Source organism: Streptosporangium sp. NPDC048047 (genome assembly GCF_040653115.1).
GTDB lineage: Bacteria > Actinomycetota > Actinomycetes > Streptosporangiales > Streptosporangiaceae > Streptosporangium.
Window position 1 is genome coordinate 1 of the sequence record NZ_JBEZNH010000061.1, and the last position, 44,555, is coordinate 44,555.

Below are 44,555 nucleotides of genomic sequence, written 5' to 3' on the forward strand. Positions count from 1 at the left end.
CCCGCGCCGGCCCCCCCCCCCGCCCGGCCCCCCGCCCCCACGGCCCCGCGCGGGTGGGCGGGGGGTGCCGCCCGGCCCCCCCTAGCCGGGCGGCCCGGTGTTTCACGTGAAACACCGGGCCGCCGTCACAGCTGGACCGTCAGCTCTCGCTGTCCCCCATGGAGTCCGGGGCCATCGTCGCGATGATGCGCTCCAGATCGTCGATGGTGGCGAACTCCACCACGATGCGCCCCTTGCGACGACCGAAGTCGACCTTCACCCGGGTCTCGAACCGGTCGGAGAGCCGGTCGGCGAGCTGGCGGAGAGCCGGCTCCTCGACGGGTTTCGCCCGAGGCGCCCGGGGAGCCGGGGCCGGAGCGGCCTTGGCGTCGCCGACGGCCACGATCTCCTCGACCTCCCGGACCGACAGCAGCTCCGCCACGATCCGGCTGGCGAGGTGCTCCTGGGCGGCCGGGTCGTCCAGTGTCAGCAGGGCACGGGCGTGCCCGGCGGTGATCGTGCCCGCCGCGACCTTCCGCTGGACGTTGGGCGGCAGCTTGAGCAGGCGCAACGTGTTCGTCACGTGGGTACGGGAACGACCGATGCGGGTGGCGAGCTGCTCGTGGGTCGCGCCGAAGTCATCGAGGAGCTGCCGGTAGGCGGCGGCCTCCTCCAGAGGGTTGAGCTGCTCCCGCTGGAGGTTCTCGATGAGGGCGTCCAGGAGGAGCTTGTCCTCCTGGGTGTCGCGGACGATCGCGGGGACCTCCGAGAGCCCGGCGCGCTCGGAGGCGCGCCAGCGGCGTTCCCCCATGATGAGCTCGTAGGCGTCGTCGTCCACCGGCCGGACCACGATCGGCTGGAGCAGCCCGACCTCGCGGATCGAGATGGCCAGCTCGTCCAGCGCGTAATCATCGAAGATCTCGCGGGGCTGGCGCGGGTTCGGCCTGATCCTCCCGATCGGGATCTCCAGGAAATAGGCGCCCGCGACCGGCTGGAGACCGGGCTGCCGCCCCTCCGGCGACTCGGGCTCCATGATGACCGTCGCTGCGGTCGCACCGGTGGTCACGACCGGTTCCTGGACCGGCGTCCGTACCTCCGTCATGGCCGGGCCGGTCGGGATGAGCGCTCCCAGTCCCTTGCCCAGTCCCCTCGGCGGCTTGCTCACTGCCTCTCCCGGCTCACGTCGGCGTCCCTGATGATCCTCGTAATGATGACAGCCACAGTCCCCTGGACGCTCACACCGCAGCGCCGCGGTAGGCGATTTCGCGTGCGGCGTCCATGTAGGCCATCGCGCCGCTGGAGCCGGGATCGTAGGTCATGACGGACTGGCCATAGCTGGGCGCCTCGGACACGCGGACGCTCCGCGGGATGACCGTGTTCAGCACGGTGCCGCTGAAATGCGACCGCACCTCCTCCGCCACCTGGGAGGCCAGGCGGGTCCGCCCGTCGTACATCGTCAGCAGGATGGTGGACAGGTCGAGCGTGGGATTGAGGTGGGCGCGGACCAGGTCCACGTTTCGCAGCAGCTGGCCGAGGCCCTCCAGCGCGTAGTACTCGCACTGGATCGGGATCAGCAGCTCGTTCGCGGCCATCAGGGCGTTGACCGTCAGCAGGCCGAGCGAAGGAGGGCAGTCGATGAGGACGTAGTCGAACTCCTGGGCCTTGTAGGCGTTCAGCGCCCGCTGGAGACGTGCCTCGCGGGCGACCATGGAGACGAGCTCGATCTCGGCACCGGCCAGGTCTATCGTGGCGGGGGCGCAGTGGAGCCCCGGCATGTCCGGGACCTCCTTGACGACCTCCTCCAGCGGTACGTCCTCGACCAGGACCTTGTACATGTCCAGCACGTCACCGCGGTGGTCGACGGACAGCGCCGTGGAGGCGTTGCCCTGCGGGTCGAGGTCGACCACCAGGACCCGCTGACCGTGCATGGACAGCGCCGCCGCGAGGTTCACCGACGTGGTGGTCTTACCCACCCCGCCCTTCTGGTTGGCGACCGTGAAGACGCGGGTCTTCGGCGGACGCGGCCATACGGCGTCCCGGGGCACGCTGGAGTTTCCTGGAGCGGTCATGGTCGTCTGGGCCGATGTTTCACGTGAAACCACTGAACTGAGTGCCTCTCGTACCAGCGGCGAGTCGCCGGGGCTAAGGGGTGGCTGGGTCACCTGGGTCACCTGGGTCACGGTCGCCGCCCTTTCGACCGGCCGGGCCACGGCTTCGGAAGCCGGGACCGGCCAGCCCAGACCACCGGGGTGTCCCGCTGGCAGGGCGACGGAATTCTCGGGCCAGCCGAGACCGCGTGTCGCGCCCGAGATCGCATTTCCACGGTCATTCACTGGCTTCGTACTCGCTTTGCTCGGTCTTACCGGTGGCGCTGTCCGGCTGTCTACTGCTGCCGGGTCCGTTTCACCCGCGGAGTGCGATCCTTCCCGCGGACCGCCTGGCGCGCTTTCCCGGGGGGCCGACCGGCGACCACCCGGATGAGAGTTGCCGGCGGCTCGACCTTACCCTGCCCGACGGACACAAGTTCGGCGGTTTGTACCCCACTGGCCCGCAACTGGGCTTCTGCGTCCGCCAGTTCCCCGGCCGCCCGCTCTCCCTTGAGCGCCAAGAGCTCACCGCCCTCGCGCAGCAGGGGGAGCGCCCATTTCAGCAACCGGTCGAGCGGCGCCACCGCCCGCGCGCAGGCCACGTCGAACTCCCGCCGGCCCGCGACCTCCTCCGCCCGGCCGCGCAGTACCTCGACGTTGCCGAGCCCCAGCGTGTCCACGCACTCCTGGAGGAACGTCGTCCGGCGCAGGAGCGGCTCCAGGAGCGTGACCTGGATGTCGGGCCGTACGATCGCCAGGACCAGGCCGGGAAGGCCGGCGCCCGAGCCGATGTCCACCAGACGCACACCGGCGGGGACGGCCTCGGCGACCACCGCGCAGTTGAGCAGATGGCGGTCCCAGATCCGGGGCACCTCACGCGGGCCGAGCAGCCCGCGAACCACCCCTGGACCGGCCAGGAGCCCGGCGAACTCCTCCGCTCTCGACCAGGCGTCGCCGCTGAACACCTCGCGCGCGACCTCGGGCGCCTCGGGGATCTGCTCGCTCACTCGACGCTCACTCTTTCTCAGAAACTGTCATGGTCAGGGCGTTCCAAGGCTAACGGGCCGCTCTCGTCGACAGGCACCGAAGAGGGCCGGGGAAAAGGCCGTTGTGTCCGGGGGAGCGGTTCCCTGGCGAAAAGCCGTACCCGGAGGGGGTGGTCCATCGGGGCAGATCGTGGCCGGTCAAAGGAGGCGGTTCACCGGCGAAAGGCCGTACCCGGAGAGGGCACGGTTCACCGGGGCAGGCCGTACCCGGAAGCCCGCCGGCGAAAAGCCCTGGAGGAAGCCCCGGAGGTTCATCGGGGAGAACCGTGCCCGGACGGCGCGGGAGGGGGACGGTCCGGTGACGAAAAAGGCCGCCGCCCCTGGACGGACCAGGGGCGGCGGCCGGTGCTCGCGTCCGCCGCGGGGGTCAGGCGGGCAGGACCACCACGAAGCGCCGGGGTTCCTCGCCCTCGGACTCGCTTCGCAGGCCCGCCGCCGCGACCGCGTCGTGGACGATCTTGCGCTCGAACGGGGTCATCGGCTGGAGCGCCTTGGGCTCGCCGCTGTCCCTGACGTCCGCGGCGACCTTCGTGCCGAGGTCGCGCAGCTCCGCCCGGCGGTGGTCGCGGTAACCGGCGATGTCGAGCATCAGCCGGGACCGCTGGCCGGTCTGGCGGTGGACCGCGAGCCGGGTCAGCTCCTGGATCGCCTCCAGCACCTCGCCGTTGGCGCCGACGAGGTCACCGCCCTTGACGTCCACCACCGACACGACGGCGCGGTCGCCCTCGACGTCCATGTCGATGTCACCGTCGATGTCGGCGATGTCGAGCAGACCCTCGATGTAGTCCGCCGCGACCTCGCCTTCCTGCTCCAGCGCGGCGAGGTCCGGAGCCGTCTTGACGGTCTCCTTCTCGGCCTCGGTCACTCCGCCACTCCTTCGTGCTGTCGGGGCTGGGTCGTCATGACTTCTTGCTACCGGTCCGCTTGCTGCGGGGCTGACGGGTCGGCTGCTGGCGGATCACCTTGGGGCCCTGCTCGACGGGAGGAGCGGGGGGCTCCTCGGTCTTCCTGACCTTGCTCAGCAGGCCCGGCTTGGGCTCGGGGGTCACCACGTTCCCCTTGGCGTCGATCGTGGGCGAGGGGTTGCGGCTGTAGAACCAGTGCTGCTGGCCCAGCGTCCACAGGTTGGTGGTGACCCAGTAGAGGATCAGGCCGAGGGGGAAGTTCAGCGAGAAGATGGCGAACAGCGGCGAGACGTACATCAGGATCTTCTGCTGCTGCGCCATCGGGTTGTCCGGCATCTGCGCCGCCGAGCGGGTGACGCTCTGCCGGACGGTGAGGAAGGTGGTCAGCGAGCTGATCGCCACGAAGACCGCGAGCACGATCTTCGTCTGGATCGGGTTGGCGCCGCCCAGGGCCTGGATCTGCTCGGAGCTGGTCCAGAAGGTGGCCGGCAGCGGGGCGCCGAAGATGTGCGCCGCCTGGGCGCTCTTGACCAGCTCCCACGACATGCCGAACTTGGGCTGGCCGTTCACCGTCGCGCCGTGCGCCATCGCGTTCAGCACGGTGAACATCGAGATGAAGATCGGGAACTGTGCCACGATCGGCAGGCAGCCGCCGAGCGGGTTGGCCCCGGCCCCCTGGTACAGCGCCATGACCTCCTGGTTCATGCGCTGCTTGTCGTTCTTGTAGCGCTTGCGCAGCTCCTGGACCTTGGGGGCCAGCTCCTGCATCTTCTTCGACGAGCGCATCTGCTTGAGGAAGAGCGGGAAGATGAGCAGCCGCATCAGCACGGTCAGCGTGATGATGGTCAGCGCCCAGGTCAGCCCGCTGTCAGGGGCGAGGAAGCTGCTATAACCCTGGTGGATCCAGGTGATGACATGGGCGACGGCCGTGTACAGCCAGTTCAGCCAGGACAGCTCCACGGAGCTAGCTCCCTTGCGTTTCGTCGGACCGGACCGGGCGTGGGGGCACCGGGTCAAAACCTCCGGGATGGAATGGGTGGCAACGCCCGATTCTCCGGATCGTCAGCCATGTGCCGCGCAACGCGCCGTGAACGGCCAGGGCCTCCAGACCGTAGGCGCTGCATGAGGGGTGGAAACGGCAACGGGGACCCAGCAGGGGGCTCACATAGGCCCGGTAGAGCCGGATAGGAGCCATCAGGGTCCTGGCGGCGGGAGTGCCGCCGTCGGTCTGCTGCGCCGTCATCATCGCCCATCCATGCGAGCCTTGGGAGGCTCTCGCCGCCTGAGTAAACGATCCAGCGCGACGTCGAGTTCGGCGGCAAGGCGCTCGCTTCGCGCGGACGCGGCCGGTGGATTGGCGCGTACAACCAGCAGGCTACCTCGCGGGAGGCGATCCAGGCGTTCTCGCATGAGGTGTCTCAACCTGCGCTTGACGCGGTTGCGGACGACCGCGCCTCCCACGGCCCGGCTCACCACGAACCCCACCAGCGGCGGATCGCCGCTCTCCGGGCGCATGCCCAGATGCGCGACCAGGGTGGGACGGCCTGCTCGGCCTCCCTTTCTGACCGCGCCGGCGAACTCCTCGCCCCGGCGCATGCGGGATTCGGACGGCAACATGAGTGGGTCTTCGCGGGATCCGGGCAGGTACGGCTATCGCCCGCCGGCTGTCACGGCCGGCGGGCGAAGAGACGCTGCTGCCCCGGCCCGGCGAACCGGGCCGATGGATACGTCAGGCGGAGAGCTCGGCGCGGCCCTTGCGACGGCGGGCGGCCAGGATGGCGCGGCCGGCGCGGGTGCGCATACGGAGCCGGAAGCCGTGGGTCTTGGCGCGACGACGGTTGTTCGGCTGGAAAGTACGCTTGCTCACGAGTGGGCTCCAGGCTCAGGGCGCGGCCCCCAGCACATGGGGACGCTTGACAGAGTGGCTGGCTCACCGGAGGCGGGGCATGCGAAATAGCCGCCGCATGGTAAGCCGACCGTCGTACGTTACGGTGCCCGCGTGTCCCAGGTCAAACCGGCGAGCGGGCACCGGACGGGTTTTCCACGAATCCACAGCCCCTTCGTCCACCGCCGCCCCGCCGTCCACAGGACGTGCACCCAGCCTCCCCCGTACTGCCACTAGGCTGTGGACAACGTCTTGAACAGAGATGTGGACAAGACTACTGTCGGCCCTTCCAGACCTACTCTCCGCTGCGACGATGCGCCGGGCGGCGGGCGCGGGGCTGTGTACACCGTGTGGATTGCCTGTGGATTCCGGATGGTGGCCCTCCGGGCCTCCGGGGCGCCCGGCGGGTGGACGGCGGGAGGATCCGGTGGAACCGGCGGCCGCCGGTTGTGGATAACGGGAATCGCGGTGAAGCTCGGTCGGGGGCCGCGTCTGAGGAGGTGAGCCGGGCCGTGGATGACGTGGATCTCGGTGCGATGTGGGCACGCGCGCTGGAGAACTCCCTCAACGAGAGCGTCCCGTCCCAGCAGCGTGTCTGGCTCGGCATGACCCGGCCGTTCGGCCTGATGAACGACACCGTGGTGCTCGCCGCGCCCACGGACTTCGCCCGTGACGTCCTGGAGAACAAGCTCCGTCCCCTGATAAGCCACGCGCTGTCGGCGGAGTTCGGCCGTCCCATGAAGGTCGCGGTCATGGTCGATCCCGGGGCCGCCGGTCCCGAGACCGCGGTCTCTCCCCGGCGCGACACTTTTCCACAGGTTCCGGCCCCGGGTTACGCACAGGGCCAGGGGCAGCCACAGGGTTATGCACAGCCCATGTCTTCCCAGCTCGGAGACGGTTCCTCCACCCAGGACGGCTACCGGGACCCGGGGTCCGGGGCGACGCCGTCCACCGGTTATCCACAGCATCAACCACAGGGTGGACGGTTTCCCTACCCGTACGGGCGGATGGACGAGCCGGCTCAGCCGTACCTTCCTCCGGACGACGCGGAGGCGGAGCGTCCGGGCGAGCGCGGCCCCGGCGGGCACGCCGGCCCCGCGGGCTCCGGCGGCTACGGCCAGGGAGGTCCCGACGGCTACCGGCCCGCGGGCGCGGGAGGCCCCGGCGGTCCCGGCGGCTCCGACGGTTACCGGCCCCCGGGTGCGGGAGGTCCGGCGGGTCCCGGCGGGTACGACCCGCGGCCCGCGCCGCCCCGCCCCGAGAACGACGCCTTCGACCGGCCGTCACCCGTGCCGGGCCCGCCGCCGGCCCAGACGCAGAACAGGTGGGACGGCCGCGGCGGCCGTCCACAGGGGGAGCCGGCCAGGCTGAACCCGAAGTACACCTTCGAGACGTTCGTCATCGGCTCCAGCAACCGGTTCGCCCACGCCGCGGCGGTCGCGGTGGCCGAGGCGCCGGCCAAGGCGTACAACCCGCTGTTCATCTACGGCGACTCAGGCCTGGGCAAGACCCACCTGCTGCACGCGATCGGCCACTACGCCCAGAGCCTCTACGACGGCGCGCGGGTGAGATACGTGAGCTCCGAGGAGTTCACCAACGACTTCATCAACTCCATCCGCGACCACAAGGCCGACGGCTTCCGCGCCCGTTACCGGGCGGTGGACATCCTGCTCGTGGACGACATCCAGTTCCTGGAGGGCAAGGAGCAGACGCAGGAGGAGTTCTTCCACACGTTCAACACCCTCCACAACGCCAACAAGCAGATCGTCATCTCCAGCGACCGCGCGCCCAAGCAGCTGGTCACGCTGGAGGACCGGCTGCGCAACCGCTTCGAGTGGGGTCTGATCACCGACGTCCAGCCGCCGGAGCTGGAGACCCGCATCGCGATCCTGCGCAAGAAGGCGATCCAGGAGGGGCTGGCCGCGCCGCCGGAGGTGCTGGAGTACATCGCCAGCCGGATCTCCACCAACATCCGCGAGCTGGAGGGGGCGCTGATCCGGGTGACGGCGTTCGCCAGCCTCAACCGGCAGTCGGTCGACCTGCAGCTCACCGAGGTCGTGCTCAAGGACCTGATCACCGAGGACGCCGGCTCGGAGATAACGGTCGCCACGATCATGGCGTCCACCGCGTCCTACTTCGGCCTGTCGGTCGACGACCTGTGCGGCGGCTCGCGCTCGCGGGTCCTGGTCACCGCCCGGCAGATCGCCATGTACCTGTGCCGGGAGCTCACCGACATGTCGCTGCCGAAGATCGGGCAGCAGTTCGGCGGCCGTGACCACACGACGGTCATGCACGCCGACCGGAAGATCCGTTCCCTCATGGCGGAGCGTCGTTCGATCTACAACCAGGTCAACGAGCTGACCACGAGGATCAAGCAGCAGTCTCGCGGCTGATGAGACTCGCCACTCCGTGATGCACAGGCTGTGGAAAACCTTGTGGACTGAAGGTGCGAGTCGCCCGAAGACGGATTATCGGGGCATTCGGCAGTGGTCATCACCTGCGAACGAACATGACTCGGCCTCACCGGCTGGGGACAAAGCTGGGGAGAACCTGGGGAAAAGCTGGGGAGAACTCGTGGACAACCTGTGGACGCCCTGTGGGGAGAGTTTTCCCCAAGGACAAAACGGTCTCTTACCCAGTGGATAACCTGGGGAAACCTCGTGGATAACCGGTGGATGAACACCCCTTGATCTGGGGACGGCCTGTGGGCAAACCTCGGCCGTCCACAGCCCGCCGGGTTCTCCACACCCTTAACCCACACCCCCGGTGGATGAAAAAACTATAGTTGACCTGCGGAAACAATGGTCTTCCACAGTTTCCACACCCCCTACTGTGATGACTCCATGTATCTCTCTAAGAACATCAAGACCCATAGAGGGGTCCCGGAGCACACAGGTGCGGGACAGTGAACACCCGAACCCAAGGCGGCGAGCGACGAGCGCTCGCCACACAGGAGGCAGATCCCCGTGATGTTCCGGATCGAGCGAGACGTCCTCGCTGAGGCGGTCGCATGGACGGCGCGCAGCCTTCCGGCGCGTCCCTCCGTGCCGGTGCTGGCCGGCATGCGTCTCGAGGTCACCGACGGCGGCCAGCTCAAGCTCTCCGGCTTCGACTACGAGGTCTCCGCCGAGGTGACCCTCGAACCCCAGAGCGGCGAGGCGGGCGTGGTGCTGGTCTCGGGCCGGCTCCTCGCCGAGATCACCCGGGCGCTGCCCGCACAGCCTGTGGACTTCGTGGTGGACGGCGCCAAGGCCGTCGTCACCTGTGGAAGCGCCCGGTTCACACTCCTCACCATGCCTGTGGAGGACTACCCCTCCCTGCCCGCCATGCCGCCGGCCGCCGGACGGGTGGGCAGCGACGTGTTCGCCTCGGCCGTGGGCCAGGTCGCCGTGGCCGCGGGCAAGGACGACACCCTGCCGATGCTGACCGGTGTGCGCATGGAGATCGAGGGCGACACCGTGACCCTCGCCGCCACCGACCGCTACCGGCTGGCCGTACGCGAGCTGAAGTGGCAGCCGGGGCAGCCCGACTTCTCGGCGATCGCCATGATCCCGGGCCGCACCCTCGCCGACGCCGCCAAGGCCCTGGGCAGCACCGGCGCCGAGGTCGAGATCGCGCTGAGCTCGGCGGGCGGCACCGGTGAGGGCATGATCGGCTTCTCCAGCGCCGGTCGCCGCTCCACCACCCGGCTGCTCGACCCGGAGTTCCCCAAGTACCGCTCGCTGCTGCCGACGGAGTTCTCCGCCCGCGCCGACCTGTCCACGAGCGCCTTCGTCGAGGCCGTCAAGCGCGTGGCCCTGGTCGCCGAGCGCAACACCCCGGTCCGGCTGGCCTTCCGCGGAGGCGAGGTCGTCCTGGAGGCGGGCACCGGCGACGAGGCCCAGGCGGTCGAGGTGCTGCCCGTCGACTTCGACGGCGACGACATCAACATCGCCTTCAACCACCAGTTCCTGCTGGAGGGGCTCGGCGCGATCGACTCCGACGTGGCCCGCCTGCAGATGACCACCTCCACCAAGCCGGCGATCCTCACCGGTGGCAAGCCCGTGGAGGACGGCGGGACCCCCGACTACCGCTACCTGATCATGCCGATCCGCCTGTCGAGCTGACGCGGCCCGCGTCCCCGGCCGCTCCTGCCACCCGGAGGGCGGGGGCGCGCCAAGGGCGGGACGTGCCGAAGGACGGGACGCGCCGCCCGCCGGGTGAGTCCGCGGCGGGCCCGGGTACGGTTCACCGGTGACCGAGATCATGCTGAAGGCGTGCCTCAACGGTTCGAGGAATCCCGGCGAGCACCCGGCGCTGCCCCTGACCCCCCTGCAGCTCGCTCAGGAGGCCCGTGAGGCCCGTGAGGCGGGTGCGACGGCAGTTCATATGCACCCGCGCGATGAGACCGGCAGAGAGTCTCTCAGCGCCGCGCACATCGGCGCGGCCGTCCGTGAGGTGCGGCGGGCGTGCCCCGGCATGCCCGTCGGCGTCAGCACGGGCCTGTGGATATCCGGCGGGGACGCCGGGCAGCGGCGGCGGGCCGTACTGGGCTGGGCGGAGCTGCCCGCCGGGGACCGGCCCGACTTCGCCTCGGTCAACCTCTCCGAGCCCGGCTTCGCGGAGCTCTGGCACGACCTGCGCGAGCTCGGGGTGGACGTCGAGGCGGGGGTCTGGTCCACCGCCGACGCCGAGGCGCTCGCCGCGAGCGGCCTGGAGTGCCTGCGGGTGCTGGTGGAGATCATCGGCGGTCCGGCCGCCACCGCCGTGTCCCGCGCGCACGCCGTCCTCGCCCGCCTGGACGAGCTGGGCGTACCCGGGCGTCGGCTCCTTCACGGCGAGGAGGAGCCGACCTGGATACTTGTCGATGAAGCGGGGCAGATGGGTCTGGCTACGCGCGTCGGCCTGGAGGACGTCCTCCACAGCCCTGTGGGCGACCCCGTTGCCGGAAACGCCGATCTGGTACGGCTTGCGATGGCGCGCCTTACGTGATGGATGAAGAAACCCAAATAGAGGGGGTGCTCGTATGCAAATCGGCATGATCGGGCTGGGCAAAATGGGCGGCAACATGGCCGAGCGCCTGCGCCGCGGCGGCCACGACGTGGTCGGTTACGACCGCGACCCGTCGATCAGCGACGTCGCGAGCCTTAAGGAGCTGGTGGACCGGCTCCAGGCGCCGCGCGCGGTATGGGTCATGGTGCCGGCCGGCGCGCCGACCCAGGCGACGATCGAGCAGCTCGGCGAGCTGCTGTCGCCCGGTGACGTCGTCGTCGACGGCGGCAACTCGCACTATCTCGACGACCGCAAGCACGGCGAGGAGCTCGGCGCCCGGGGCGTCGGCTTCGTCGACTGCGGCGTGAGCGGCGGCGTCTGGGGCCTGCAGAACGGCTACGCGCTGATGACCGGCGGCTCCGACGAGGACGTCCGGAGGCTGATGCCGATCTTCGAGACCCTCAAGCCAGAGGAGGGCGGCTTCGTCCACGCGGGCGGCATCGGCGCCGGCCACTTCGCGAAGATGGTCCACAACGGCATCGAGTACGGCATGATGCAGGCCTTCGCCGAGGGCTGGGAGCTGCTGGAGGCGTCCGACGTCGTGACCGACGTGGCCGGCTCCTTCAAGAGCTGGCGCAACGGCACGGTCATCCGCTCCTGGCTGCTCGACCTGCTGGTCCGCGCCCTCGACGAGGACCCGGGCCTGGCGGACCTGAGGGGTTACGCCCAGGACTCCGGCGAGGGCCGGTGGACCGTCCAGGCCGCCGTGGACCACGCGGTGCCGCTGCCGGTCATCACCGCCGCCCTGTACGCCAGGTTCGCCTCCCGCCAGGACGACTCGCCGGCCATGAAGGTCGTCGCGGCCCTGCGCAACCAGTTCGGCGGTCACGCGGTCACCGCCAAGGAGGGCCAGGTCGCCAAGGGCGCCGACGCCCCGGGCGCCGACGTGGCCCCGCCGCCGGAGGCCGACAGGTGACGCGGTGCCCGTACGGCCGCGCACCCCGCCGCGAGAGGCGCGGGGCGCGCGGCCGTACGGGCACCCTCACGAACGCCCCCGCGCACGCCCGGCGGGGATTCGCCCGCCGTCGGCCGTCGGCCGTCACCGGTGACCCGGTGACTGGCACCGGCGACCGGTGGGGCCCGCCGTGAACGGCCGTGGACGGCCGTGGACCCCTGTGACCCGCTGTGGACGACAGGAGCGGCGTGCCGCGGTGGAAACCGGTGACCGGTGGGGCCGACCGCGGCTCCCGGGGTGCGGCTAGTCTTCGAGGGGTGTACGTCGCCCATCTCTCGCTGACCGACTTCCGGTCCTACGACACCGCCGACCTCGGCCTGGAGCCGGGCGTCACGGCCTTCGTCGGGCCCAACGGGCGGGGGAAGACCAACCTGGTCGAGGCGCTGGGCTACGTCGCGACGCAGTCGAGCCACCGGGTGGCCACCGACGCGCCGCTGGTACGGCACGGAGCGGCACGGGCGGTCGTCCGATGCGTCGTCGTGCGGGAGGACCGCCGCGCCCTGGTCGAGCTGGAGATCAACCCGGGGAAGGCCAACCGCGCCCGGCTGAACCGCTCGCCGGTCTCCCGCGCCCGCGACGTCGTCGGGCTGCTGCGCACGGTCCTGTTCGCGCCGGAGGACCTCGCGATGGTCAAGGGCGACCCCTCGGAGCGGCGCCGCTACCTCGACGACCTGCTGGTGGCCAGGACGCCCCGCTTCGCCGGGGTCCGCGCCGACTACGACCGGGTGCTCAAGCAGCGGGGGGCGCTGCTGCGCACGGCGGCGCAGGCGCGGCGGAGCGGCCGGGGCGGACGCCGGGCCGAGAACGACGCGGGCTTCGCCGCCGCCGGGGCGGGCGACCCGCTGAGCACGCTGGAGGTGTGGGACGCCCACCTCGCCAGGCACGGCGCCGAGCTGCTCGCCGCCCGGCTGGAGCTGGTCGAGGCGCTGCGGCCGCTGGTCGCCGCCTCCTACGCAGCCCTGGCCCCCGACTCGGCCCCGGCCGACCTGGTCTACCGCGGCACGCTGACCGGGGACGCGCCGGACGCCGGGGACGACGGGAACGCCGGAGGCGCCGGGGAGGCCCCGGCCGACCGCTCGGTCCTGGAGAAGCGGCTGCGCGAGGCGCTGGCCGAGGTCAGGAGCGCCGAGCTGGAACGCGGCGTCACCCTGGTCGGCCCGCATCGCGACGACCTGTTCCTGGGCCTGGGGGACCTTCCCGCGCGCGGCTACGCCAGCCACGGGGAGTCGTGGTCGTTCGCGCTGGCCCTCCGGCTGGCCGCCTACGACCTGCTGCGGGCCGACGGCGGCGACCCGGTCCTCATCCTCGACGACGTCTTCGCCGAGCTGGACAGCCGCCGGCGCCGCCGCCTGGCCGAGATCGTCGCCCCGGCCGAGCAGGTGCTCATCACCGCCGCGGTGCCCGCCGACGTGCCGCCGGAGCTGGCCGGGGCCAGGTTCGACGTGACCGAGGGGAGTGTCGGGCGTGTCCGCTGACGACGCCGCGCGGGACCGGCCGGGCCGGCCCGCGCGCGGCTCCGGGGACTCCGGGGGCTCCGGAGACTCCCGGGGCTCCAGGACTTCGAGGGCGGCCGGCGAGGGCGCCGTATCCGGTGCGGACGCCGGCACCGGTTCCGGTACGGGTTCCGGCGCCGGAAACGGCACCGGGAGCGGTACGGGTTCCGGCGCGGGGACCGGCGCGGGGACCGGCGCCGCGGCGGCCGCCGAGGCGTCCGCGGACACCGCGGCCCGGGGCGCCGCACTGGCCAGGGAGAAGCTGGCCCAGGCCAAGGCCGACGCGGCCAAGCGCGGCAGGCTGCCGCGGCGCGAGCCCAGGCGCGCGGCGTCCGGCGCCCGCAGGGACGGCGGCGACCCCCAGCTCCTCGGCCGGGCCATCGCCGACCTGCTGGCCGACCGGGGCTGGGAGCGGCCCGCCGCGGTGGGCGGGGTTTTCGGCCGCTGGCCGGAGATCGTGGGCCCGGACCTGGCCTCCCACACCCGGCCGGAGACCTTCGCCGACGGGGAGGTCGTGGTGTCCGCCGACTCCACGGCGTGGGCCACCCAGGTGCGCCTGCTGGCCAGGACCCTGGTCAGGCGGCTGAACGAGGAGCTCGGGGACGGCACGGTGCAGCGGGTGCGGGTGCGCGGCCCGCAGCACGGACCCCGGCCCGGCGGGCTCCGGGTCACCGGCAGCCGAGGCCCAGGTGACACGTACGGTTGATCACGGAGGTCCGGCTGACGCCGAAAACGGATCAGCGGCCCCTCTCGCGCGATGACCCCCCACCCCCGAGGGGGGATGCCCAAATGGAGGGTGGACGCGCTAGAGAGGCTTCTGGAGCCCGTCAATGCCGCATCACGCGCTTCGAGCCGCTAGAATGGAACTGAATTCCGGACACGTCCGTTTGCGTGACACCCCGGCCTGTGAGGCCGACTCCCCCGGGTGGGCGCATCGGGGCATTCACGACGGTGACGGGCAGGGCGGGGCTGAATCGCGTCCCCGCTGCGTGTCCGCGGCAGGAGGATTCCGCACTTGTCCTACGACGCTAGCTCAATCACCGTTCTCGAAGGGCTCGAGGCAGTCCGCAAGCGCCCGGGAATGTACATCGGCTCGACCGGCGAGCGGGGTCTCCACCACCTCGTCTACGAGGTGGTGGACAACTCCGTCGACGAGGCCCTCGCCGGTCACGCCGACAGGATCGAGGTCACCCTGCTCGCCGACAACGGCGTGCGGGTCGTGGACAACGGCCGTGGCATCCCGGTCGGCATGCACCCCGTCGAGAAGCGTCCCGCGGTCGAGGTCGTCCTGACCGTGCTGCACGCGGGAGGCAAGTTCGACAGCAAGTCCTACGCCGTCTCGGGCGGCCTGCACGGCGTCGGCGTCTCGGTGGTCAACGCCCTGTCCAACCGGCTGGAGGTGGAGATCCGCACCGACGGCCACTACTGGCGGCAGAGCTACGCCGACACCAGGCCGACGCACCCGCTGGCCAAGGGCGAGCCGACCGACGAGACCGGCACCTCGATCACCTTCTGGGCCGACCCCACCATCTTCGAGACCACGACGTGGAACTTCGAGACGCTCTCGCGGCGCTTCCAGGAGATGGCCTTCCTCAACAAGGGCCTGACGATCTGCCTGCGCGACGAGCGCCCCGGCCACTCCGCCGGCGAGGACGGCGAGGACGGGCCGGTGGAGGTGACCTACCACTACGAGGGCGGCCTGTCCGACTTCGTCAAGCACCTCAACTCCAAGAAGGACGCGGCGCACGTCTCCGTGATCGACTTCGAGGAGAGCGGCGAGGGGATCTCGGTCGAGATCGCCATGCAGTGGAACAACTCCTACAGCGAGTCGGTCTACACCTTCGCCAACACCATCAACACGGCCGAGGGCGGCACCCACGAGGAGGGCTTCCGCGCGGCGCTGACGTCGATCGTCAACCGCTACGCGCGCGAGCAGAAGTTCCTCAAGGAGGGCAAGGACGACAACCTCACCGGTGAGGACATCCGCGAGGGCCTCACCGCGATCATCTCGGTGAAGCTGGCCGACCCGCAGTTCGAGGGCCAGACCAAGACCAAGCTGGGCAACACCGAGGCCAAGTCGTTCGTCCAGAAGGCCTGCAACGACCACCTGCGCGACTGGTTCGAGCGCAACCCCGGCGAGGCCAAGGACATCATCAACAAGTCCCTGCAGGCCTCCCGTGCCCGCCTCGCGGCCCGTCAGGCCCGCGACCTGACCCGGCGCAAGTCGCTGCTGGAGGCCGGCTCCGGCCTGCCCGGCAAGCTGGCCGACTGCCAGTGGAGCGACCCGGAGAAGTGCGAGCTGTTCATCGTCGAGGGCGACTCGGCCGGTGGTTCCGCCAAGGGCGGCCGCGACTCCAAGTTCCAGGCGATCCTGCCCATCCGCGGCAAGATCCTGAACGTCGAGAAGGCGCGGATCGACAAGGTCCTGAAGAACGCCGAGGTCCAGGCGCTGATCACCGCCATGGGCACCGGCGTGCACGACGAGTTCGACATCTCCAAGCTGCGCTACCACAAGCTGATCCTGATGGCCGACGCCGACGTCGACGGTCAGCACATCAACACGCTGCTGCTGACGCTGCTGTTCCGCTTCATGCGGCCGCTGATCGAGGCCGGGCACGTCTACCTGTCCCAGCCGCCGCTCTACAAGATCAAGTGGGACCGCAGGGGCGAGGACGCCTCCTACGCCTACTCCGACCCCGAGCGTGACGCGATCATCAATGAGGGCATCGGCAGGGGCAGGCGCGACCCGCGTCTGCACGACGGCATCCAGCGGTTCAAGGGTCTGGGCGAGATGAACGCCGGCCAGCTGTGGGACACCACGATGAACCCCGAGACCCGTGTCCTGCGCCTGGTCACCCTCGACGACGCCGCACAGGCCGACGAGCTGTTCAGCGTCCTGATGGGTGAGGACGTGGAGGCGCGCCGCTCCTTCATCATCCGGAACGCGCGGGACGTCCGCTTCCTCGACGTGTAGCGGCGGTTCCCGATGTGTAGCGGCAGCCGTACAGACCTCTCTTCGAAAAGGACCCATCACCCGTGACGGACGTGAACACTCCGCCCGCAGAGCCGGCAGAGCCGACAGAGCGCATCGAGCCGGTCGACATCCAGTCGGAGATGCAGCGCAGCTACATGGACTACGCGATGTCGGTCATCGTGTCCCGTGCGCTGCCCGACGTCCGCGACGGGCTCAAGCCGGTGCACCGCCGCGTGCTGTACGCCATGTACGACGGCGGCTACCGCCCCGACCGGGGTTACTTCAAGTGCTCCCGCGTCGTCGGCGACGTCATGGGCTCCTACCACCCGCACGGCGACTCGTCGATCTACGGCACCGTCGTACGGCTGGCACAGCCCTGGGCGCTGCGCTACACCCTGGTCGACGGCCAGGGCAACTTCGGATCGCCCGGCAACGACATGCCGGCCGCCATGCGGTACACCGAGTGCAAGCTCGCGCCGATCGCCATGGAGATGATCCGTGACATCGACAAGGACACCGTCGACTTCCAGCCCAACTACGACGGGCGTTCGCAGGAGCCGCTGGTCCTGCCGTCGCGGTTCCCGAACCTCCTGGTCAACGGCTCGGCCGGCATCGCGGTCGGCATGGCCACGAACATCCCGCCGCACAACCTGCGCGAGGTCGCCGAGGGCATCAAATGGTGCCTGGAGAACCCCGAGGCGGACGACGAGGAGCTGCTGGAAGCGCTGATCGCCCGGGTCAAGGGCCCCGACTTCCCCACCGGCGCGCTCATCGTGGGCCGCCGCGGCATCGACGACGCCTACCGCACCGGCCGCGGGTCGATCACCATGCGGGCGATCGTGGAGGTCGAGGAGGACGCCAAGGGCCGCCAGTGCCTGGTCGTCACCGAGCTGCCCTACATGGTCAACCCGGACAACCTCGCGCTGTCCATCGCCGAGCTGGTGAAGGACGGCCGGATCAACGGCATCGCCGACGTCCGCGACGAGAGCTCCTCCCGGGTCGGCCAGCGCCTGGTGATCGTGCTCAAGCGCGACGCGGTCGCCAAGGTCGTGCTGAACAACCTCTACAAGCACACCCAGCTGCAGACCACCTTCGGCGCCAACATGCTGGCCCTGGTCGACGGGGTGCCGCGCACCCTGCGGCTGGACCAGTTCGTGCGCCACTACGTGGCGCACCAGGTCGAGGTCGTGGTCCGCCGTACCCGCTACCTCCTGCGCAAGGCCGAGGAGCGCGCCCACATCCTGCGCGCGCTGCTCAAGGCGCTGGAGCGGCTGGACGAGGTCATCGCCCTGATCCGGCGTTCGCCGTCGGCCTCGGCGGCCCAGGGCGGCCTGATGACGATGCTGGAGATCGACGAGGTCCAGGCGCAGGCCATCCTCGACATGCAGCTGCGCAAGCTCGCCGCCCTGGAGCGGCAGCAGATCACCGACGAGCACGACGCGCTGATGACGCAGATCACCGACTACCAGGAGATCCTGGCCTCGCCGCAGCGGCAGCGGACGATCATCCTCGACGAGCTCACCGAGATCGTGAACAGGTATGGCGACGAGCGCAAGTCGGAGATCATCGCCTACGAGGGCGACATGTCGATCGAGGACCTCCTCGCCGAGGAGGACATGGTCGTCACGATCACCCGCGGCGGCTACGCCAAGCGCACCAACATCGACCTGTACCGGGCGCAGCGGCGCGGCGGCAAGGGGGTGCGCGGCGCCCAGCTCCGCCAGGACGACATCGTCGACCACTTCTTCGTCACCACGACGCACCACTGGCTGCTGTTCTTCACCAACAAGGGCCGCGTCTACCGGATCAAGGCGTACGAGCTGCCGGACGCCGCCCGCGACGCGCGCGGCCAGCACCTGGCGAACCTCCTGGCCATGCAGCCCGACGAGGTCATCATGGAGGTCCTGGACCTGCGTGACTACGACGTGGCCCCGTACCTCGTGCTGGCCACCCGGCACGGCCTGGTGAAGAAGACGCGCCTCACGGAGTACGACTCGCCGCGTTCGGGCGGTCTCATCGCCATCAACCTCCGGGAGGACGACGAGGTGATCGCCGCCCGGCTGGTGTCCGAGGACGACGACCTCCTTCTCATCTCCCGCGGCGCCCAGTCGATCCGCTTCACCTCCACCGACGAGGCGCTGCGCCCGATGGGCCGGGCGACCAGCGGCGTGATCGGCATGCGGTTCCTGGAGGGCGACGAGCTGCTGGCGATGAACCGCATCGCCGACGGCGACGACGTGCTGATCGCCACCGAGGGCGGCTACGCCAAGCGCACCCCGGCCGACCAGTACCCGGTCCAGGGAAGGGGCGGCAAGGGTGTCCTGACGGCTAAGATCGTCAGCTCCCGTGGCAAGCTTGTGGGTGCTGCCATGGTCAGGCCGGAGGACGAGGTCTTCGCGATCACGTCCAACGGCGGTGTAATCCGGACCAGCGCAGGAGAGATCAAGCAGTCCGGTCGCCAGACCATGGGGGTACGTCTGATGAATCTCGCGGAAGGTGACAGCGTCGTGGCGCTCGCGCGCAACGCCGAGGCCGCCGGGGCCCGTGACAATGCCGAGGCCCTCGCGGTCCCGGAGAGCGGCGAAGGGGAGTGACACGTGGATGCCCAGGGAAAAAAGGGTCCACGTCCGGCTTCCTCGTCGACACGCGATCAGGTAACGGAGAAGATGGACAAGACCGCGGGGGCCGAGGCCGCCGGAGCGGTCGAGTCGCCGGCCGACGGTAGAACGCCGGGGACCGGTGAATCGGTGACCGACGATCTCAAGGGCAGGCAGAACGTGACGGCGATCGAGGACGGCAAGCCAAGCGAGTCCGCGGTGCGTATCCGCCCGGCGTCCCCGGACGCGGGCAACTCCTCCTGGACTCCCGGGGACCTGTCGTCCTCCGGGTCACCGGGCATCCCGGCCACCGACAAGAAGGTCGCCGAGGCCCCCGCGAAGGCGCCGCGCAAGGCCCACCTCGTGCTGCGCCGGGTCGAGCCGTGGTCGGCGATGAAGTTCAGCTTCGTGGTGTCGCTGGTCTGCTTCGTGGTGCTGTTCGTCGCGGTCGCCGTGCTCTACATGGCGCTGTCCAGCCTGGGGGTGTTCGACAACATCATCCAGATGGTGAACCAGGTGACCACGGCGGACGGCAAGTCCACCGGCGGCATCGACGCCGCCGCCTGGTTCGAGCCGGTGCGGATCCTGGGCTACACCGCCCTGATCGGCGCGGTGAACGTCGTGCTGATCACCGCCCTGGCCACCCTCGGTGCCGTGATCTACAACATCGCCTCCGACCTGGTCGGTGGTGTCGAGGTCACCTTCAGCGAGGCTGAATAGCCGTCCCGCGCCGTGTCCCCGGCAGCCCGGCCGTCCCCGGTCCGCGGGCCGGGGACATGGCGCGAACGGGTGCCGGAAGAGGGTAAGCTTTTCCCTGTTCGAACGAACGGATTCGCCTCCGCAGAGCGGATGCGATACCGTTTCTTCGCGACGAGGGGCTATAGCTCAGTCGGTTAGAGCGCTTCCCTGATAAGGAAGAGGTCCCAGGTTCAAGTCCTGGTAGCCCCACCACGAAAAAGCGGTTCAGAGGCCGGTTCCCGAGATTCGGGAGTCGGCCTTTCGGCTGTTCGACCGTCATCTGACCGTCGCGCCGTCCGCCACGAGTGGGCGCTGACGTGTTCAAGAGGTCCTCCCGGCGTCCTGGGTGTCATCCTGCCGGTCCCTATATGCCCTTCGGGGTGCTTCACCGGGCGCGGCCGCCGTTGGGCGCCCTCGCTGAGCCGAGGGGTCCGAGCCTTCCTGCCGGACGGTGAACGGCTCGGGCGAGAGAAGGGGCGGAGCAGGTTCGTGCGCGAGCTTCGCGGACCACGGTCAGCGTCCCGGTCGTGCTTTCCGCACCGAACACCTCGGTTCCGTCACCGGGTCCCCCTGGCTTCTGTTGAAGCCGCACTGAGTTCTGTTCATTGGTGGCGAAAGTCGTTAATCTCGTCGTAATCGGCCCCACGGGTCCGAGCCGCATCTCCCCATCCAGGGGTCGTACCTCATGGAGCGAGAAGTGACGATGGCGCGCTGCCTGGGCCGGTTGCTTCTGGTGGTCGTCGTCGGCGCGCTGGCGACCGCCGCCCTGGCGGCGCCCGCTTCCGCCCACGGACAGCTCGCGATGTCGACGCCGGTCAAGGGCGGCACGGTGCGCGAGCCGATGAAGTCCCTCGCGCTCTACTTCACCGAGGTGCCCGCCTCGAACGCGTACTTCGCGGTCACGGCTCCCGGCGGCGCCCGGGTCGACCGGCCCTGGACGCACGGCCGGCCCGAACGCCTCGACAAGCCGGTCCAGGAGTACAACCTCGTCAACGGGGTGTGGGAACCGAGCGTGTACAACACCGGATTCCCGGCGGAGATCCCGGTCGCCTACTGGCCGGAGCGGGGCGAGTACGTCGTCCGGTACCTGTCGATCGCCTCCGACGGGGAGCCGGTGCGGGGAGAGCTGCGGTTCACCTACAAGGGCGGGACCTCGGGGCCGCCGAAGGGCTGGCGGGCTCCGGACAACGAGCCCGACCCCGCCCTGCTCGCCTCGGCCGGGCCCGGGAACGGCACCCAGGCCCCGGTGCCCGAGACCGGCGGCAGCCCGGCGGTGATCGGCCCGGCGGTGCCACAGACCGGCGGCAGCCAGGCCGCGGTTCCCGAGACCGGTACGGCCGGCGCTCCCACCGGTGACGCGCAGCCGGCCGGTTCCGGCACCGGGTCGTCGGTATGGCTGGTCCCCGCGGTCCTCGTCGTCGGAGCGGGCGTCCTGGTGGTACGGGCCGCGCGGCGGCCCGCACCCACCGCCGCGGCGGTCCGGCGGCCTTCCGGCCGCCCGCAGGCCAGGGCGCCCTCACGCGCGCCGGCGTCACGCACCCCCCACCGCCCTGAATCCGCCAAGCGACGCTGATTCGCCGCCCTGCCCCCAGGAGAACCCCCATGACGATCGTGCCTGCGCGCCTGCGCCCGCTGCTCGCCGCGCTCCCGCTCGGCGTGGTCCTGCTGACGACCACGTCGGCCTGTGGAGGGCCGGATGCCGCCGCCCCCACCCGGTCCGCCGCCCCGGGATCCACCGAGACGGCCGCCCCCGCTCCCGCGGAGCCGGATCCCGCGACCTCCGGAGAGTCGGCGTCCGCCGCCCCCGCGGACCCGGCGGTGAAGGAGATCACCGTCACCATCGCCGGCCGGAAGGTCACGCCGCCGACGAGACGGATCGAGGTGGCCAGGGGCCAGACGGTGCGGATCACGGTCACCGGCGACACCGCCGACGAGGCGCACCTGCACGGGTACGACAAGGAGGCCCAGCTGAAGCCCGGCACCCCCGCGAGCATCGAGTTCGTCGCCGACGAGACCGGGTTGTTCGAGATGGAGACCCACGAGTCCGGGCTGCAGCTGTTCCAGCTCGTCGTCCGTTAGGCCGGCCGGGATGTGGCCGGCTCACGGCGTCGGCGGTCGTCAGGACCTGCCGATTCCGTTCTCGGCCGCGCTGACCGGCGCGGTCCTCGCGTTGCTGGTGTCGTTCGTGGCGCTCGGCGCGCTGTGGAGGGAACCACGGCTGGGCGCCGCCCTCACCGGTGCCCGCTCGTTGCCCGCCGCCGTCCGGACGGCGGTGACCGCGCCGGCCTGGCGGTGGGTCTGGCGAGCCGCCGGGCTCGTCGCCGCGGCGTACTTCTGCATCGGGCTGATCTTCGGTCCCGATCGGGCCGACAATCCCACGGCCGGGGCGTTCTACGTTCTGTTCTGGGTCGGCCTGGTGCCGCTGTCACTGCTGTTCGGCCCGGTGTGGCGCGGCCTGAACCCGCTGCGGACGCTGCACCTGCTGGCCTGCGAGGGGCTCGGGCGCGACCCGGAACTCGGCCTGCGGCCGCTGCCCGCGGGCGTCGGATACCGGCCCGCCTGCGTGGGACTGTTCGCCTTCGTCTGGCTGGAACTCGTCGCCCCGGAGCGGGCCACCCTGCCGGTCATCGGGGCCTGGCTCGCGGCCTACACCGTGCTCACACTCGCCGGGGCGGTGGTCTTCGGCTCCCGGTGGTTCGACCACGCGGATCCGTTCGAGGTCTACAGCGACCTCGTGGGCAGGCTGGCCCCGGTGACCGGACACCGCGACGGCGTGCTGGTCTGGCGCAACTCCCTGGACGGCATGGCGGGGCTGCGACCGGCGCCGGGGCTGACGACACTGGTGGTCGTGCTCCTGGGCTCGACCATGTACGACAGCCTGTCCAACGCCCCGGTCTGGGTGCGCTTCACGCAGGAGAGCGCGGTGCCGGCCCCGGTCACGGGCACCGCCGGCCTGGTCGCCGTCATCGCCCTGGTGCTCGCGGCGTACCGGGCCGCGACGGCGCTGGCCGGCCGGTGGGGTGCGGCGGAGCCGGGTACGACGGCGGGAGAGATCGCCCACTCGATGGTGCCGATCGCCGTCGGGTACGTGGTGGCCCACTACTACACCCTGTTCCTCCTGGAGGGGCAGCGGACCATCGCCCTGCTGTCCGATCCGCTGGACACCGGCGCCGACTGGCTGGGCACCGCCGGGTGGACCGTCCAGGCGCTCGGCACCACCCCCGCGGGGGTCGCCACCCTCCAGGTCACGGTCATCGTCGTCGGTCACGTGCTGGGCACCGTACTGGCCCATGACCGCGCGCTGGCCCTGTTCCCCCGGCGTACCGCCGTCCTCGGGCAGATCCCCCTGCTCGTGCTGATGGTGGTCTACACCGTGGTGGGCCTGCTCCTCCTGTTCGCCGCCTGAGCCGCTCGGGACAGGCGGCGGCCCAGGGACTGGGCCGGGCGCTCGACGGCCCGGTAGGTCAGCTCCGCGCAGCCGAGCACCACCGCCAGCAGCAGGACGGCCATGACGAGCCGTTCGGCGAGGGGGAAGCGGGCGGGGTCCGCCGTCAGCCGCCGGAGGACCTGGATCGCGAGGGGATGCAGCAGGTAGACGGAGTAGCTGATCATGCCGAGCCGGACGAGGAGACGGGGCATCGCCCGGTTCCGCAGAAGACGGGCGGCCAGGAAGGTCGCCCAGGCCGCCGCGACGGCGGCGGTCCAGCCCCAGGTGAAGGCCCGCGCCTGGTCGTCGGGCATGCCCCAGCCGGGGCCGAACGCCCACGCGGCTCCGGCGGACGCGACCGGCACGAGGCCGAGCAGCCACCCGGTCCTCCTCCGGCCGGCCTGTCCCTGGTCGAGCCGGTAGAAGACGGTGCCGGCGAACATCGTCGCGAGGATGGCGAGACTCTGCCACGCCCCGACCCGGCTGTTGACGCCGAGCAGCACCAGGGCGAGCACGGCCGCCGCCGCGGTGCCGTACCGGCGGAGGCTCCCGCCGCAGGCCAGAGACGCGGCGGCCGCGAGCAGCACGACCGCGGTCGTCACCACGACCGGCGTGGTGCCCAGGCCGTGTGACAGCGCGCCCGCCGGGAGCAGCCCTCCCACGGCGACGGCCGCCACGGCGAAGGCGAGCATGCCGGTGACGCTGAAGCGGTGCACGCCGGCCGTGAACATGGCGGTCACGAGGAGGTAGAAGACCATCTCATAGGAGAGGGTCCAGAACACGTTGACGACGCTGTTCACCTGAAGCAGGTCCTGGAGCATCGTCAGGTGCGCCAGGGCCGCGACGCCCGGGGCGTCCGCCAGCTGGTCCGGCAGCGGGGTGTACACGCCCGCGACGCCGAACGCCGTCCCGGCCGCCGCGGCGACGAGCCACAGGGGGTACAGCCGGAAGACCCGGTTGATCCAGAACCCGCCGACGCTGCCGCGCCGTTCGAGCGAGACCGGCACCACGTAGCCGCTGACGAGGAAGAACACGAGCACGCCGTACTGGCCGAAGTCGAACCACGGGCCGGCGGTCGCGCGCACCTCCGGGAGGAGCGCGTCCAGGGAGTGCTCGAACACCACGACCAGCGCGGCCATGCCGCGCAACGCGTCCAGCCACCCCTGCCGTGGTGCGGACGGCGGCCGCGACCGCGGGGGCGGGGCCTCCTCCCGGGCAACGCTCCGACTCGTCTCCACAACTCCGGCGAACATCCGGTCAGGGTAGGCGGTCATCCTGGGAGATTCGTAAGCGCATCCTGAAGGCGGGCTCGACGGACCGGCCGCCGGCCGATGGGAGGTACGGGCGGAGGTGCCGGAATGAGGCCCCTGATCATGGACGACCAGGGGCCGCCTACGTCCGCGACAGGCTGATCCGGTCGCGTTCCCGCTGAGCCCGCTGTTACCTGGTTATTCGTATGGGTATGCGATTCAGTGACCGATATGGCCCTCGGATGGCCGTGACCTCCACGCGGAAGAGGAAAGTCCCATGCGCGCCTTGCTGATCACCCTGGGAGTCGTCGCGGTGGTGTTCATCCTGCTCGGCCTGTTGCTCAAGGCCCTGAAGTGGCTGCTTATCATCGGTCTGATCGCCCTGGTCGCCGCGGTCGTGATGGGCGTCGTCGAGGCCCGTCGCGCCGGCCGCGAGCCGTAGACGCGCGCGAGGACCTCCGGCCCCGCCGTCGCGCCGTACGCCCCGAGGTGCCTCAGCGCCCGCCGCTGCGGGCCGCCAGGAACGCGACGAGGCCGACGCCGAGGAAGACGGCGGGAAGCAGCAGGACGGAGCCCACGGCCCACAGCCCGCTGTCGTCGGACGTGGCGGCGCCGACCGTCCAGGCCAGCCAGGTCACGCCCGCGACGGCGAGGGTGCCGGACTTCGGGACGCCGTACCGGCCGGCGAGGAAGGCGAGCACCCCCAGGACGACGACGAAGCCCGCCACCTGCCACGGCTGGTATGGGCCGCTGACGCCGCCGTCCGGCGCGACGTCCTTCTGCCGGTCCCAGCCCAGCCAGGCGAGGTAGTTCGCCAGGGAGGCCACGGCCAGGGTCACACCGATCCGGGCGCTCCGCGCGGCGTCCGCGCGGGATCCGTTGTCTTCGGGCACCGTTCCACGGTAGCCCGCCGGAGGCCCGTCGCCCATACGTTCACGCCGCCGGGGTTCACGGCCGCGCGAAACGGGACGGGCCGTTCTCCAGGCCGGCGATGATGAGGTCCACGGCCACCGCGAACGTCGCGTCGGCGTCGTCCACGCCGTCGAGCTCCGCGAGCCTCGCGAGCTCCGCGAGGAGGCCCTCGCTCTCGGCGGTGATGAAGCCGGAGACGAACGTGAAGAGCGCCGTGCGGGTGTGGGCGAGCCGGTCCGCGGGGACCCCGGCGGCGACCAGGATGCGGTTGTAGACCACCCAGAGCGCGCCCGACTGGTCCACGACGTCGGGGTGGGTGTTCATGTGGGACCACAGCGAGGGGTGGGAGCGGGCGATCGAGCGGTAGGCGTGCGCCAGGGCCCGGAGCTGGTCCTGCCAGGGGGCGCCGTCGTCGGGGGGCAGCCGCACCTCGGCGGCGACGAGGGCGCAGACGCCGCGCAGCAGGTCGGTCCGGTCCTGGACGTGGTGGTAGAGGGACATCGGGTTGACGTCGAGCTCGGCCGCCAGCTTGCGCATGGACAGCTTCTCCACGCCCGCGGCGTCGATCAGCCGCAGGGCCGTCATGTGGATCTCCTCCGGGGTCAGGGGCCGTCCCCTGCGCGCGCTCACTGCCATACACCGTATGATAGCTTCCATACGGTGTATGGCTGGCGGTGCGGGAGCCGCCGCCGAAGGAGGGATTTCCATGGCCGCGACTCGGTCGATTCCCGCCCCCCGGGGGCTGCCCGTGCTCGGTAACACCCTGCAGGTCCCGGCGCACTCGCCCGCCGCGTTCTTCGACGAGACCGCGGCGGAGCACGAGGAGGGGATCTTCCAGCTCGACCTGCTGGGCCGCCGGGTCCTGTTCGTCTACGACCCCGACCTGGTCGCCGAGGTCTGCGACGAGACGCGCTTCTACAAGGGCATCGACCCGCCGCTGTCGATCGTGCGCGACTTCAGCGGCGACGGGCTGTTCACCGCCCGCCACGACGAGCCCGTCTGGGGACAGGCGCACCGCATCCTGATGCCGGCGTTCGGCCAGCGGTCCATGAAGACGTACTTCCCGCAGATGCTGGAGGTCGCCGAGGCGCTGGTGGACAAGTGGTCGCGGTCCGACCGGGTCAACGTGCCCGAGGACATGACCCGGCTCACCCTCGACACGATCTCGCTGACCGGGTTCGGCTACCGGTTCGATTCCTTCTCCTCCGACGAGCTCCACCCCTTCCTGCGGTCCATGGGCAACGCGCTGACCGAGGCGATGCTCCGCAACCGGCAGCTTCCCGTCGTCACCAGGATGAAGAAGAGGCGCGAGGAGGACTACCGCGCCGACATCCGCGTGATGCAGGACCTGGTGGACGACGTGATCAGGCGACGCCGCGAGGAGGGCGGCGGGGGCACGGGCGACCTGCTCGGCCTGATGCTGGAGGCAGCCGACCCGCGCACCGGCGAGCGGCTGTCGGACGAGAACATCCGCGACCAGGTCCTCACCTTCCTGATCGCCGGGCACGAGACCACGAGCGGCCTGCTGTCGTTCGCGCTGTACAACCTGCTGCGCAACCCGCACGTGCTCGCCCTCGCCTACGCCGAGGCGGACCGGCTGCTGCCCGGCGACACGGCGCCGACGTACGAGACGATCATGAAGCTGGACGTGATCCCGCGGATCCTGGAGGAGACGCTGCGGATCTGGTCCCCGATCCCGGCGTTCGGCGTCAAGGCGTTCGACGACACCGCGATCGGCGGTTACCCGGTCCGCAAGGGGCAGACCTGCGTCGTCCTGCTGCCGTCGCTGCACCGGCACCCGAAGGCGTGGGACCGGCCGGAGGAGTTCGACATCGACCGCTGGCTGCCGGAGAACAAGGCGGCCCACCACCCGGCCGCCTACAAGCCGTTCGGCAACGGCGAGCGGGCCTGCATCGGGCGGCAGTTCGCGCTGACCGAGGCCCGGCTCGCCCTGGCGATGGTGCTGCAGAGGCTCGCGGTCTCCGACCCCGGCGTCTACCGGATGCGGATCAAGCAGACGCTCACCCTCAAGCCCGACGACTTCACGATCGGCGTGCGGGAGCGCAGGCCGTACGAGAGGGGGACGGCGGGGGCCGCGGCGGACACCGGGCAGGACGCCGCCGAGGCCGCCGAGACGGCGCTCGCCGTCGGCTCCGGCACCGCCCTCACCGTCGCCTACGGTTCCAACCTCGGCAGCTCGGCCGACATCGCTGAGCGGCTGGCCGACCGGGCCGCGCGGTCCGGGTTCGCGACCACGCTGACCACGCTCGACGACCTCGTCCCGCCGTCCGAGGGGGCGCTCGTCGTCGTCACCTCCACCTACAACGGCAAGGCGCCCGACAACGCCCAGCGCTTCGACGCGCTCGACGGCCTGCCGCCCATGGACGGCGTACGGCTCGCGCTGCTCGGCTGCGGCAACACCCAGTGGCCGACCTACCAGGGCTTCCCCCGCCGCGCCTTCGACAAGCTCGTCGGCGCCGGGGCCGTGCCCCTGGTCGAGCGGGGCGAGGCCGACGCCGACGGCGACTTCGACGGCGACGTGTCGGCGTGGACCGCCGGGCTGTGGGCGGCGCTGGCGGCCGAGTACGGCACCGCCGCCGCCGCCGACGCCGCGCCCCGCTACGAGATGGAGGTCCTCACCGAGGCCGACGTGCGTCCTTCCGTCGTGTCCCCGGAGGCGGTCCCGCTGACCGTGCTGTCCAACGAGGAGCTGACCGGCGACCCGGCCGGGCTGTGGGACCTCTCGCTGGAGGCCCCGCGGCCGGGGGTGCGCTCCATCGTGGCCGAACTGCCGGAGGGCGTGACCTACACCGCGGGCGACCACCTGGCCGTCTTCGGCAAGAACGACCCCGAGCTGGTCGAGTGGGCGCTGCGCTGCCTGCGCGTCCCGCGCGACCAGGTGGTACGGCTCCGCGCGCGGGGCACGACCCACCTGCCGGTGGACACCCCGGTGACGGCCGGGCTGCTGCTGTCGGAGTTCGCCGAGCTGCAGGAGGTCGCCACGCGTTCCGACCTCGCGGCGCTGGCCGCGCACACCGGATGCCCCTGGACCACGGAACGGCTCGCCGCCCTCGCCGACGACTACGCCGACGAGGTCCTGGCCAAGCGGGTCTCGGTGCTCACGCTGCTGGAGCGCTTCCCGGCGATCACGCTGCCCCTGCCGGTGTTCCTGGAGCTGGCCGGCCCGATCCGGCCGCGCTACTACTCGATCTCGTCCTCGCCGCTGGCCGGCCCCCGCCGGGTGCGGATCACCGTCGGGCTGGTCGAGGGCCCGGCCTGGTCGGGCGGCGGCTCCTACCGGGGGATGTGCTCGGCCTACCTGGCGGGGCTGGAACCCGGCGAGGTGTTCTACGGCTACGTGCGGGTCCCCGCCCCGCCGTTCCGGCTGCCCGGCGACCCGGCCACGCCGGTGATCCTGGTGGGGCCGGGCACCGGGTTCGCGCCGCTGCGGGGCTTCCTGGAGGAGCGGGCGCTGAACGGCGCGACCGGCCCGGCCGAGGTGTTCTACGGCTGCCGCCACCCCGGGCACGACTGGCTGTACCGCGACGACCTGCGGGCGTGGGAGGACACCGGGACCACCGGGGTGCACCTGGCGTTCTCCGCCGTGCCCGGCCACCCCTTCCGGTTCGTCCAGGACGCGATCGCGGCCCGCGCCGACCGGGTGTGGGAACTGCTGGAGCGGGGCGCGCACGTCTACGTGTGCGGTGACGGCCTGCGGATGGCGCCCGCCGTACGGCGGGTCCTGGCGGAGATCCACCGGGAGCGGACCGGCGGCGACGGCGAGGAGTGGCTGCGCGCCCTTGAGGCCGAGGGCCGCTACCAGCAGGACGTCTTCGCCTGACCCTCCCGGGAGGGTGCGCCCTCCCGGGACGCCGGTGCACCATCCCGGGACGCCAGTGCGCGGCGGACCCGGGCGTCGTCGGAGCGCTCCAGTTCGTCGAGGGCCAGCTCCACGGCGGCCAGTTCCGCCTCCAGACGCGGAAGGAGGAGGTCGCGCAGCGCGCGGATCCGCCGGCCGGTCGCCGCCTCCTCCTCGGTGAGGATCCGTGCGGCCTCCGCCGCCGCCGCGTGCTCGACCGCGGCGCGCAGGGCGGCCAGGCAGGCGTCCCTGGCCGGGACGAGCGCCGCCGTACCCGGAAGCGGGGGCGGCGCGCCCGGTTCGGACGGCCGGAGGACGGCGTGGCCGGGGTGGCCGGTTCCCATGGAGTCGGCCCACTCCACCCGGACCTCGGCGAGCGGGCCGCCGGCGGCGAGCCGGATCGCCCGGTGCCCGCCCAGCAGCGAGGCGCGCAGCAGCCAGGCGTCGGCCTCCCGGCAGGCAGCCTCCCAGCCCGCGCCGGTGCGTGCCGCGACGTCCGCGAGACGGTCCCGTTCCAGCCGCAGGATGCGGCGCTTGCGGTCGAGGACCGTCAGCCCGCGCCGCAGGGCGGCCAGGCGGTGCCGCAACCACAGGCGTCCGGCCCGTCCCGGCGGGACCTTCGGGGTCACGTCCGCTCCCGGTATCCCGCGTCGAGCGCCGCGGGCGACAGCATGGACAGCTCCCGCCGGGGCAGCACGGACACCACCCGCCAGGCCCGCTCGAAGGTCTCGTCGAGGGAGCGGGCCTCGTCCGGCCGCTGGGCCAGCAGCCCGCCGGTGAACGCCTCGGCCATGGCCAGGTAGCGGCGGTCGACGGCGCCGAGCGCGCCCTCGCCGACCAGCTCGGCGAGTTCCGCCGCCTGCCGGGCGCGGGCCAGCGCGGCGAGGAGCTGGGCGGCGAGGTCCATGTGCTCCGGCCTGGTCCGCCCCGGCCCGACCCCCGCCCGCATCATCCGCGACAGCGAGGACAGCGGGTCGATGTGCGGGTACACGGGCACGTCCCGGCTCAGCAGGATCTGCCCCTCGGTGATGTACCCGGTCAGGTCGGGCACCGGGTGGGTGATGTCCCCCGCCGGCATGGTGAGCACCGGCAGCACGGTCACCGAGCCCGCCAGGCCCGTCACCCGCCCGCACCGCTCGTACAGGGAGGCCAGGTCGCTGTACAGGTAGCCGGGGTAGGCCCGCCGGGCGGGGATCTCACCGCGCGCGGAGGACACCTCGCGCAGCGCCTCGCAGTAGCTCGTCATGTCGGCCAGGACGACCAGGACGTGCCGTCCCAGCCCGAAGGCGAGGTGCTCGGCGACGGTGAGGGCGAGCCGCGGGGTGAGGACGCGCTCGATCACCGGGTCGTCGGCGAGGTTGAGCAGCAGGGCGGACTCCCCCGCCGCCAGCCGTTCCTCCAGCGTGTCGCGAACGCTCGCCGCGTCGGCGTGGGTCAGCCCGATGGCGGCGAAGACCACGGCGAACGCCGTGCCGCCGGTGCCGGCCTGGGCGGCGATCTGCGCCGCCAGCTCCAGGTGGGGCAGGCCGCCGGAGGAGAACACGGCGAGCTTCTGCCCGCGCACCAGCGTGGTGAGCGCGTCCACGGCCGAGATCCCGGTGAGCACCGGCTCGGAGGGGGGTTCGCGCCGCGTCGGGTTGAGCGGGAACCCGTTCACGGCGGCGTCGGAGGCGCCGAGAACGGGCGGGCCGCCGTCCAGCGGCCGGCCGCGTCCGTCGCACACCCTGCCCAGCCAGCCGGCGCCGACCGGGACGCGCAGCGGACTTCCGGTGAAGGCCACCCGCGTGCCCTCGGCGCGCAGCCCCGCGGTCCCCTCGAAGACCTGGACGACCGCGAGGTCGCGGTCGGTCTCCAGGACCAGGCCGTGCCTGCGCTCTCCCGACTCCAGCTCGATCGTGGCGTACTCGTCCCACCCGACGCCGCGCACGCCCCGGACCAGGACCAGCGGGCCACGCAACTCCGCCACGCCGGTGTACTCCACCGGGGCCCACACCGTCACCGCGCCGCCTCCAGTTCCCGCAGTACGGCGTCGCGGCGTGCCGGGATCTCCTCCTCGGGCGCGTCCTTGGCGCGGAGCAGGGGGGAGAAGTCGCGGTCCTCGATCGAGGCCGCCGGCACCCCCTGCCCGGCCAGGGCCTGGGCACGGTCGACGACCGCGAGCAGGGCGTCGGCGAGTGCCGCGGTGCGCGCGGGCCCGCAGCGGGCGTCGGCGGGGCTGAGGGCGCTCTGCTGGAGGAAACCCTCGCGGACCAGCCGCCCGCCGAGCAGCGCGACGCGTTCGTGCGGGGGCAGCGTCCCGGCGCCGACCAGTTCGGCCAGCGCGGCCAGGCGGTCGGCCTCGGCCAGCAGCGCCGCCACCCGTGCCCGCCGCGCCGCGCCCTCGGGGGTTCCGCCGGTCAGGGCGTCGGCGTCGCGCGAGAAGGAGCCGCTCCAGGAGACGGCGGGGTAGTGGCGCGCGTAGGCGAGGTCGCGGTCGAGCGTCCACTGCGACCGGACGAAGCGCTGGGTGAGCGTGGTGACCGGTTCGGTCAGGTCACCGCCGGGCGGGGAGACGGCGCCGATGACGGTCACCGAGCCCGTACGGCCGCCGAGCGTGGTGACGCGGCCCGCCCTCTCGTAGAAGGCCGCCAGCGCGGAGGCGAGGTCGGCCGGATAGCCCTCCTCGGCGGGGAGCGCCCCGGAGCGGGAGCCCAGCTCGCGCCGGGCCTCGGCCCAGCGGGACGTCGAGTCCGCGATGACCACCGCGTCGTAGCCCATGTCCCGGAAGTGCTCGGCGACCGTGACGCCGGTGTAGACGCTGGACTCGCGGGCCATCATCGGCATGTTCGAGGTGTTGGCGATCACCACCGTCCGGTCCGCGAGCCGCCCTCCGGTCCGCGGGTCGGGCATTCCGGCCAGTTCGGCCACGACGTCGGCCATCTCGTTGCCGCGCTCCCCGCAGCCGACGTAGACCACCACGTCCGCGTCGCACCATTTCGCGATCTGCTGGAGGAGCACGGTCTTGCCGGTGCCGAACCCGCCGGGGACCGCGACGGTGCCGCCCAGGGAGACCGGCAGCAGCAGGTCGATGACCCGCTGGCCGGTCGTGAGCGGCGTCACCTCGTCCAGGCGGGCGGCGTACGGCAGCGGCCGCCGGACCGGCCACCGCCGTTCCACGGTCACCTCTGCGCCGCCGACGACCGCGACCGGGTCCGCGGCCCGGCACGGGCCGGCCCGCCGGATCGCGGAGACCTCGCCGCCCGGCGACAGCACCAGGTAGGGCGGCGACGCCCCGCTACGGACGGCGCCCAGGGCCGTGCCCCTTCCGGCCACGGCGCCCCGCTCGGCCAGCGGGGCGAACTCCCAGGTGCGGTCGGCCGGCGAGGGCCGGGGCGTGGCCGGGTCCAGCCACAGGCCCGCGCCGCCGAGGGGGCGCAGCAGCCCGTCGAACACCCCGCCCAGCAGGTGCGGCCCGAGCAGGGCCGACAGGGGCGCCCCCCGGAGTCCGGCGCGGTGGCCAGGGGCCAGCCCGCCGGTGTACTCGTACGCCTGGACGGTGGCGTGCGCGCCGCGCAGGGAGACGACCTCGCCGGGCAGCCGGTGGGGTCCCAGTTCGACCAGCTCGAACATCGTGGCCCCGGCCAGGCCGTCGATCTCGACCAGCGGCCCGTTGACCCTGCTCACCGTGCCTGCGGTGTCCCAGGCGTTGACGGCGTCCCCGGCGTCCCCGGCGTCCGTGGCGTCCCCGGCGTCCGTGGCGTTGACGGCGTCCGTGGCGTTCACGGCGTCCACAACCGCGCCGTCTCGGCTCCGAGCGCGTCCACGGCCCGGCCCGCGAGCGCGGGCAGCGAGCAGTCCACGCGGCGGTCCCGCCCCTCGGCCACGATCCCGCCCTCGGGATGCTCGCGCACCGTCAGGTCCGCGCCGCCCGACGCCCTGGCCAGCTCGGTCAGACGCTCGACGAGGCGGGGGTAGCAGGGGTCGTCCCGCAGCGCCGTGACCGCCGCCACCGCGCGTTCGCGCAGCTCCTCCAGAACCTCTCGCCTGGCGGCCAGCTCCACGGCGCGGGCGCGCCGCCCGGCCCGGATCCGTGTGACGCGCGCGTGCGCCCGGCCCTCGGCCGCCCCGCGTTCCGCGGCCTCCTCGACCGTGTCGCGCGCCGCGCGCCGGGCCTCGGCCAGCGTCCGCTCTGCGTCGCGCCCGGCGGCGGCGATCACCGCGTCGGCGTCGAGCCGCGCCCGCCGTACCAGGGCCGCGGCGACGGGCTCCAGCGCCTCCCGGATCGGGGTCACCCCGGCATCACCACCCGCAGAGGCCCGCCGTCCGCACCGGCGAGGGCGGCGGCCGCCCGCGGCGTGAGGATCGCCACGGCCACGTCCGGATCCAGGTCCCGCCAGACCGCACGCACCTCGCCGGGATCCTCGGCGGGCAGGACGAGCGCGCCGGCCAGGCCGTACCCGGTCACGCGGACGGCCTCCCCGATGATCGCCACGCTCGCCACGGCCGCTCACGCCCGTCCGATGAGGATGATGCCGATCACCAGCCCGTAGATCGCGATGCCCTCGGCGAGGCCGACGATGACGATGGCCCGGCCGAACAGCTCGGGCCGCTCGCTCATCGCGGCCAGGGCCGCGGCGCCCGTGTACGCCACGGCGATGCCGGCGCCGATCGCCGAGCCCGCGACGGCGATGGCCGCGCCGAGCAGTGCCGTCCCGCTCGCCGCCGCCGGGGCACCGGCCGCAGCCCCCGCGGCCCCCTGCGCGCCGCCGCCGGTCAGCGCCCACACGACGAGCGTGAGGGCGGCCAGCACGATGACGGCGTTCACCGCGTGCAGGCCGCGCCGGAGCCGGACGGACATCACATCGCCTCCCTGGACGTCCGCGCGGGACGCCACGGGCGGAACGGGCGCCCCTCGGCCTGGAACAGCCGGGAGAACAGCTCGTAGTACTCCAGGCGCAGCGCCTGGACGGCGACCACCAGGCCCTCGATCGCGAGCGCGAGCAGGGTGCCCGCGACGAAGACCGCCGCGGCGCCGACGCGGTGCGCGGGCCACAGCGCGGCGGCGGCCGACCAGACGATCGAGCTGATGGCCGCGTGGGTGAGCCCGAAGGCGGCGAGCCGCGCGAACGACGCCACGTTCGCGCCCAGGCGCACGACGACGTCGAACAGGTGCACGGCGGCCTGCGCCGTACCGTCGAGGCCGCCGCCCGCCTCCGCCAGGAAACCGGCGAACGCCAGCGCGAGCCCGGCGGCGGCGAGAAGCCCCCCGGCCACCGTGAGCCCGTCCAGCCGCAGGTACCACCCGGCGAACGCCAGCCCGAACCCGAGGAACACCGCAGCTCCCGCGATCCCGGCGGAGGAGTAGAGCGCGGCCTGGAGGCCGCCCTCGCGCCACCGGTTCACGATGCCGAGGAGATAGGCGGCGCCGAGCAGCAGCGCGCCCGCGCTCACGGCGGCGAGCAGCAGCTGGAGGGGATGGGACAGCGGCGCGAGCCAGAGCACCGGCACGACGCCCGTCGGCCCGAAGAACTCGCCGTAGAGAAGGCCGAAGAGCACGCTCGCCAGCCCCGCCCCGGCCGCGAACGGCCACGCCCGGTGGAACCGGGCGAGCCGCCGTGGACGGCCCAGGAACAACCCCGCCGCGGCGCACAGGAGCAGCAGGCCGTGCCCGGCGTCGCCGAACATCATGCCGAACATCAGGACGTACGCGCCGGCCGCGAGCGGCGTGGGGTCGATGTCGGAGTACGGCACGGTCCCGTAGGCGGACACCAGCGGGGACAGGGACCCGCTCAGCCCCTCCGTGCGCAGTACGGACGGCGCCTCGACGCCTCTGGGGCGGGCGATCGGCACGACCGCGCCCCCGGCGGGCGCCACCCGCGCCGCCAGGTCGCCGACCACGCCGGCGGGCGTCCACCCGGCGAGCGCCGCGACCCCCTCACGGACCACGGCCGCCCCTGCCACGGTCCGCGGTGAGGCGTCCGGCGGTGTGGAGAGCTCCACCGCCCCGGCGTCCGCCACCCGGGTGAGCACCTCGTCCAGGGACTCCACGGGGGCCACGATCGCCACCCGCTCCATGCGCACCGGGCGCAGGGCCTCCCGCCAGCCCACGCGGTCAGGCGAGGGCATCGCCGTCACCGCCCCACCCGGCGGGCCCGACCACGCCGCCGTCCGGGGCGGTGGATTCGAGGGCATCGCCGTCACCGCCCCGCGCCGCCAGTTCCAGCGCGCCGCGGATCCGCCGGGCGTCGGCGGCCAGCACCGCCGCCACCCCCGCCACCGGAGCCGCCGAGAAACCCGGCCCCGCGACCAGGTTCCGGCCGTCGTCCTCCAGGCGCGCCCACCAGTGCCGCTCGCCGATCCACAGCGCCTCGGGACCGCCGATCCCGCGCAACGCCCAGCGGGCGGTGAAGGGGAGGCGCTCGGCCATCTCCGCCACGGACGCCGCCGCTACGGCGTCCGCTCCCAGCAGCGCACGGCAGCGATCACGTGACCTCGGGGGCAGCTCGCGCCCCTCGGCGTACCGTTCCCTGGCCACCAGCAGCGCCGTCGCGCCGAGAACCCAGGCTCGTGCGGCGGGCGGCACGGTGTCGGCGAGCCGCCCGGCCCACGCCAGGCGCATGCCGAGCTGGATCTCGCGGTGGCCGGGACCGCCCGGGTCGCCCCACGGCGATCCCCTCAGCGCCGTCCGCAGTTCGGCGAGCGAGCCGCACCGCCGCAGCCGCGGCCAGGCCGTACCCGCGGAACCGAGGGTGAACTCCGGATCGGCCGGGCGTCCCGCCAGACGGCACATCAGCTCGTCCACGTTGGCGATCTCGAACCACCGGGTCAGGACGCGGACCAGCTGCCCGCCCTCCCGGGGCAGCCAGCCGGCGAGCACGCGCAGGTGCCACAGCAGTGTGGCGAGGACCGCCCACTGGGCCTCGCCCAGATCCTGGCCACGCCGCACGTCGTGCCCGTAGGAGGTGACGGCCAGTACGGCCAGCGCCTCCTCCACCGACCCGCACCCGGCGACCCGGCGGGCGACGGCCCGGCCCGCCGCCCTGCGGGCCAGGGCCCTGGCCCGCGTCGAACCGGCGACCCAGGCGGCGGTCATGGCGGCCCACCGGCCAGCGCCCTGACCTCGCCGACGATCCGCGCCACCTCGGCCGTCACGCGGGCCCCGGCCCGCGCGCGCATCTCGTCCGCGGCCCGCTCCGCCTCCCGGACGGCGGTCTCGCTCTCGTCGGCCGCCCGCCGTTCCGCGGCGGACGCCCGCGCCCTCGCGGCCTCCGCCTCTCGCCGCGCCGCCGCCACGACGGCGGCGGCCTCGGCGCGGGCCCGCTCCCGTATCTCCGCGGCCCGGCTCTCGCCCCGTGACCGCTCGGCCGCGCACACGTCCCGCACGTCGGCGAGGGCCGCGAAGACGACGTCGAGCTCGGACTCGTCCCCCGTGGCGTAGTCGGCCGGGACCGCCGCCGGCGCGCCGGGCACCGCGCCGGGCCGGAACCGCTGCAGGAAGTCACCCAGCCGGGTCACCGCCACTTCCGTCACCTCCCGTCGCCTCCGCCTCGCCGGTCGTCCGCGTGGCCGTCACTGAAGGTGATGCCCCCGTACGGGGCTTCTCAAGGGTGTGACCTGCGGATTCGACGGTCGTCGGCGGCGGTTCCAGGGGTCCGGGCCGTCCGTCCGCGCGGGGCCGCGAACGGCGCGGGAGAGGACTTTCGGCCCTGCCGTCGCGCCGGACGGGTCCGTAACGTCCTGAGAAGAGTGCCGAGCGAAGCGGGGCGGAGGCGCGATGGACCCGTGGACCCTGGCGTACACGGGATTCGACCCCCGGTCCGAAGGGGTGCGTGAGACCCTCTGCACCCTGGGCAACGGATACTTCGCCACCCGCGGGGCGACGCCGGACGGCCTGGTCATGCGCGTCCCCGGAACGTACGCCGCCGGTTGCTACGACCGGCTGACCTCCCGGGTCGCCGGGCGGGAGGTCGTCAACGAGGACCTGGTGAACCTGCCCGACTGGCTGCCGCTCACCTTCGCCGCCTCCGGTGCCCCGTGGTTCCGCCCCGAGACGGCCGACCTGCTCGGATACGAGCAGGAACTCGACATGCGCCACGGCGTGCTCCACCGCCGTCTGCGCTTCCGGGACGGTCAGGGGCGTGTGACGTCCGTACGCCAGCGCCGCCTGGTGTCCATGGCCGCCCCGCACCTCGCGGCCCTGGAGTGCGCGTTCACCGCCGAGAACTGGTCCGGGCCGCTCCGCGTGCGCGCGGTACTGGACGGGAGGGTCACCAACCGCGGCGTACGGCGCTACCGCGACCTGCGCGGCGACCACCTGATCGGGCACGCCACCGGCACGCGGGACGGGTGTGCCTGGTTGCGCACGCGAACCCGCGCCTCGGGTACGCCGATCTCGCTGGCCATGCGCGTCACCGCCGATCACCAGACCGGACGGGAGGCGGCGTGCGAGGACCCCCGGATCACCGAGGACCCCCGGATCGCCGAGGACCCCCGGATCGCCGGGGACGCCTGGGTCCTCGGGGACGCCTGGATCGCCGGGGAGCCGACGCTGAGCCTGCGCCGCGGGCGGACCGCGACCCTGACCAAGACGATCGCCCTGACCACGTCACCCGCGCTCGACGCGGTCGATCTGGTACGGCGGGCACCCGGCTTCGAGGAGCTGCTGCGCGGGCACCGGGACGCCTGGGACCGGCTGTGGGAACGCGCGCTCATGGACGTCGGCGAGCCCCAGGTGGCCCAGATCGTCCACCTTCACGTCTTCCACCTGCTGCAGACGCTCTCCCCGCACACCGCCGCCCTCGATGTCGGGGTGCCCGCCCGCGGCCTGCACGGGGAGGCGTACCGGGGCCACGTGTTCTGGGACGAGCTGTTCGTGCTGCCCTGGCTCGACCTGCGCCTCCCGGAGGTCTCCCGGGGGCTGCTGCTCTACCGCTGGAGGCGGCTGCCGGCCGCGCGGCGGGCGGCGCGCCGGGCCGGGCACGCCGGCGCGATGTTCCCCTGGCAGAGCGGCAGCGACGGACGGGAGGAGACCCCGTCCCTGCACCTCAACCCGGACTCCGGCCGCTGGCTGCCCGACCACTCCCGCCTGCAGCGGCACATCGGGCTGGCCGTCGCCTACAACGTCTGGCACCATCACCTGGCCACCGGCGACACCGCCTTCCTGACGGAGTTCGGCGCGGAGCTGCTGGTGGAGATCGCCCGGTTCTTCGCCTCGCTCGCCGTCCTCGACCCCCGCTCGGGGCGCTACGGGATCCACGGCGTCATGGGGCCGGACGAGTATCACGACGCCTACCCCGGCGCGTCCGCCCCCGGCCTGGACAACAACGCCTACACCAACGTCATGACCGTGTGGCTGCTGCTCCGGACCCGCGAGGTCCTGGACCTGGTCCACGGGCACGAGAGGTTCGCCGTCACCGCGGGGGAGCTCGACCGGTGGCGGGACGTCACCCGCCGGATGCGCGTCGACTTCCATGACGGGGTGATCAGCCAGTTCACCGGATACGCCGATCTGGCCGAGCTGGACTGGAAGCGCTACGCGGGCGTGCGCAGGCTGGACCGCGCCCTGGAGGCGGAGGGCGACGACCCCGACCTCTACCGCGCGTCCAAACAGGCCGACGTCCTCATGTTGTTCTACCTCCTCGGCTCCGCCCAGGTGCGGGAGATCCTCGGTCGCCTCGGCTACCCCGCCTCCCGCAGGCTGACCGACCGCACCGTCGCGTACTACCTGCGGCGCACCTGCCACGGCTCCACGCTCAGCGCGGTGGTGCACGCCTGGGTGCTGGCCCGGTCCCAGCCCGCCGGCGCCTGGCACTTCTTCACCGAGGCCCTGCTCGCCGACGTCGAGGACGTGCAGGGCGGCACCACCGCCGAGGGCATCCACCTGGGCGCCATGGCCGGCACGCTCGACCTGCTCCAGCGCCGCTACCTCGGCCTGGAGATCCACGAGCACGGCATCGGCCTCGATCCACTGCCCCTCGACCGGCTGGGCGGCATCGCGTTGCCGATCCGGGTCCGCGGGACGTCCCTGTTCGTCGAGGCGGACCACCGGCGGATCACGGTCACCCGCGACGGCGGCGGTCACCGCCGCTTCCGGGTGACGGTCCGCGGCCGGGACACGTGCCTCGGCCCGGACGAACGCCGCTCCTTCCCGCTGGACTGAGCGCTCCGCGATCGACCCTCCCGGCCCGTGTCACGCGGTGGCCGTCGGGACGGGCGGCCGCCCGTGGTCCGGCCCCGGTCCGGCGGTGCCGTCCGGGGTCGCGGCTCTGGAGTGGAGGACCTCGCGGCCCTGCTCGGCGGCGCGGATGAGCCCTTCGCTGACGAAGTCGAGGAAGCGGGCCGAGTTCTCCAGGCGGACGGCGGCCGGGGTGCCGGGGCCGAGGACGGCGACGCCCTGCCGGGCGGTCTCGATGAACCGGTCGTTGGCCCGGGCGCTGGCGATCATGGACTGGTACCAGAGTTCGTCGTCGACGACGTAGCGCTCACGGCGGCGTTCGTCGCGCTCCCGGCGGACGAGGTCCTGGCCCTCCAGGAAGGCGATCGCCTTGGAGACGGAGGCGGGGCTGACCTGGAGACGCCGGGCGAGTTCGGAGGCGGTGAGGCTGCCGGCGTCGGTGGTGTAGAGGCAGCCCATCACCCGGGCCATCATCTTGGGCAGACCCGAGGCCATGAGAACGGTGGTGAGGGTCTCCTGGTAGTCGCGCACGGCCTCGGCGTCGCGCCCGTGGGGCTGCGGGGACGCCTGCGCCCCTCCGGGCGAGGGCTGCCCGCGCCGGCGGGTGCGCTGCTGGGCGGTGCGGTGGGCCAGGTCGGCGCGATAGCCGGTGGGGCCGCCGTTGCGCATCACCTCACGGGTGATCGTGGAGGTGGGGCGGTCGAGACGGCGGGCGATCTCGGCGTAGGCCAGGCCGTCGGCCAGTCCCAGTGCGATCTGCTGGCGGTCCTGCTGGGTGAGCCTGCCTCCCGGCATCGCGGTCTCCTTCGTGCCCCGTGGGCGCCCGGTGCTCCCTGACGCCTCCACCATAGCGTTCACTTTCAATTCGTTGCAACGGGCGACGACTCTGCGGTTGCGTTAAGCGAGAGGTGACTGCAACGATTAATCTGCTTCTACCTGCTAAAACACTGTTTAAAAGCAAAGATCTTGTTGCGCAAATATAGAAAGCAACGTAGCTTTTCCATTGTTCGAAACAGAGAGCCGCAAGCACGACGGAGAGCCACGATGCACACGTTCGACACCCCCGCCCCGATCACCGCCGTCCTCGACATCCCCGCCGGACGCGTCCGGCTCATCGCCGCCGACCGGACCGGCACCACGGTCGAGGTCCTGCCCGCCAACCCCGCCAAGGACCGTGACGTCACCGCGGCCGAGCAGACCACCGTCGGATACGCCGACGGCGTCCTGCGGATCGAGACCCCGGCGAAGAACCGACACTTCGGCCCGGCCGGAGCCGTCGAGGTGACGGTCAAGCTGCCCGCCGGCTCCCGCGTCGAGGCCAAGACGGCCGCCGCCGAACTCCGGACCGTCGGCCGCCTCGGCGACGTCGCCTTCGACGGCGCGTACCACCGGATCAAGCTGGACGAGACCGCGGGCCTCCGTCTCACCGCGACCGACGGCGACGTCGAGATCGGCCGGCTGGGCGGCCCCGCGGAGATCGCCACCGCGAGGGGCGACATCACCGTCGCCGAGGCCGTCGGCGGCAAAGTCGTGCTCCGCACCCAGTCCGGCGACATCTCGATCGGCGCCGCCGCCGGCGTCTCCGCCACCCTGGACGCCGGCACCTCCCACGGCCGCATCGTCAACGGTTTCAAGAACGACGGCACCGCCGGCCTCGACGTCCACGCCACCACCACCAGCGGTGACATCACCGCCCGCAGCCTCTGACCCACGGCCGGCCCGCGGCGCCCTCTGCTCACCCCGTCCCGGCGCACCGGGGCCGGGCATGCGAGATCGAAAACCACACTTGAGGAGATTCACGATGAGTCAGGTCGACGGCGGATTCTCGGCGACGGGGCTGCGCAGGCTGCGCGAGGTGCTGGAGCGGCACGTCGAGTCGGGGAGGATCCCCGGGCTCGTCGCCCTGTTCAGCCGGGGTGAGGAGACGCACGTCGAGGCGATCGGGACGATGCGCCACGACGGCGGCGCGCCGATGGGCCGGGACACGGTCTTCCGGATGGCCTCCACCTCCAAGCCGGTCTCGATCGCCGCCGCGATGGTGCTGCTGGACGAGTGCCGGCTGCGGCTGGACGACGTGGTGGACCCGTGGCTGCCCGAGCTGGCCGACCGCCGGGTGCTGACCCGGCCGGACGCCGAGCTGGACGACACCGTGCCGGCCCGCCGCCCGATCACCGTCCGGGACGTTCTGACCTCCACCTTCGGTCTCGGCCTGGACTTCACCGCGCTGGGCAAACCGATCATGAACGCGGTCTTCGAGCAGGGGCTCACCCCCAACCTGCCGGTCGAGGTGCCGGAGCAGGACGAGTGGATGCGCCGCCTGGGCGCGCTGCCGCTGGCCTACCACCCCGGCGAGCAGTGGCAGTACCAGATCGCCAGCGACCTGGCCGGCGTGCTCGTCTCCCGGGTCAGCGGCCGGTCGTTCGAGGAGTTCCTGCGCGAGCGCGTCTTCGAGCCCCTGGGGATGACCGACACCGGCTTCCACGTGCCCGCCGACCGGATCGACCGGCTGCCCCCGCTCTACGCCCCCGACCCGGCCACCGGCGAGTTCCTCGTCTGGGACGAGCCCCGGGACGGCCGCTGGAGCAGTCCCCCGGCGTTCCAGGGCGGCGGTGGCGGCCTGGTCTCCACCGCCGACGACTACCACGCCTACTTCCGGATGCTGCTCAACGGCGGCGTCCACGAAGGCCGGCGGATCCTGTCCCGCCCCGCCGTGGAGCTGATGACGACCAACCGTCTCACGCCCGAGCAGAACGCCGCCCGCACCGCCCTGGCCACCGGCAACGTGCACATCTCCTTCGGCCAGGGGCAGCAGGGCGGCTGGGGCCTCGGGATGGCGGTGCGCACCTACCGCGGCGACTACGCGCCCGTCGGCCAGTTCGGCTGGGACGGCGGCAGCGGCACCTCTGCCTACGCCGACCCGGCCAACGGCCTCGTCGGCATCCTGCTCTGCCAGCTCGGCTACACCGTCCCGAACCCGGCACACCTGATGAACGACTTCTGGACCACGCTCTACCAGGCCCTCGACGACTGACGGCGAACCCTCGCCCGGGAGGCTCGTCCCACAAAGGGGCGGGCCTCTTCGCACATCCGGCTACAGGTCGATGACATCTACCCGTATGGCGCGGTCGCCCGGGACGACGATGGGGTCGGCGACCTCGACGACTCGTTCGCCGGAGTAGGTCTGCCGGGTGATGGAGAACACCGGCACGCCGGCACCGGTCCGCAACCGTTCCGCCTCCTCCGGTGTCGGCATGCGGACCGCGGTCGACTCCTTTATTCGGGTCACCTCGATGCCGAGGCTGCGCAGCTGCCCGGTGTTGCCTCCGGGCCAGGGCTCGTTGCGCGGATCCGCCACCGGCGTCCCCTCGACGTCGGCCGCCAGCAGACAGGAGCGCGACATCTGCGACGGCTCGTCGTCGGCGTAGAACACGAACCTGCGCTCCAGTACGCGGGTTCCGGGCGCGACGCCGAACAGATCAGCGAGGCGCCCATCGGCTTCGACCCACGCGAACGCCTTGTCGAGGCGGTACTGCGACCAGGTGATGGCCGCGTCATGCGTGAACGACGTCTGTGGGTCGGCTGCCGACCCTACGGCGTCGGCGAGGTAGCGGTCCATGGAGAGCCGGCGTATCGGTGGGCGGGTACGGACACGGCTACCTGATCCCTGCCGGGATTCGATGAGGCCCTCGTTGCGGAGGATGTCGAGCGCGCGCCGGATGAGGATCTCGGAGACGCCATGCTCCTCGGCGAGCAGCCGTTGGGACGGCAGCTTCTCGCCCGGCTTGAGACGTCCTGAGCGGATACGTTCTCGCAGCTCATCGGCCACGCGGAGGTAGGCGTGTGTCCGACCGCTCACGCTCCGCCTCCCAATCTTCGTATCTGGCTTGACGGGAGCGTACACGATCAGGAAACTTCGTATACGAACTAGCCATCCAGGTATACAAGACTGAGTTTGGACTGCCGATGCCCGTCTCTCATGCCCCGGTCCGTCGTGCCTGCTTGTCCTATGTGCGGCAGGACGAACAGCGGCACCTCATCGACGCGCCTGAGCCGACCCTCGTCCTGATCGATGACCGCATCCTGGATGGCGCCGATCCCGAGAAGCTCGCCATCGCCCCGCACGAACAGGCGGAGAAGCCATGAAGGCTCAGCCTCCCTTGGAATGCCGCCACTGCGGTTGCGAGCTGGAGCGCAGGGTCGGGCCGAACGGCCCGGTTCACCTGCGGCGGGTCAGCCGCTGGGACCTCGACACCGATCGTGTGCCCTGTGCCGAATCGGAGACCACCGGCAAACACGAGCCGGTGCCCTCTCAGGGAACACCGATCCTCGGCACCCGCTGATCCCGGAACACCAACCCAGCCGTCACAAGCTCCCGGCACGCCGCCGATACCCCCAGGCGCAGCCGGGCCGGCCCGTCCCGTGTCCCCTCGGGGCGGGCCACATCGGACGTCCGGCCGGGCGCGGCATCCGGGGTTGGCAACTGTTCAAAGTTTTATAGACAAACATGGTCATGCATAGTCGTGTATCATGGATTTGTGAAGCTTTCGGAGTGGGCGCGCCAGCAAGGCGTGAGTTATCAGACCGCTTGGCGATGGGTAAAAGACGGCAAGATGCCTGTACCCGTCCGCCAGGCGCCCTCCGGCACGTGGATCGTCGAAGAACCGCTCAAGCACGTTTCCGGCCATGTGGTCGCGTACTGCCGGGTTTCGTCGGCGGATCAGAAACCAGATCTTGACCGGCAGGTCGCTCGCGTTGTCACCGAGGCCGCAAAGCGTGGCCTGCCGGTGGGCGAGGTCGTCACTGAAGTCGGCTCCGGCTTGAACGGCAAGCGCCGCAAGTTGCACCGCGTTCTGTCCGACCCGCGAGCCACCGTGATCGTCGTGGAACACAAAGACCGCCTCGCCCGGTTCGGCGTCGAGCACCTGCAGGCCGCCCTGTCCGCAACCGACAGGAAGCTGATCATCCTCGATCCGGAGGAGAGCACCGACGACCTGGTACGCGACATGACCGACATGCTCACCTCCATGTGCGCCCGCCTGTACGGGCAACGGGCGGCGAAGAACCGTGCCGCCAGAGCCATCGCCGCAGCAACCGCGAACGAAAGCCAACGATGAAATTCGAGCCGCAGCCCGGTTTCGTGGTCCAGGCATATCGGTTCGCTCTCGATCCGAACGCGGCGCAGGACAAGGCGCTGAGGTCACACTGCGGTGCGGCCAGGGCCGCCTACAACTGGGCCGTGTCCTGGGTGACGTCCTGCTGGTGGC

43 protein-coding genes and 1 tRNA gene are annotated in these 44,555 nt (G+C 72.1%); 22 read left to right on the forward strand and 22 right to left on the reverse strand.

Annotated elements, in window-relative coordinates:
* Positions 1-139 precede the first annotated feature (139 nt).
* From AB0D67_RS33145 to rpmH, 8 genes are all read right to left on the reverse strand, one after another.
* Positions 140-1,144 (reverse strand): ParB/RepB/Spo0J family partition protein, encoded by a 1,005-nt coding sequence (locus tag AB0D67_RS33145; RefSeq protein WP_362944768.1) that lies wholly within the window; start codon positions 1,142-1,144, stop codon positions 140-142.
* Positions 1,145-1,214: 70 nt separating this feature from the next.
* Complete coding sequence (locus AB0D67_RS33150) at positions 1,215-2,048, reverse strand: ParA family protein (RefSeq protein ID WP_362944770.1); 834 nt, start codon at positions 2,046-2,048, stop codon at positions 1,215-1,217.
* Between the two features lie 314 nt (positions 2,049-2,362).
* Positions 2,363-3,073 (reverse strand): 16S rRNA (guanine(527)-N(7))-methyltransferase RsmG, encoded by a 711-nt coding sequence (rsmG, locus tag AB0D67_RS33155; RefSeq protein WP_362944772.1) that lies wholly within the window; start codon positions 3,071-3,073, stop codon positions 2,363-2,365.
* A 406-nt stretch (positions 3,074-3,479) separates the two neighbouring features.
* The gene (locus tag AB0D67_RS33160) at positions 3,480-3,977 is read right to left on the reverse strand and encodes a R3H domain-containing nucleic acid-binding protein (protein WP_362944774.1); all 498 of its coding nucleotides are present in this window, start codon (positions 3,975-3,977) and stop codon (positions 3,480-3,482) included.
* Positions 3,978-4,011: 34 nt separating this feature from the next.
* Positions 4,012-4,977 carry a membrane protein insertase YidC gene (gene yidC, locus AB0D67_RS33165; RefSeq protein ID WP_362944776.1) on the reverse strand — a complete coding sequence of 322 codons (966 nt, stop codon included), beginning with the start codon at positions 4,975-4,977 and terminating at the stop codon, positions 4,012-4,014.
* 4 nt (positions 4,978-4,981) lie between these two features.
* The gene (yidD, locus tag AB0D67_RS33170) at positions 4,982-5,260 is read right to left on the reverse strand and encodes a membrane protein insertion efficiency factor YidD (protein WP_362944847.1); all 279 of its coding nucleotides are present in this window, start codon (positions 5,258-5,260) and stop codon (positions 4,982-4,984) included.
* The gene (gene rnpA / locus AB0D67_RS33175) at positions 5,260-5,634 is read right to left on the reverse strand and encodes a ribonuclease P protein component (protein ID WP_362944778.1); all 375 of its coding nucleotides are present in this window, start codon (positions 5,632-5,634) and stop codon (positions 5,260-5,262) included. The genes yidD and rnpA overlap by 1 nt, the downstream gene beginning before the upstream one ends.
* Positions 5,635-5,746: 112 nt before the next feature.
* Complete coding sequence (rpmH, locus tag AB0D67_RS33180) at positions 5,747-5,884, reverse strand: 50S ribosomal protein L34 (RefSeq protein ID WP_010849920.1); 138 nt, start codon at positions 5,882-5,884, stop codon at positions 5,747-5,749.
* A 530-nt stretch (positions 5,885-6,414) separates the two neighbouring features.
* Between rpmH and dnaA the strand changes: the two genes are divergently transcribed.
* From dnaA to AB0D67_RS33245, 13 genes are all read left to right on the forward strand, one after another.
* Complete coding sequence (dnaA, locus tag AB0D67_RS33185; protein ID WP_362944780.1) at positions 6,415-8,295, forward strand: chromosomal replication initiator protein DnaA; 1,881 nt, start codon at positions 6,415-6,417, stop codon at positions 8,293-8,295.
* Between the two features lie 573 nt (positions 8,296-8,868).
* Positions 8,869-10,008 (forward strand): DNA polymerase III subunit beta, encoded by a 1,140-nt coding sequence (gene dnaN, locus AB0D67_RS33190; protein WP_362944782.1) that lies wholly within the window; start codon positions 8,869-8,871, stop codon positions 10,006-10,008.
* A 127-nt stretch (positions 10,009-10,135) separates the two neighbouring features.
* The gene (locus AB0D67_RS33195; RefSeq protein WP_362944784.1) at positions 10,136-10,873 is read left to right on the forward strand and encodes a 3-keto-5-aminohexanoate cleavage protein; all 738 of its coding nucleotides are present in this window, start codon (positions 10,136-10,138) and stop codon (positions 10,871-10,873) included.
* Between the two features lie 34 nt (positions 10,874-10,907).
* Positions 10,908-11,849, forward strand: a complete 942-nt coding sequence (gene gnd / locus AB0D67_RS33200) for a phosphogluconate dehydrogenase (NAD(+)-dependent, decarboxylating) (protein WP_362944786.1) — start codon at positions 10,908-10,910, stop codon at positions 11,847-11,849.
* Between the two features lie 296 nt (positions 11,850-12,145).
* On the forward strand, positions 12,146-13,363 hold the full coding sequence (gene recF, locus AB0D67_RS33205) for a DNA replication/repair protein RecF (protein WP_362944788.1): 1,218 nt from the start codon (positions 12,146-12,148) through the stop codon (positions 13,361-13,363).
* On the forward strand, positions 13,353-14,087 hold the full coding sequence (locus AB0D67_RS33210) for a DciA family protein (RefSeq protein WP_362944790.1): 735 nt from the start codon (positions 13,353-13,355) through the stop codon (positions 14,085-14,087). Before recF ends, AB0D67_RS33210 begins: the two co-directional genes overlap by 11 nt.
* Before the next feature lie 309 nt (positions 14,088-14,396).
* Positions 14,397-16,355: a DNA topoisomerase (ATP-hydrolyzing) subunit B gene (gene gyrB, locus AB0D67_RS33215; protein WP_362944792.1), complete on the forward strand. Its 1,959-nt coding sequence runs from the start codon at positions 14,397-14,399 to the stop codon at positions 16,353-16,355.
* A 62-nt stretch (positions 16,356-16,417) separates the two neighbouring features.
* Entirely contained in the window at positions 16,418-18,949 is a 2,532-nt protein-coding gene (gyrA, locus tag AB0D67_RS33220; RefSeq protein WP_362944794.1) for a DNA gyrase subunit A, read from the forward strand.
* A 72-nt stretch (positions 18,950-19,021) separates the two neighbouring features.
* The gene (locus AB0D67_RS33225; protein ID WP_362944796.1) at positions 19,022-19,672 is read left to right on the forward strand and encodes a DUF3566 domain-containing protein; all 651 of its coding nucleotides are present in this window, start codon (positions 19,022-19,024) and stop codon (positions 19,670-19,672) included.
* Between the two features lie 154 nt (positions 19,673-19,826).
* Positions 19,827-19,903, forward strand: a tRNA-Ile gene (locus AB0D67_RS33230).
* 490 nt (positions 19,904-20,393) lie between these two features.
* Entirely contained in the window at positions 20,394-21,263 is an 870-nt protein-coding gene (locus AB0D67_RS33235; protein WP_362944849.1) for a copper resistance protein CopC, read from the forward strand.
* Between the two features lie 29 nt (positions 21,264-21,292).
* Positions 21,293-21,769, forward strand: coding sequence for a hypothetical protein (locus tag AB0D67_RS33240; protein ID WP_362944798.1), 477 nt, complete (start codon positions 21,293-21,295; stop codon positions 21,767-21,769).
* Between the two features lie 10 nt (positions 21,770-21,779).
* Positions 21,780-23,096 (forward strand): hypothetical protein, encoded by a 1,317-nt coding sequence (locus AB0D67_RS33245; RefSeq protein WP_362944800.1) that lies wholly within the window; start codon positions 21,780-21,782, stop codon positions 23,094-23,096.
* Here the strand turns inward: AB0D67_RS33245 and AB0D67_RS33250 are convergent.
* Positions 23,057-24,391 carry an acyltransferase gene (locus tag AB0D67_RS33250; protein WP_362944802.1) on the reverse strand — a complete coding sequence of 445 codons (1,335 nt, stop codon included), beginning with the start codon at positions 24,389-24,391 and terminating at the stop codon, positions 23,057-23,059. The two genes, AB0D67_RS33245 and AB0D67_RS33250, sit on opposite strands and share 40 nt — an antisense overlap.
* Before the next feature lie 253 nt (positions 24,392-24,644).
* On the opposite strand from AB0D67_RS33250, the gene AB0D67_RS33255 reads away from it, so the two are divergent.
* Entirely contained in the window at positions 24,645-24,809 is a 165-nt protein-coding gene (locus AB0D67_RS33255; RefSeq protein WP_362944804.1) for a hypothetical protein, read from the forward strand.
* A 52-nt stretch (positions 24,810-24,861) separates the two neighbouring features.
* Here the strand turns inward: AB0D67_RS33255 and AB0D67_RS33260 are convergent, their stop codons facing one another.
* Together AB0D67_RS33260 and AB0D67_RS33265 are read right to left on the reverse strand one after the other, a co-directional pair.
* Positions 24,862-25,260 (reverse strand): hypothetical protein, encoded by a 399-nt coding sequence (locus AB0D67_RS33260; protein WP_362944806.1) that lies wholly within the window; start codon positions 25,258-25,260, stop codon positions 24,862-24,864.
* Between the two features lie 55 nt (positions 25,261-25,315).
* Positions 25,316-25,915 carry a TetR/AcrR family transcriptional regulator C-terminal domain-containing protein gene (locus AB0D67_RS33265; protein ID WP_362944808.1) on the reverse strand — a complete coding sequence of 200 codons (600 nt, stop codon included), beginning with the start codon at positions 25,913-25,915 and terminating at the stop codon, positions 25,316-25,318.
* Positions 25,916-25,985: 70 nt separating this feature from the next.
* Here AB0D67_RS33265 and AB0D67_RS33270 point away from each other — a divergent pair, with 70 nt between their 5' ends.
* A complete protein-coding gene (locus AB0D67_RS33270; protein WP_362944810.1) occupies positions 25,986-29,120 on the forward strand; it encodes a cytochrome P450 in 3,135 nt (1,044 codons plus the stop codon).
* Here the strand turns inward: AB0D67_RS33270 and AB0D67_RS33275 are convergent.
* The 9 genes from AB0D67_RS33275 to AB0D67_RS33315 are packed head-to-tail and all read right to left on the reverse strand — an operon-like array spanning position 29,096 to position 36,647.
* Positions 29,096-29,767, reverse strand: a complete 672-nt coding sequence (locus tag AB0D67_RS33275) for a V-type ATP synthase subunit D (protein WP_362944812.1) — start codon at positions 29,765-29,767, stop codon at positions 29,096-29,098. The two genes, AB0D67_RS33270 and AB0D67_RS33275, sit on opposite strands and share 25 nt — an antisense overlap.
* Positions 29,764-31,137, reverse strand: a complete 1,374-nt coding sequence (locus tag AB0D67_RS33280; protein WP_362944814.1) for a V-type ATP synthase subunit B — start codon at positions 31,135-31,137, stop codon at positions 29,764-29,766. Before AB0D67_RS33280 ends, AB0D67_RS33275 begins: the two co-directional genes overlap by 4 nt.
* The gene (locus AB0D67_RS33285) at positions 31,134-32,900 is read right to left on the reverse strand and encodes a V-type ATP synthase subunit A (RefSeq protein WP_362944816.1); all 1,767 of its coding nucleotides are present in this window, start codon (positions 32,898-32,900) and stop codon (positions 31,134-31,136) included. The genes AB0D67_RS33280 and AB0D67_RS33285 overlap by 4 nt, the downstream gene beginning before the upstream one ends.
* Positions 32,897-33,409: a hypothetical protein gene (locus AB0D67_RS33290; RefSeq protein ID WP_362944818.1), complete on the reverse strand. Its 513-nt coding sequence runs from the start codon at positions 33,407-33,409 to the stop codon at positions 32,897-32,899. Before AB0D67_RS33290 ends, AB0D67_RS33285 begins: the two co-directional genes overlap by 4 nt.
* A complete protein-coding gene (locus AB0D67_RS33295) occupies positions 33,406-33,609 on the reverse strand; it encodes a hypothetical protein (protein WP_362944820.1) in 204 nt (67 codons plus the stop codon). The genes AB0D67_RS33290 and AB0D67_RS33295 overlap by 4 nt, the downstream gene beginning before the upstream one ends.
* Before the next feature lie 15 nt (positions 33,610-33,624).
* On the reverse strand, positions 33,625-33,975 hold the full coding sequence (locus AB0D67_RS33300) for an ATP synthase subunit C (protein WP_362944822.1): 351 nt from the start codon (positions 33,973-33,975) through the stop codon (positions 33,625-33,627).
* Positions 33,975-35,243, reverse strand: a complete 1,269-nt coding sequence (locus AB0D67_RS33305; protein ID WP_362944824.1) for a V-type ATPase 116kDa subunit family protein — start codon at positions 35,241-35,243, stop codon at positions 33,975-33,977. Before AB0D67_RS33305 ends, AB0D67_RS33300 begins: the two co-directional genes overlap by 1 nt.
* Entirely contained in the window at positions 35,230-36,210 is a 981-nt protein-coding gene (locus tag AB0D67_RS33310; RefSeq protein WP_362944826.1) for a hypothetical protein, read from the reverse strand. The genes AB0D67_RS33305 and AB0D67_RS33310 overlap by 14 nt, the downstream gene beginning before the upstream one ends.
* Complete coding sequence (locus AB0D67_RS33315; protein WP_362944829.1) at positions 36,207-36,647, reverse strand: hypothetical protein; 441 nt, start codon at positions 36,645-36,647, stop codon at positions 36,207-36,209. The genes AB0D67_RS33310 and AB0D67_RS33315 overlap by 4 nt, the downstream gene beginning before the upstream one ends.
* Positions 36,648-36,891: 244 nt before the next feature.
* Here AB0D67_RS33315 and AB0D67_RS33320 point away from each other — a divergent pair, with 244 nt between their 5' ends.
* Positions 36,892-39,276, forward strand: a complete 2,385-nt coding sequence (locus tag AB0D67_RS33320; RefSeq protein WP_362944831.1) for a glycosyl hydrolase family 65 protein — start codon at positions 36,892-36,894, stop codon at positions 39,274-39,276.
* A 30-nt stretch (positions 39,277-39,306) separates the two neighbouring features.
* Here the strand turns inward: AB0D67_RS33320 and AB0D67_RS33325 are convergent, their stop codons facing one another.
* Positions 39,307-40,086, reverse strand: a complete 780-nt coding sequence (locus tag AB0D67_RS33325) for a helix-turn-helix domain-containing protein (RefSeq protein ID WP_362944833.1) — start codon at positions 40,084-40,086, stop codon at positions 39,307-39,309.
* A gap of 249 nt (positions 40,087-40,335) precedes the next feature.
* Here AB0D67_RS33325 and AB0D67_RS33330 point away from each other — a divergent pair, with 249 nt between their 5' ends.
* Together AB0D67_RS33330 and AB0D67_RS33335 are read left to right on the forward strand one after the other, a co-directional pair.
* Entirely contained in the window at positions 40,336-40,998 is a 663-nt protein-coding gene (locus tag AB0D67_RS33330) for a DUF4097 family beta strand repeat-containing protein (protein WP_362944835.1), read from the forward strand.
* 94 nt (positions 40,999-41,092) lie between these two features.
* Entirely contained in the window at positions 41,093-42,322 is a 1,230-nt protein-coding gene (locus AB0D67_RS33335; RefSeq protein WP_362944837.1) for a serine hydrolase domain-containing protein, read from the forward strand.
* Positions 42,323-42,382: 60 nt separating this feature from the next.
* Here the strand turns inward: AB0D67_RS33335 and AB0D67_RS33340 are convergent, their stop codons facing one another.
* Complete coding sequence (locus tag AB0D67_RS33340; protein WP_362944839.1) at positions 42,383-43,147, reverse strand: GntR family transcriptional regulator; 765 nt, start codon at positions 43,145-43,147, stop codon at positions 42,383-42,385.
* A 152-nt stretch (positions 43,148-43,299) separates the two neighbouring features.
* Here AB0D67_RS33340 and AB0D67_RS33345 point away from each other — a divergent pair, with 152 nt between their 5' ends.
* From AB0D67_RS33345 to AB0D67_RS33360, 4 genes are all read left to right on the forward strand, one after another.
* On the forward strand, positions 43,300-43,434 hold the full coding sequence (locus AB0D67_RS33345) for a hypothetical protein (RefSeq protein WP_362944841.1): 135 nt from the start codon (positions 43,300-43,302) through the stop codon (positions 43,432-43,434).
* Positions 43,431-43,631, forward strand: a complete 201-nt coding sequence (locus AB0D67_RS33350; protein ID WP_362944843.1) for a hypothetical protein — start codon at positions 43,431-43,433, stop codon at positions 43,629-43,631. Before AB0D67_RS33345 ends, AB0D67_RS33350 begins: the two co-directional genes overlap by 4 nt.
* 195 nt (positions 43,632-43,826) lie before the next feature.
* On the forward strand, positions 43,827-44,405 hold the full coding sequence (locus AB0D67_RS33355; protein ID WP_362944845.1) for an IS607 family transposase: 579 nt from the start codon (positions 43,827-43,829) through the stop codon (positions 44,403-44,405).
* On the forward strand, positions 44,402-44,555 hold a 154-nt coding region (locus tag AB0D67_RS33360; RefSeq protein ID WP_362944851.1), incomplete at its 3' end, for a helix-turn-helix domain-containing protein. The genes AB0D67_RS33355 and AB0D67_RS33360, both read left to right, overlap by 4 nt.

What these genes read in the sequence shown, in the direction of transcription:
- AB0D67_RS33350 (WP_362944843.1), top strand. Translation starts at nt 43,431, where the DNA reads ATGAAGGCTCAGCCTCCCTTGGAATGCCGCCACTGCGGTTGCGAGCTG.
- AB0D67_RS33270 (WP_362944810.1), top strand. Translation starts at nt 25,986, where the DNA reads ATGGCCGCGACTCGGTCGATTCCCGCCCCCCGGGGGCTGCCCGTGCTC.
- AB0D67_RS33255 (WP_362944804.1), top strand. Translation starts at nt 24,645, where the DNA reads ATGCGCGCCTTGCTGATCACCCTGGGAGTCGTCGCGGTGGTGTTCATC.
- AB0D67_RS33320 (WP_362944831.1), top strand. Translation starts at nt 36,892, where the DNA reads ATGGACCCGTGGACCCTGGCGTACACGGGATTCGACCCCCGGTCCGAA.
- AB0D67_RS33325 (WP_362944833.1), bottom strand. Translation starts at nt 40,086, where the DNA reads ATGCCGGGAGGCAGGCTCACCCAGCAGGACCGCCAGCAGATCGCACTG.
- gnd (WP_362944786.1), top strand. Translation starts at nt 10,908, where the DNA reads ATGCAAATCGGCATGATCGGGCTGGGCAAAATGGGCGGCAACATGGCC.
- AB0D67_RS33225 (WP_362944796.1), top strand. Translation starts at nt 19,022, where the DNA reads ATGGACAAGACCGCGGGGGCCGAGGCCGCCGGAGCGGTCGAGTCGCCG.
- AB0D67_RS33330 (WP_362944835.1), top strand. Translation starts at nt 40,336, where the DNA reads ATGCACACGTTCGACACCCCCGCCCCGATCACCGCCGTCCTCGACATC.
- AB0D67_RS33245 (WP_362944800.1), top strand. Translation starts at nt 21,780, where the DNA reads ATGTGGCCGGCTCACGGCGTCGGCGGTCGTCAGGACCTGCCGATTCCG.
- AB0D67_RS33235 (WP_362944849.1), top strand. Translation starts at nt 20,394, where the DNA reads ATGGCGCGCTGCCTGGGCCGGTTGCTTCTGGTGGTCGTCGTCGGCGCG.
- yidD (WP_362944847.1), bottom strand. Translation starts at nt 5,260, where the DNA reads ATGACGGCGCAGCAGACCGACGGCGGCACTCCCGCCGCCAGGACCCTG.
- AB0D67_RS33240 (WP_362944798.1), top strand. Translation starts at nt 21,293, where the DNA reads ATGACGATCGTGCCTGCGCGCCTGCGCCCGCTGCTCGCCGCGCTCCCG.
- rnpA (WP_362944778.1), bottom strand. Translation starts at nt 5,634, where the DNA reads ATGTTGCCGTCCGAATCCCGCATGCGCCGGGGCGAGGAGTTCGCCGGC.
- AB0D67_RS33265 (WP_362944808.1), bottom strand. Translation starts at nt 25,915, where the DNA reads ATGGCAGTGAGCGCGCGCAGGGGACGGCCCCTGACCCCGGAGGAGATC.
- AB0D67_RS33305 (WP_362944824.1), bottom strand. Translation starts at nt 35,243, where the DNA reads ATGCCCTCGCCTGACCGCGTGGGCTGGCGGGAGGCCCTGCGCCCGGTG.
- AB0D67_RS33310 (WP_362944826.1), bottom strand. Translation starts at nt 36,210, where the DNA reads ATGACCGCCGCCTGGGTCGCCGGTTCGACGCGGGCCAGGGCCCTGGCC.
- AB0D67_RS33300 (WP_362944822.1), bottom strand. Translation starts at nt 33,975, where the DNA reads ATGTCCGTCCGGCTCCGGCGCGGCCTGCACGCGGTGAACGCCGTCATC.
- AB0D67_RS33250 (WP_362944802.1), bottom strand. Translation starts at nt 24,391, where the DNA reads ATGACCGCCTACCCTGACCGGATGTTCGCCGGAGTTGTGGAGACGAGT.
- AB0D67_RS33150 (WP_362944770.1), bottom strand. Translation starts at nt 2,048, where the DNA reads ATGACCGCTCCAGGAAACTCCAGCGTGCCCCGGGACGCCGTATGGCCG.
- AB0D67_RS33335 (WP_362944837.1), top strand. Translation starts at nt 41,093, where the DNA reads ATGAGTCAGGTCGACGGCGGATTCTCGGCGACGGGGCTGCGCAGGCTG.